Here is a 57,671-nt window from a genome sequence, read left to right as displayed (position 1 = left end):
CTGATGCGTAGCTAATCATTGACATTGCAGGAATTGGTGAGAAACCAGCAATTCGGTCTGGACCATATTTCTTCAACGTATAAATCAACATTGCCGAAATTAATTCCAAGGCTTCATCCCAGTGAACTCGAACCAAACCACCATGACCACGGGCACTCTTGTAGTACTTCGTTTTTTCAGGATCTTCAACAATGCTTGTCCAAGCGGCTACTGGATCGCCGGTCTCAGAATTAGCCTTGTCCCAAAGTTCCCATAATTTACCCCGAACGTACGGATATTTAATCCGAACTGGGCTGTATTCATACCAAGAAAAGCTTGCCCCACGAGGACAGCCACGTGGTTCAAACTCTGGCATATTCGGACCACACGACGGGTAATCTGTCGATTGGTGCTCCCAAGTAATGATGCCCTGCTTAACGTAAACGTTCCAACTACACGAGCCAGTACAGTTAACCCCGTGTGTTGTTCGCACAACTTTGTCATGGGACCAACGCTGCTTGTAGAGTTTCTCCCAACGGCGGTTGTTTTCTTCTAGTTGCGTAAAATTACCGTTAAATTTTTCGACCCGCTTGAAAAAACGAGATTTCACAATCCCTCACGTCCTTTCCAAATCTTAATTTTTAATAGATAGCCATGTTTTTAGTTCGAAAAAGGACTGCTTTTCCGATAAAACTCATTCGTAAAAGTAAGACTTTTCCCTAATGTTCACAATATCATGTGTGATGCTATACTTCGATTAGGGAATTGCCCGATCTTTCGCAAAAACAGGAAATTTTAGTCCTTTTTTGTGCTAATTTTAGTTGGAATGTAAGAGATTTCATTTTATTGATGGGGCTAACCTATTTTTCTAAAGGCTGTTAAGGCTGAATTAACTCAGATGTAGGTGCTTATTAAGCTGTTTTTTACGTCTGGGGCGTTAGAAACTAATTAACCGTAAAAGTAGCCTTTTGTCTAAGACGTGTTAACGCTAATTTGTGTAAACGTGCTTGAAAAAGCAGATTCCTGCGGTTAGCTACAACAGCCAAATCACCTTTTTCAAAGGTAATTCGTCTGTTTAGGCTAATCCTCAGAATCTAAACGCTTTTCCAAACACTCTCTAGGCTAATGCTCAGAACCTGGACGCCTTTTGCGGCACTCTGAAAGGAGGACATCCACTAATGGATCGTTACGATCGGCAAGCGCGCGTCAAACAAATTGGCGCGGCCGGGCAAGCTAAAATTAGTGCCAGTACCATTTTAATCGTTGGGTGCGGCGCTTTAGGCAGCTATGCAGCCGAACAGCTAGTTCGCGCAGGCGTTAAACAACTTTACTTGGTTGACCCGGACACTGTTAGTGAAACCAACCTCCAACGACAAACGCTTTTTACTGAAATTGACGCCGCCCAAGCCAATTTCAAGGTTGAAGCGGCCGCACATGTGCTTCGGCAAATTAACCATGAAGTGGCCGTCACCACTTTCCCGGTTGAACTTCGACCGGAATTGTTGGCCCAAATGGACAAGCCAACCTTGGCTTTAGATTGTACCGACAATTTTAGCGTGCGCGACACACTTAATCGATTGGCGCTAAACCAACACTTTCCTTACATCTTCTCTGGCTGCGCTGGTGTTTCCGGTAATTTAATGTTCATTGACCCAAGCCATGGCCCTTGCCTCAACTGTGCCTTTCCCAATTTGGCCCAGTTAAAAGAGCGTGATTGCGATGTTTTAGGCGTTGCAACCCCGCTAATTCCGTTAGTTTCAGCACAACAAATTGCCCTGGCCATGCGCTACATTGTTGAAGGCCACGTTGCCAATAACCAGTTGATGACCATCAGCTGTTGGCCGGCAAGTCAGCAACAATTTCAAATCAAAAAACAGTCTACTTGTCCAATTTGTAGCCAGGAAAAAGTGGCGGTTCCAGTAACTGATCGCACGTTACTGCGAACCATGTGTGGTAGTCAGGCTTATTCCGTTTATTTGCCTACCACAGTACCATTAGCCGCAATCAGCAACCTACTAAAAAAGGAGCACGTCACTTTTCAGGCCACTAAAGCCTTCATCAATTTTCAGTGGCACGGTGCAACTGTTAGTTACTTTAAAACGGGCAAGCTACACTTATATGATTTAGCCAACAAAAACGCGGCAGAAATCGTTTACCGCGATTTGTGGCATTTATTCAAAGGAGCAATTCAATCATGACAACCGCCGCAATTTTAACAATCAGTGATACCCGAAGTCTGGCCAGCGATAAAAGTGGTCAGTACATCAGCCAGGCTTTGGCCGAACAAGAAGTTAAAATGGCCAAACGTTTAGTTGTGAAGGACGACGTTGTTGAAATTCAAAGTGCCTTTTTACAATTAGAACAGCTAAAAATTGATTTATTAATTACAAACGGGGGAACGGGCATTGCTAAGCGCGATGTTACTTTCCCAGCCCTTGAACCCTTATTGTCCGTTCCAATTCCAGGTTTTGGCGAGGCCTTTCGCAGTCTAAGCTACAGTGAAATCGGCTCGCACGCGTTAGCTTCCCGGGCAATGGCTGGTTTTAACACCCGGGAACAACTTTGTTTTGTTTTACCTGGTTCAACCAACGCTTGCAAAACGGCGCTCAATCAATTAATTTTGCCGGAATTTAGTCATTTATTATTTGAAAGACGAAAGTAGGTTATTAAATGTTAGATCGTAGAAATCCAATTACACTTGAAGAAGCACAGGCCAAATTAGCAGCACTTCCCGTTTACCGCCGAACCGAGGAAATTTCGATTGATCAGGCCAATCACCGTATTTTAGCGGAAGATAGCCGCGCAACTTATGATTATCCAAATTTTCGTCGTTCTGGCTACGATGGCTACGCAATTCGCAGTGAAGACGATCATGACTACCCAAAGATTTTCAAAGTTCGCGGCGAAATTCAGGCCGGCGCAACTTTCGATGGTGATCTTGGTGAAAACGAAACGGCACGCATTATGACTGGCGCCTTTGTTCCAGACAACGCTGGCAAAGTTATTATGCTTGAACAAACCCGCGCCGTACCAGATCGGCCAGAGCAGGTCAAAATTATGGTGACTGGCAAAAATGACAATATTACCCCAGCCGGCTCAGAATTTAAACAAGGCGATCTTTTAATCGCGGCTGGCACGGAACTAAATCCTGGTGGTTTAAGTCTATTAAGTGCCTTTGGCCAATCCAAAGTGCTAGTCTACCGCCAACCACGCGTGGCATTAATCACAACGGGAACTGAATTACTTCATCAAGGTGATCAGCCACAACCCGGTAAAATTTTTAATAGCAACGGTCCAATGATCGCTAATTTGGTCAAAGAAAGTGGCGCCATTTTAACTGAAGAAATTCAGCTACAAGACGACTATGAATTACTAAAATCCAACCTAAAAAGATTGCGTGCCAATAACGATGTTGTCATTACCGATGGCGGCGTTTCTGTTGGCGACTTCGACTACTTGGCCGAGGCCGCTCGCAATTCGGACGAACTTTTATTCAATAAATTAAAATTACGACCAGGTAGTGTCACAACTGCTTTTGTTGACCAAAATACTTTAGTCATGGCCTTATCAGGTAATCCTGGCGCTTGCTTTACTGGCTTTTATTTATTTACTGAACCAGTTTTACGCCGTTACGTTGACCAAGCCTCTAAGTCACAAAAAGTCACCGCCATTTTGGAAAAGCCGTATCACAAAACAAACGGCTACGATAAGGTATTACGGGGAACTTACCGCTTGGCAGCAGATGGCCGCTATTACGTTCAACTTAACGGCAGCGATCGTTCCGGCGATCTGGGCAATTTACAATCAACCACTTGCTTATTCAAAATTCCCCACAGTCACGAACCAATCGCGTTAAACGCCGAGGTGGAAACATGGTTACTCCCTTTCAAGTAGTCGGCTTTAAAAAAAGTGGCAAAACAACAACGATTCAAAGCTTTCTGGCCGTGTTAAAACAGCGCGGGCAACCAGTTATTGTGCTAAAACACGACGCCCACAATGCCAGCATGGATCAGCCACAAACGGATACCGCTAAGTTTAGTCAGGCTGGCGCGGCAACCACCATTTTGGCAACCGCTCAGGGTATCATGCTCCATCAGAAAATAACCGAACAACCGAAGGCGGCCGACCTAGTGGTACAGTACCGCCAGGCTGATCAATTCTGTTTGCTTGAAGGTTTTAAAGAAGCTAATTATCCAAAATTAGTGCTGGTACGCCCAGGCGAAAAAGTAAGTGATTTTACGCAATTAACCCACGTTTTGGCCTTTGCCAGTCTCACCCAGCCTGAATTTTCAGACTGTATTGATTTTTCAACAACAACTAAGCGCGAAGCTTGGTTTAATCATTTTTTACAAGGAGGACAAACATGGCCGAATTAACCCACTTCAACGACCAAAATCGTGCTAAAATGGTGGACGTCACGCAAAAGGACGTCACCTTTCGCATTGCTAAAGCAACTGGCCAAATCATAATGCAGCCGGCAACTTTAGAACGCATTCACGCTGGTACTATGAAAAAAGGCGACGTTTTGGCCGTCGCCCAAGTTGCGGGAATTATGGCCGCTAAAAAAACCAGCGACTTAATTCCCATGTGCCACTTAATTCCTTTAACCGGCGTCGATATTCACTTTAGTGACGACGACAAAACCACCATCACGGCAGTTACTACCGTTAAAACGAAACACGTTACTGGCGTTGAAATTGAAGCCCTAACTGCCTGTGAGATTGCCCTATTGACCATTTACGATATGTGTAAGGCAATTGATCGCGGTATGATAATTTCTAACATTCACCTTGTTGAAAAAGATGGTGGTAAAAGTGGCCACTTTGAATTTAATGACGAGGCCTAAAAAAACAATCGGCCTTATTTTGGCCGGTGGTAAATCACAACGTTTTGGTCAAGACAAGGCTCTGTTTACCGTTCCTGAAATTGGCCAGCCTAACATTCAAGTCGCCACCAATTTACTACAACCATTTGTTAGTCAAATCATTGTTGCCGCAAACACAACCAACAGTACCGCAATCCGGCAGTTATTACCGGCCACGGTTGAAATCATCCAGGATCAGCAGCCCTTCTTGGCCGCTGGTCCCTTAGGTGGCTTGTTTGCGGCTACTAAGCAGGCCACCGCCAAGCAAGATTATTTACTCTTGCCCACCGACTATCCCTGGTTGACACCACAGATTTTACAGCGGCTACTGGCGGTAAATGATAGTTTCGTCCAAACACCAGAATACAATCACTATACGTTGGCGCACTTTAAAACTAGTCATCAAGAAGTGGCGGCAGCCTTGGCCCAAGATCAGCGGCGCTTACAAGTATTCATTAAGCAACGTTGTCGACCACTAACCTTTTCAACTAGTCAAGCCTTCACAAATTTAAATACTTGGGAGCGATAATTATGTTAACTAAAGAAGATATGAGCGACGCTGATTTTCAAAAATTACTCCAAATCACCTTAATGGATTTGCGAATTCGGCGAACATTACTGGAAAATGATATTGCAGATCAACGCGCTGACCTCCGAACTTTAGAACAAGACGAGGCCATTGAAAAATTAGAACAGCAAATCCAACCAATTCGGCGCGACTACGATCACTACCATCAATTTATTGATCCAGAAGTAAAACCAGCTAAAGACAGTTATTTTTCTGCGGATTAATGAGCCTAAAAATCGAAATGTCCCGAAAAAAGAACCCAAATATGCTATACTCAGAAAGGAGTGACACTGATATGGGTGATGAAGAGATCGCAAAAGAGAGCGTCTTCAATAATCTTGTTCAAACTATCTACCACCAAGAAGATTTCGATTTTGTTAGTATAGCGTTGCAGGAAGTAACGGGCCTACGGAAAATCCGTTGGCGCTTTGCTGCTGGTAACACTAACGAACGTTTTCGGCGAATCGTTTTACGAAGTGGTATCGGCATTGCTGGCCTAGTTGTTCGCACCGGTGAGCCGTTTATTGAAAACGACCTTGAACACCATCAATATACCGATTATATTTCCTGCCCAATCACAATGGTAGAGCATCTAACCAATGCCGTCGCAATCCCAATTTTGGATAGCGATCAGTTGGTCAGCGGTGTTTTACTTGCTGGTTATCGTAATCACCAACGTGTCACTGTTCACTCCAGTCACGTGTTGCAGGAATACTTAACGCATTCCAATAATTCTTAACTATTCACGTGATGAGGCTTACCTTGTCACGTTTTTTTTCGCTATTTTATTTTTTACCTTGGAGGTGAAAAAATTGTTAGAATCTGCTAATTGGGTTGAGAAAAACTTCAGTGAAACGGCCGATGCTATTTTCATTTTTCAAGACGATCAACTACTAGTTTCTAACCAAGCAGCTCAGACACTACAGGCTGATTATGATTTGAGCACCACTTACATTACTGAACTTATGCAGGCCGTCGTCAAACAACAACGAACAAAAACTGATGACTGTTTCAACTGTGTTGTCAAAGGAATGGCCAAGACTTCGGTTCCGCTTACCTTAAAGTCAAAGGACGGCCAATCTTTCTCCTTCTTTGTGGTTTATTCTGAGCTAGATCACGCCAAAAAAGTCTACTCATTAACGCTAAAAAGTGAGGCGTTAATGCAACGAATGGATCAATTGGCCCAACAACGAAAGTTAGTCCAGTACGTTAATCGTGCTCATGAGGAAGAACGAAAACGTCTGTCACAGGACTTGCACGATAGTATTGCTCAAGGTGTCTATTCTGCCATTATGGGTATCCGTCATTTGGATCCGGCAACTAGTCACACTGATGATGCTGCTTTCAATCACCAAACCAAGTTGATTGAAAAGCAGTTATACGAAACACTTCAAGAAGTGAAAGGAATGGCCTTAGATATTCGGCCCTCCGTCCTTGATAGTTTTGGTTTAGAGTCCGCGTTAAAGGCCCTAGCAAAGCGTTTAGAAGAAAATACCGGAATTGCTATTATGGTAGTTTCACATAACGCCGATCAGCTTAATTTGGTGGAAGATGTCCAAACGGTCCTCTATCGCATTGCACAAGAATCCATGACCAACGCCATCAAACACGCTTCGGCTAATGAAATCAACCTCATGCTAGTCGCTCACGACCACCGAATTAGCTTAGAAATAATTGATGATGGATCAGGGTTTGATGTTCAAAAACACCTTAGTTTTAATGGGCACTCACTGGGCCTAATGAATATGAATGAGCGTGTCAAAGCCCTAAACGGCGTTTTTCAAATCAACTCTAAAATTGGTGAAGGCACAACTGTCAAAGCCGAATTTCCCATTGCTTAATCTTACAGTATAATTATGGGCTAAATCAGGTTTAAGTAACAAGATACAGGAAGCTGCTTTTTAAAAATAGGGAGTGTTTGGAAAGACCCCAGGTTTTGAGCATTAGTCAAGATTGTGTTTGGCAAATACTAGTAAAAGCATTTACCAAACACAATTTAGTGCCTTAATTACAGTTACTGTCTCAATTTAACCCAAACTTAGATTTGGCTCATTTCAATTTGTTACTATGGAGGCCACGCACTTGCACAAGGTATTAATCGCCGATGACCACGCAATTGTTCGCAGTGGTCTGTCATTTCTTATTAATCAGCAAGCCAATTTTCAAGTTGTTGCCCAGGCAGCAAATGGTAATGAAGCTTTTCTTCAGATTGAGCGCGCTGACGTTGATATTATAGTTCTTGATTTAAACATGCCACCTGGTGAAAGTGGGTTAATCACGACCCAACGAATCCGCGAGCGCTACCCTAAGATGGGGATTGTCATTTTATCAATGCATGAAGAACAGGAATACATTGACAAAGCGATGCAAAACGGCGCTAATTCGTATGTTCTAAAAAGTTCGTCCGATGATGAATTATTAAGCGCGCTTAAATCCGTAGCTAATCACCAAACCTACGTTGATCAAAATATTATTTTGACCAAAACGGACTTAGCTGAAATCAATTCACAAAAAGTTAATGTCAAAATGAAAGGATACGCAGATCTCTCTAGCCGCGAAAAGGAAGTTCTTCCCTTAATTGCGCTTGGCTATTCAAATAAAGAAATCGCGAAAAAATTATTTATCTCAACCAAAACCGTTGAAGCCCACAAAGCTAGCATCAACCGTAAATTAGGCTTTAAGAACCGGGTAGAATTGGTTCATTACGCTTTGCACCACGGACTGATTGATTTTTAAAATGACAATATTAAGCCTGGATAATTGTTCCAGACTTTTTTTGGTTATCTTGGCAGAATGGCTTAGTGAAAATTTTTCTATTCTAAACGCGCTAAAAGGACTAGATTCCTGCGGTTAGCTACGTTTGCCGACCTATTTTGATGGAAACGTGTTTGGAAAAGCAGATTCCTGCGGTTGCCATGTTTCAACTTGGCGGTTTTCGCCGTAGTTGAATGGACAACGTATGAAGCATCTAGATTATTAGCGTTTTGTGCTAATAATCCTCAATTGCGTAATAGTAGCTACAACAGCCAAATCACCTTTTTCAAATACGACTTGGGACAAGTTTTCTATTCTAAACCCGCTAAAAGGACTAGATTCCTGCGGTTAGCTACGTTTGTCGGATCATTCGCTGCGCAAATAATCCGGCAAACTAGGCTAATCCTCAGAATCTCCCAGTCCTTTTAGCGCTCTTTTGGGTAAAACCCTAATAGTCGTTCGGTCCGATAATCGTTATGCTATTAGATGAAGATTGTTACATAAAGTTGGAGTGATCAATTGTGAAAGTTTTAGGTATTCTAGGTTCTCATAAAAAGGATGGTATCACGGCGCAGTACCTGGCCGCGACAGCTAAGGGAATCCCGGACGCAGACAGTTATGAACTGCTGTATCTTGCTGACTATGATATCAAACCTGATACAGGCCAGGAAAATCCTGTTTTAGATAAATTAGAAACCAAGTTACAAGAAAGTGATTTTTGGATCATCGCCGCACCAACTTATTGGGGTGCGTTATCCGGCATCATGAAGAACTTCTTTGATTGTATGCGGCCGCGGATGGTACGCATGACTAAGAAGGCAGACACTTTACCCGCTCAGTTTAAAGATAAACATTATTTATCGATTACGACTTGTTTTATTTCCAGTTTTGAAAATTTCTTCACTGGAATTACTGACGACACTTTCAAAACAATTGATCGTGCCCTTACCGGCGCAGGCTTAATCAAGGTTACCGAAATTGTTGGCACTGGCACTTGGAACCAAGAAAAGGCTGATCCGCAAAAACTAGCGTTATGTGAACGTTGGGGTGCAAAAATAACCGCTAAAAAGAAAAAGGATGATAACACATTGAAACGATATCTAGAATTATTTTGCATGATTGCCGCAATGGCACTTGTTACAATGGGACTACAACAATTAATTTTTGGCGTTTTCGCCGCCGGTAAGTTCTGGGCAACCTACGTTTCATTCGTATTAATTTTCTTTATTTTATTAGCATCATTACTACACTTCTTCACTTTTCTCCGCCACAGAAGACGTTAAGTCGTTACAATTGACTCATAAATAGGAGGACTCATCATGGCACACAATGTTAGTCGAACCGAAGAACTCACTGGCATCCTAAATGACGTTAAGCGGCACCGTTTTCGCAGCGCCCGCAGTATCAATCCGGCATCAATGCTTTACCAAACGGCTCAGGATGCGGTCGCTGAAAAATTTTTACGTAATGCCATAATTGAAGATGGCACTGACAAACCAGTTGCCAGCGTTGATTTACATAACGCCGAACTAACTGAAACTGGCGAAACTTTTTTAGCTGAACATCTGCCACAAAAGGACTGATAATTATGGATATTCAAGATAAATTAAACGCAAAATATGAAAATGTACCAATTTACACTTCTGGCTTTTATGCCGATCCTGAAAACACGTTGCAAAACCAATCCAAATTAATGACTGCTCTAAAGGCGTTTATTAAAAATCAGGATGCAGGGTCACCTTTTGCGCTACAAATAATGACAACTAATTCCGAGTTAACCATCGCGCCACTCGGCCTATTAGATTTGCAGGAATTACGTGACTACACCGCTAAAAAGCGCAAAGAAGAAGGCACAATTGCTAGTGATGAAACTCTGGCGCTGCCTTTAGTCGTGCAATTTGAGCCCCACACTGAAAACGCAAAGGTTCAACGTGAAATTGTTACCACAACTGACGACCTATTTAAAAACTTTAACCAAACTTTCCCTAAAATTTGGGACCAGGTTAACCTTTTTTTGGAGGCCAATCAGAAATTATTAGACGATGTCGAAAATGATTTAATTATCGATAGTCAAAAAATTCAGCCCAAATTTGCGGAACAGATCCAAAAGCTTTCACTTGCCGAACGTAAAAAAACAGTCGGTTTCGAATTGCCTGACAGTGACGTCGAACAATTTTCTCGTTACATGTCCGACAACCAAGAAATCAAAGCAATCGCAAGTTCTGCCGCTTCATTTGCTCAAAACGAGATTGTTGCTGACCAACTATTTGCGCAAGCAATGAATGATCGTGTTTTGCGTAATACTTTCTTTTGGGACCTAGATAATACTTTTTATGAAGTTTTTTATTACTATTTAATCAAATATAGTAAAAGTAATGGTAAACTTGAAAAGCACTTGTATCACATTAAAGATAGCTTAATTTCAATGATGCGTAACGATGCTATGCAAAAAGCTAATAAGCAAACGCAAAATCCAAAGGCAAAAGTTGACTTTAATAATTACTTTACTGACATTTTTATGCCAATTTCTGAGCATTTAACTGCTGAAATTGCTAAATTTAACGTATAATAAGTAACTAGATATTAAGAAAACAGAGGTATTTCCCTATGGCGCTTCAAATCTGGGATGATTTTCCCACCATTCAAACTAAATTAACAGCTTTGACACCTTACTTGATTGAAGCTGCACGAATCAAACAACCGGCAGTGAATGAGCGGGTACAGTCTTTGTTGCGTCATGGTGGTAAGCTAATCCGCGCTGGACTATTTTACTTGTTCAGTGAATTTGGACCTGACCAAAATGAGGAAAGACTGCAAGCTGGTGCTGCCGCAATTGAATTATTACATTTGGCAACCCTGATTCACGACGATGTCATTGATCAGGCGCCTGAACGCCGGGGAACGCAGACGGTTCATACGCGGGTTGGTAATCGAAACGCAATCTACGCTGGTGATCTATTATTCACACTATATTTTGACCAAGTCTTAAAATCAGCGGAAACTTTTAATGACATCGCAGTTAATACCCACGCCATGCACGGTATTTTGGACGGCGAGTTAGATCAATACGATCTGAACTATCATTTAAAGGAAACGGTGGATCAATACTTAAAAGAGATCGAAGGCAAAACGGCAAAGCTCTTTGCCCTTGCCTGTGCCCAAGGTGCTAAATTGGCCCACGCTGACATGATTATTGTGGAATCGGCAGAACAAATTGGCCGTTCGATTGGCTTGGCCTTCCAAATTTTAGATGACGTTTTAGATTACACTGGTGAACAACAAGATATTCGTAAACCAATCCTTCAAGACATTCAACAAGGAATTTACACATTACCGTTATTGTTTGCCCTTGAGGCACAACCAGAAAAATTACGCCCGTACTTAAAACGGGGTATTCAGCTAACCGAGGCTGATTTACAAACAATTCAGGACTTGGTCACAAAGAGTGATGGCGTTGCTCAAGCACGCACCATGGCCAATGAATTAACTGACCAAGCCTTATTGGATATTAAAATGTTACCGGAAACGCCTGCACGCCAGGCACTAGAAACATTAACGCGCCGATTATTACAACGTGAACAGTAACCAACAAAATAGCGCCAGCTAAACCAAAATTAATTTTTTAGCTTAGCTGGCGCTATTTTTATAACTTGTTTTGCTGATAATGGGCGTTTAGTAGTCGCCGGCGCTGAATTTTACCGCTTGCCGTTCGCGGAAAATCTTCCACTTGGTAAAATACCACGGGTACTTTATAGTGGGCTAAATGTGCCCGCCCATATTCACGTAACGCCGTAGCTGTCAGCCTAGTTCCGGCCACAAAGGCAATTGGTCGTGCGCCCCATTTTTCATCCACCACACCAACAACCACTATTTGGCTTAATTCTGGAAAATTAACGTAGGCCGCTTCAACCTCGTTAGGGAAAATATTTTCACCACCAGAGCTAATCATGTCGCCTTCTCGACCCTTAACAAACAGGAATCCTTCTGCGTCCAGATAACCTAGATCGCCCGTTTTAAACCAGCCAGCCGCCAACAATTGCTTATTTTTAGCCGGCCGCTTTAAATAACCTGGCGTTAATGTAGGCGACTGCAAATATATTTCACCAACTTGGCCAGGTTGGCTTGCTCCCTGGATTCGAACGCTAACTGGGAATAACGGCTTGCCAGCCGAACCAATCTTGCGTGGTGCATCCTTAAAACTCAACGCGACTACCTGGGAAGCCGTTTCGGTCATGCCATAAGATTGAATCACCGGAATTTGCCGTTGTTGGCACACTTCTAGCGTTTCTCGATCAATTGGCCCACCACCAAGCAGTAAACAACGAAATCGCGGATTGTACGGTACCACAGGTTGCAGCGCCAATAATTGTTTCAACATATACGGCACTACTGACATTGTTGTCACTGGCTGCTGGGCCAAGGCCTGCGCAACTTTTCCGGCGTTAAATTGATCAAACAGTGTAACGGTCATTCCGTAAATCAAGCCGCGCATCATGATCGAAAAACCACTGATGTGAAAAATAGGTACTGCACATAGCCAATTATCATCAGTTCCTAAACCAAGATTTAAGGCTGAACCCACCGCAGAGTAAAAATGATTTTTAAACGTTTGCTGAACACCCTTGGGCCGACCAGTTGTTCCTGAAGTGTACATAATAGTCGTTACTTGATCTTCAACAAAGTCACTAATTATTTGTGCCCTGGCCGCTTTTATTTGACGCAAAGCGGTGAAAGTGAGCTGTTGTTCAACTTTTAATTGATACTGTGCCACTAACTCATCGCTAACTAAACACAGCTGAATCTCCGCATCATCCAGCTGAAACTGTAACTCGTCGCTGGCCAAGCGACTATTTAACAACACTAGCGTACGACCAAGTTGCTGTAAGGCCAAAATAATCTCGTAACCAGTCAGATTATTCCCGGTTAAAACTGCAACTCGTTTCGGTAAATGTTCCAGACCAGCTAAATGCTTTGCCCACTTTTGGACGTCTTGATCTAATTCCTGGAAAGTTCGTTCTTGCCCATCAAATACTACCGCCGTTTGTTTTGGTGAAAGCAAGACACGCTTAGTTAACCAATTCTCCATCTGCCCGGCCTAAGGAAACTTTGGAAATTGCTTAAAATCAGGCTTGCGTTTCTCATTGAAAGCATCGCGGCCTTCCTTGCCTTCATCAGTCGTATAAAACAACATTGTTGCGTCGCCACCTAATTGTTGTAGGCCGGCCAAGCCATCGGTATCAGCATTCATTGCTGCTTTGATAAAACGCAAGGCCGTCGGTGATTTCTGCAAAATTTCGTTACACCAATCTAGCGTAACGGATTCAACTTCGGCTAGCGGTACCACTTTATTAATCCAATTCATCTGGTAGGCCTCTTCGGCGCTGTAAAAATGATTTAAGAACCAAACTTCCTTGGCCCGTTTATGCCCAATTACTCGTGCTAAATAGCCAGAACCATAACCGGCGTCAAAACTACCCACCTTAGGGCCAGTTTGACCAAATTGGGCATTATCGGCGGCGATCGTTAAATCACAAACTAGCTGTAAAATGTTACCCCCGCCAACGGACCAACCTTTAACCATTGCAATTACTGGTTTAGGGATAATCCGAATTAGGCGTTGTAAATCAAGCACGTTCAACCGGGCAATTTTATCCGGACCAACGTAGCCGCCATTGCCGCGAACCCCCTGATCACCGCCTGAAGAAAAGGCCTTATCGCCAGCACCAGTTAAAATAACCACGCCAATTGATGAGTCGTCCCGGCAGGTGGTGAAAGCATCGATCATTTCCTCAACCGTCACTGGTGTAAAAGCGTTCATCCGCTTCGGTCGGTTCATCGTTATCTTGGCAATACTATCGGCCCGTTCAAAAATAATCTCCGAGTAGTCTTTTACCTTTTCCCATGTTACTGTGGTCATATATTATCCACTCCATTTCTAATCGATTGTGAGGACACCATTATGAATCTAATTGAATTATTAGGTATTGAAACAGTTAAACAAACCGCCGAACAAGTTGTCTTGCGTTTACCGGTTACTGACCAATTGAAACAACCTTTTGGCCTCGTTCACGGTGGCATTAACGCCGTTCTTGCTGAAACCGCTGCAAGCCTTGGTGCCAACGAAAGTGCCCAGGCATGGCATAAAATTGCTGTTGGTGTAGATCTAGAAATCCACCATTTGCGAGCGGTTCAAGCCGGCACCCTAGAAGCTAGTGCAACACCAATTCATGCCGGTAAGACACTGCAAACGTGGCAAGTTGAACTAACCGAAACAACCAAACAAGTCGTCACCGCCAGTGCTACGGTTACTTTGCTGCTTAAAGACCAAGCGAGTGTTTGAAAAAACGGTTACGCCATATTTAGTCCGGAACATACCAGCAAAAATAAGTTTACACCAAACTCAGATCAGAATAAAAGCCAAATGCTGTCCCAAAAAAGTAAGTTCAACCAAATAAAATATGGCCCAAGAAGCAGCCTTTGCGTTTTCACCTAAATTTTTCACCATTTGGCTAATCAACTATTAGGCTCCCCGCAAAACTTCGGCGCTCCTTGAACCACTCTTTTCTAGCTTTTAACAATAAACGATCCGCCACGAATAAATTTCTGCCATAAAACGTACCAGCAGACAACGGCGAATAACGCTAATAACCAAAAGCCCCACGTATAGCTACCAGTTGCCTGTTTTAATGTTCCTAGTAGAATTGGTGGAAAATAGCCGCCTAAGCCGCCAATGGCACCAACAAAGCCTGTTACAGCACCTGTGTTACCTTTGGAGACGTAAGGAACCATTTTGAAAATAATCCCGTTACCAAGTCCAGCCGTTAAACCAATTAAGACTAAACCAATCAAGAACAGCATCATTGTGCTTAAAGTTAAGCCCATTTCAACTGCAAAGATAGCAATTCCAATCAATACCCACTGTAAGAGTGCCATCGGTCGGAAATGATCGGATAAAACACCGCCAACTGGGCGAACAATCGTACAAAAGCCTGAAAAAACGGCCGCCCAGAGTCCAGCGTCAACGGCATTCATTTTGAAAAGGCCGCCTAAAAGTGTTGGTGTGAGATTACTGAAAGACATGAATAATCCAAATGTTAACGCGTAGAATAAGGATAAGTACCAGGTATTCGCATCTTTAGCCACTGACAGAGAATCCTTTAAAGTCTTACTCTTATCAACTGGCATTTCTTTACATAAAACTGCAAAAAGAACAATTAAAACAACCAAAACACCGATCAGAAAATTGTAAACCGACGTAAAATTCCATTTAGCCGCAATTCGTGGCAACGTTAAGGCCGCCACGGCATTACCGATATTACCCAAGCTAGCAATCCCTAGCACTAAACCTTGGCGTTCCGGTGGAAACCAAACTGAAACGTACGAGATCCCTACGGCAAATGAGGTTCCGCTCATCCCAAGTAATAGTGCAACAAATAATAGCATTCCAAATGAGTGAACTCGTGGAACTAAGAATAATGGAATTAAAACAAAAATCATTAAAATGATGTAAACCTTTTTACCACCATAACGATCGCTTAAAATCCCAACTGGAATTCGCATAATTGATCCCAGCAATACTGGTGTTGCTAACAACAATGTCCGTTGCGATACTGACAGTGAAAACGTCTGCGCAATTTGTCCTGCTAATGGTGCGAAACTCGACCAAGCCATAAAGCAGCCCACCATGGCCAAAGTTCCCATGGTTAGTGCCATTACGGCATTAAATTTGCTTGTTTTCTGCATAAGTACTATCCTCCAATTTGACTCATATGACGCCAAGTAGGGGCTTTGTTGATCACCTTGTCTGCATCAGTTAAGGCCATTTCATGATTCAATGGTTTATTATCTAATGCCTGTTGAATTAGCCGCTGGAACTCTGGCTTATCCGGAATCGCTTTACGAATATTAATTTCTTCCCCCCAGTACAAGCAAGCTTTTACATAACCATCCGGGGTGATCCGCAGACGATTACATGTTTCACAAAATTTATTACTAATCGGGTGAATTAAACCAAAGCTCCCCGTAGCGTCCTTAATTTTGAAGTTCTCAGAAGGGCCATTACCGCGCAAAGTGATCGGCTGATACTCAATACCATTCTCCTGGCAAACGTCAAATACACTCTTTAAGCCAACGTATTCTTTTTTCCAAACCTCTTTTGAATTACCAATTGGCATAAATTCAATAAAACGAATATTAACGTTGTGGTCGCGAGTATAATTCAGAAAATCTAAAATCTCGTCATCATTTTGGTTTTTGATCACTACCACGTTAAGTTTGATCATAAAACCAAGTTTGCTGGCAACTTCAATGCCTTTTAGAACTTGCTTAATATTACCACCACGCGTGATTTTCTTATAACGATCCGCCTTAAAGGTATCCAAACTGATATTAAGCCGATCCAAGCCAGCTTCTTTAAGCGCTTCCGCCTTACGTGCTAAGTATAGCCCATTAGTGGTCACAGAGATATCGTCAATTTCTGGAATATCGTGCACTCGACTAATAATTTCGGCAACGTCCGTCCGCAAAAGTGGTTCCCCGCCAGTAAAACGAACTTTTGAAACGCCCATTTCAGCAAAGTTCTGAACCATTTGAACGATTTCGTCTTGCGATAAAACACGATCTGACGGGAAAAATGGTAAGCCTTCCTTAGGCATGCAATAAACACAGCGCAAAGGACAGCGATCCGTAATTGAAACCCGGATATAATTATGTAAACGATCGTAGCGATCATAAAGTTGTTTCATATTTAAAACCTACTTTCTAAAGTTTTTAGGGAGTGTTGGCAACAGATTCAATGTAAATGTGTTTGAAAAAGCAGATCCCTGCGGTGACCGAGACGAACTTAGTCGAGGAAACACAGTTACGGACTTTATAACTGTGCTCCTTGGCGGTTTTCGCCGTAGTTGAATGGACAACGGATGAAGCATCAGGATTATTAGCGATCTGGGCTAATAATCTTCAATTGCGGAATAGTAGCTACAACAGCCAAATCACCTTTTTCAAAGGTAATTCGTCTGTTTAGGCTGCGATTCGGACTTCGGTTTATCCTAGTCCGATCGACATCGTTAGTAATCCTCAGAATCTAAGCGCCTTTTCAAACACTCTCTAGTTAGCCCCCACTAACTGGCGGAATCAGTGCAATTTCATTAACTTGTTGCGCCTGAAACTGTTCGGTTGTCACAAAGGTTTGATTAACCGCAACCATTGAATCCTTGATCACGCCCATTGTTTGGGGAAATTGGGCCACCATCGCCTGTTTGATTTTATCGGCCGTGATTGGCTCACTAACCTTTAAGTGGACCTGGTCGCCCAATTGTTCGGCGAGAATGGCAAAAAGTTTAACTTCCATTATGCTGGACCTCCCCACCTAATTTGATCAGTATCAAACTCCTTCTTCCAAATTGGAACGTGCTGCTTTAATTCGTCGATCAATGATTCGCACCACGTGAAAGCCTCAGCACGGTGCGCTGCTGCTACACCAACAAAAACGGCCTCGTCGGCTAACTTTAGCCGGCCAATCCGATGAACAATTACAACGTTGGCGCCCTTTTGTTCAATATTAACTGCTAGCTTTGTGAGCTCCTTGATTGCCATTGATTCGTAGGCAGTGTACTCAATCTCTTGGGTTTCAACATCCCCGGTCCACTGACGAACTGTACCAGAAAAAACAACGATTCCACCAAACTGTGGATCTTTTACTTTTTCATAAAGCGCATTAACGTCTAACGGCTCTTTTGAGATTGCAATATAATGCACATTTGCCACCACCTATCCGGTTTCATTGATTGTCTAAAGTATGTCAGACAAGTTATTAAATTGAAATTAGTCAATTCCCTAATAATCGAGAATCCGGCATCATGCTATACTGAACCTACAATTAAGTACGGTCCAGTGTTAATGACATTACTCCAGTTAATTCGGTTTAAAATCGTTCTTGGTTTAAAACATATTTTGAGAAGTACTGCAGATTCTGTGAATCAACGCAAGAATTCAACTTTTCGAGGTACGTTTATATCAATATGATCGGACTAGAATGGCGCAAAGCTTAGTCACAACATTCAGTAAAATCGATCAAAGGAGGTTAATCCTATCACCAAAAAGCATGCCTTACCTTATAGTGGTCTGTTAGTAATCAGTCTATTTGTCTTACTGTTAGCTGTTTTAAGCGCGCTTTGTTTGGGCCGCTATCCGCTTTCAATTGGTGAGGTTTGGCATTTTTTCTTGCATTTATTACACCTTGGTCGACCAGTAGACGCAACAACGCAAAATATCATTTTAAATTTGCGTTTACCGCGAATTATCGCCGCAATGTTAATTGGTGCTGCCTTGGCGATTTCAGGAACTGCTTTTCAAAGTATTTTTAAGAATCCACTTGTTTCACCTGATTTACTTGGTGTTTCTAATGGTGCAGCAGCTGGTGCGGCCATTGCAATTTTACTCGGCTTTAGAACTGCCAGTATCCAAATGATGGCCTTCCTTGTTGGTTTGGCCGCCGTTTTGTTGGCACTACTACTGCAATCATTGCTGAATTCGAAAACGACAATCACCTTGGTTCTTGCCGGGATTATTATCAGTGGCTTCATGCAAGCCGTTATTGGCCTGCTTAAATACTTGGCCGACCCAGAACAACAACTACCTGACATCACTTACTGGCAACTTGGCAGTTTAGAAAAGGTCACGCCGCATAATCTTTTGCTGGTAGCACCATCACTATTGATTGCTGGTATCATTTTGTTTCTGTTTCGTTGGCGGCTAAACGTCCTAACTTTAAATGCTGCTGAGGCGACTACCTTAGGCGTTAATCTGCGCATCGAACAAGGAATCGTTATTTTATGTGCAACTATTTTGACGGCCGGTTCTGTCTGTCTAAGCGGCACTGTTGGTTGGATTGGCCTAGTCATCCCCCATGCAGCCCGCTTGGTCGGGGGGCAAAACAATGCCCGGGCGCTACCGCTATCCGCAATTTTAGGGGCCGCCTTTTTACTTATTTTGGATACAATCGCACGAACCATTAGTGCAGGCGAAATTCCGCTAGGCATCCTAACTGGCTTTATTGGCACGCCATTATTTGTTTGGTTGTTATTGAAGAAACGGGTGAATTTATCATGACAACTTTGGCAGCACAACACCTAGCTTTTGGCTACCGTTCGCAACGGCCCTTATTTCAAGAGCTCAATCTGAATCTAAAAAGTGGTCAAATCAACTGCATTTTAGGACCAAATGGCGTTGGTAAGTCGACCCTTCTAAACTGTTTAACCGGCGTTTACCAACCAACTTCTGGCCAAGTGTTACTAGATGATGTTGATCTCCACCAGATAGCGGCGCAAAAACGAGCAAAAAAAATAGCCTACGTTCCCCAAATGAGCACCGACCGAACGATGGTTAATTTCTCATTACGGGACTATGTGTTACTTGGCCGGGCACCCTACCTTAAATTACTGACAACACCATCTGCTGCCGATTATGCTAAAGCAGACGCCGCCCTAGCCAAATTAGGAATCGCCGAATTAGGCAATCAACCTTACCAGGCCGTGAGTGGTGGTCAACAACAATTGGCCAGTATTGCCCGGGCGTTACTGCAAGAACCAGCGTTAATTATTTTTGACGAGCCAACTTCTGCCCTAGACGTTGCTAATCAAGTTCGCGTTCTACATTTGATCCAGCAATTAGCCACAGCAGGTTACGGAATTTTACTGACAACGCACGATCCAAATCAGGCATTACTGTTAAATGCTGTCGTTAGTACTTTGGATAAAGCTGGTCATTTTCAAACCGGCTTGGCCACTGAAATTTTAACAAACGAAACCTTGAGTGCCGTTTACCAATTACCCCTGCGCGTTGTTACCATTCCAGAAACAAATCAGCGCACCTGTGTCGTTGATCAACAACAAATTGAAAATTAGAAGGGAATTTAGCTATATGTTACGATTTAAAAAAATTGGCCTAATTGCTAGTTTACTGGGGGCCTTCATGCTGTTTGGCGGAACGACTACTACTGCCAGCCAGGCCGCCGCAACACGCCAAGTTACCGATCTCACTGGTAAAAAAGTCACAATTCCTAAGAAGATTAACCGCGTCGCCGATCTTTGGCACGCCAATAACCAAGTTGTTTTACTATTAGGCGGCCAACATAAATTAGTTGCCACCACTGATACGATTAAACAAATGCCTTGGTTTGTTAAGGTTTACCCACAAATTTCCAAAGTAACATCACCATTTAGTGGTGATGATTTACAAACTGAAGAACTTCTTAAAGTCAAACCTGATGTTGTGCTAACCTCGGACCCAAAGCAGGCCGAAGCAGCAACTAAAGCTGGCATTCCATCCGTAAACGTTATGTATCAGAATTTCGCCGGCCTAAAGAAATCAGTTAAGACCACGGCTACGGTTTTAGGTGGCTCAGCACCAAAAGTGGCCAACACTTACGTTAAACAACTAGATAGTAATATTAGCTACGTTAAAAAACACCAAAAGAAGAACGCTACAAAACAAAAGGTTTTACATATTGTAAATCCGACTGACTTACTCAAGGTTGATGGTACAGGTACCATCGTTAACGAATGGATCAAATTAAGTGGTGGCCAAAACGCCATTAAAACTAAAGGTAACATGATTCAAGTAACCGCCGAACAGATTGTTAAGGCCAATCCTGACGTGATCATCGTTGGTAGTACAAGCTCTAAAGAAGCTTTAGCCGCCTTACGCAAAGATTCTCGCTTTACCAATTTAAAGGCCGTTAAAGCTGGTCGCGTTTACGGCAATCCGCAAGGCACCTTCCCGTGGGATCGCTATAGTGCTGAAGAATCTTTGCAAGTTCTGTGGGCCGCTAAGAAGTTGAACCCTAGTCAATTTAAGCAATTAAATATGACTAAAAAGACACAGCAATTCTATCAACAATATTACAATTATGATTTATCTAAAGCAGATGCTAACCGAATCCTGGCGGGTGAAAAACCAGCTAAATAATTTTATCGCTCAAAAAGAAGCACCCTAGCTAATTTAGGAGTAATACTCCGTAATTAAGCTAGGATGCTTCTTTTTATTGGCCGAATTTATTAGGCCGTGTTTAAAAAAACAAATTTTGAGCACTTTTTTAAACACGCTCTAGGTTAATTTTGGCAATGCCGCCACGATCGCTTGATTAAATTCAGGCAAGTCAGCTGGATTACGACTAGTAATTAACGGCCCATCAATTACAACTGCTTGATCTTTAACCTTTGCTCCAGCATAGGCCAGATCAGGCTGAACGGTTTTATACGCCGTCAAAGTCAGCGAAGCGGCCAAACCTGTTTGAATAAATAACTGCGGCCCGTGGCAAATTGCGAATAGTGGCCGTTTAGCGGTGAGAAACGCCTTAACAAAATTAACGAAACGTTCATCACCACGCAATTGATCAGGCGAAAATCCGCCTGGAATTAATAAGGCGACAAAATCCTTTGGACTAACACTATCAATTGAAGCTGTAATTCGAAACGGTGTGCCCTTTTTTCCACGAATAATTTCACCGGCACGTTCACCAATTAAAATTAAACCGTAGCCAGCATTAACCAGTGCTTCCTGCGGTGAAGTGAGTTCGACATCTTCAACCCCATTAGTAACTAATACCGCAATGTGCTTAACTGCCATTATTGTTGCCTCCCTTGTCTTTATTAGTTGCGTAATTTAAAACCTCACCTACTATTTCTCAAGGCCTAACCTCAGCGTAACAAGTCAGTTTGCGTTGTTTCAAGAAATATGCGCGCAGTTCAAAAAGATTGAGGAGTGGGCCAAAAGTTAGTTTTGGGTTTACTGCGTAACGTAAGCCAATCTAATAATTGCACTATGGTTATTGGATTAGCTGTAGTTAGGCACATGAACCCAGACTTTTGGCGCACGTTCTAGAGCAATGCTCGGTAATAGTCAGCGGACTAAGACTTTTGTCCCAACCACTGACCTAATCCGGTTTTTTTTGTACTGTTTCAGAAATACTTTTTCTGGTATTCACCATTTAATCTTCCTAAATATATTGGCTCTTGGCAGAATTTTTAGATACCGGGCCTCACTGATTATTTCACCTCAATCAACATAAAAAAGTTAACGGTCTATAAATTTTTTGCAAAAAAACACACTTCAGTGCTTATAATAGAGTGTAGGCAGCTATTTGGCCTAAGTTTAGTTACTTTGGAGGGTTCTAAATGTTACGTTACTTTGATTTAAAGCGACCGCAAAAGCTTGGGTTATCGGTCGCGCAAGAACGGAAACGCTGGTTCGGTGAGTTTTTAAAATCATTTCTGGTCGTTTTCTTTGTTTATTTCTGTATGTATTTGATCCGCAATAACCTATCCGCCGCGCAACCATTATTAGTTAAAAATAATGGTATTACCACGACTGAATTGGGCTGGATTGGGTACGGCTTTTCTCTAGCTTATGGTATCGGTAAAACCTTACTTGGCTACGTTGTGGACGGTAAAAATACCAAGAAGTTTATGTCCTTCTTACTTATTCTTGCTGCCCTTATGACTATGATCATTGGTGTTTTATTACTGATGAACCAAGCACCAGTTGGATTAATTTTGGTCCTTTGGTCACTCAATGGCCTATTCCAATCTCCAGGCGGATCAGCATCACTGTCAACCATTTCCCGCTGGACGACCATTAAAACTCGTGGCCGTTACATTGGAATTTGGAATATTTCCCACGAATTTGGCGGTGCCGTTGCCGGAATTATCGCGCTTTGGGGTGCTAATCATTTATTTGGTGGTAACGTTGGTGGTATGTTTATTTTTCCCGCTATTATTGGTTTAATTATTGGCTTTTGGGGGCTTTTTTTCGGCGCCGACGATCCCCAAGAATTAGGTTGGGATCCAAGTGAAGTTATTTTTGATGAAAAAGTTGCCGTAGCTGACACCACCGCTGCCAAAATGAGTAAGTGGACAATCTTTAAGACTTTCGTCATGAAAAGCCCTTGGGTTTGGCTACTCTGTATTGCTAACGTCTTCGTCTACGTTGTTCGTATCGGGATTGTTAATTGGGCACCCTTATACACTGTTCAACAGCTGCATTTTACTGTTGCCCAAGGCGCCAACACCTTATTGCTGTTCCAACTGGGCGGCATCATTGGCAGTGTTGTTTGGGGCCTCGTTTCTGACCTATTAAAAGGCCGCCGCGCAATTGTCTCAATCATTTGCCTTTTCTTAACGGCCTTTGTCGTTCTTGGCTACCGTTACGGCAATACACCGTTATTAATTAACACCTCATTATTCTTCTTGGGCATGTTGATTTACGGTCCACAATTGTTGATTGGCGTTTCCGTCATTAGCTTTGTCCCAAAAAGCGCACTAAACGTTTCCGATGGCCTAACTGGTACCTTTGCTTATATCTTTGGTGACTTAATGGCCCAAGTTGGTTTTGCGGCCATTGCCGATCCAAAGGCCAATGGATTGCACCTCTTTGGTCAACTATTACACGGCTGGGATGATACTTTTATTGTCTTTTACATTGCATTAATTCTCAGTATCATCGTCCTGGCAGTTGTCGCGGTTGGTGAAGAACGCCGCATTCGCCAACAATTAGCTGACTAAAGTATCAACGAAATAACTTAATTTCATAACAAGAGGCCGGGACTTTTGTCCCGGCCTCTTGTTATTTTCGATCATTCCTCTAGAACGTGAACCCAAAACCGACTTTTGTCTCACTCATCCTTTTTTATTGAGCGCCGCTTTTCTAATTGGTTAACCGCCTGAATTGCAATTGCCGTAGTATTAGTTACTTTATCCTCATAACGCCCAATTGCTTGCCGCCGGTGGCCAACCCATACTTGCCACTTTAAATGATCACCCACCGGCTCAGGGTGCTGGGCAAGCCAGCGTTTAATCTTAGTGAATTCTGGTGCTAATACTGCTTCAACAACTGCATTGATTATCGCCATATCTTTTTCTTTATCCATCTGAGCCCCCAAATATTAGCTTACCATAAAACTAAAAGGTTTGAAGCTTAATGCCAGTCTGCTAAACTAAAGAGTGTTTAGAAAAGCACTCAGATTCTGCTTTTTTAAGCTTTTTACACAACTGAATCAGTAAATACTAACAAAGGGAGTGGCACAACTTGAATAATCAGATTCCTAACGTAACTTTAAATAACGGTGTTAAGATTCCTCAGCTCGGTCTTGGTGTGTTCTTAGTTAAAGACGCTAACGAACTCAAACAATCAATTAAATGGGCGCTTGCAGCTGATTACCGCCACATTGATACGGCAATGATTTACGAAAACGAAACGGCCGTTGGTGAGGCGATCAAAGAAAGTAACCTTGACCGCAAAGACCTGTTCATTACTTCTAAACTATGGAACAGCGATCACGGCTATGAAGAAACAAAGGCTGCTTTCAATGCTTCTTTGAAACGATTAGGCGTTGATTATCTGGACATGTATTTAATTCACTGGCCAAGTCCTAACTACATTGAGAGTTGGAAGGCTATGGAAGAACTGTATCACGCCGGTAAAATTCGGGCAATTGGGGTCTCTAACTTCCAAATTCATCATTTAGAAGACCTAATGGCTCACACTGATGTTGTTCCAGTTGTTAACCAAATTGAGACGCACCCTTACTTCCAACAAAAAGGACTACACGACTTCATGGCAAAACATAATATTGCTCATGAAGCTTGGGGCCCATTAGGTCAAGGAAAGGGCAACGTTCTTAATGACCCTACCCTAACTGAATTGGCTAAAAAGCACACCAAGTCAACAGCACAAATCATTTTACGTTGGCACGTACAACGTGACGAAATTGTCATTCCAAAATCAATCCATGAAAATCGAATCCAGCAAAATCGCGATATTTTTGATTTTAGCCTATCCGATGAAGAAATGGCCAAAATCGCTGCAATTGATAAAAATCAACGCGGTAGCCGCAGCCCTGACGATACCGAATGGTTAGAAAAAACGGCAAAAAAATAAGCAAAGAGGTCTAAAGGCTTTAAGATTTGCCTTTGGACCTCTTTTTCGATCCTAAAAATTGTTTTTAGATTACCCTTTTTACCAAATTCTAGGCTTTTGCAATCTGCTATTACAAAATCAATTGGCACGAACAGAAAAGTAAATTGGCCAAGAAAATAATAACAAAAATAATTTCAAAAAAGGCCGGCATGTTCGGATAGCAATGAGGATCAAGTTAGAGCGAAGTGGTGTCGCCTGATTAATTGTTGGATGCACGCAAGCAATTCGGCCGACGTCTCCACTTTACACGACATAATGTTACTAGATAAGCGCACCCCCGATTTATAACCTCCACTGTAAATAGATAAACAATTATCAACGTGCTATATTGGGTTTATAGCATAACTTAGTTAATAAAGCTTAACCCAATTATTTGAGGTGAAAATAATGAGAATTGAACATGTTGGATTATTTGTATCAAAACTTGAACAAACCGTTTCTTTTTATGAAAAATACTTCGGTGCAATGGCATCAGCAAAATACTACAACTCGCGAACAACGTTTACTTCCCAGTTTTTAACTTTTTCAGACGGTGCTCGTTTAGAAGTCTGCACCCGGGCTGATCTCAATTCAAGTCGCTTAACTGGATATCCGCTGGGCTATCAGCATTTGGCCTTTGCTTTAGGTTCTAGACAAGCCGTTGACACATTATCAGCCAAAATTACCGAAGCTGGCTATCAACATTTGAGCGGGCCACGTGTCACTGGCGATAACTATTACGAAAGAGTAGTCTGTGATCCTGAAGGCAATCAAATTGAATTAACCGTTTAATCCTACCAAGGATAAAAGGAGAAAACGCATCTGCCAATAAAAATGATTGCAATCGGAGTTGGTAGAATTTTACTGAATTCACAAAATAAGCCGACAACGACTACAATTCATGCGATCCAAACTGCTATTACCCAGAAGGCAAAAATTGCCCTTTACACAGGTTGACCATTGGCAGACCTAAGTCATTATTTAGAACAACTAGAACTTGCTGGTATTCAATTTGCTGTCCAGTGAAGAAACCAGCTAGGTCTTAATAACATAAAGTTTGAATTTCGTAATATATTTGGTCAAAGTAAAATCCCCGGTATTGGATTTTGATCCAATACCGGGGGTAAAGTTAAAGTGCTACTTTGTCGTTGTTGCCGAAGCCTGAAATAGTGAGGCCGTTGCGTCCCAAATTCGTTGTGCAACGTAACTATTATTCATCGTGTATAGATGGACACCATCAACCCCCTGAGCAACTAAATCAACGATCTGATCGATTGCGTAGGCGATTCCAGCATCCCGTAATGCCTCTTTATTGTCGGCGTAACGCTCCATCATGCAAGTGAATTTTTCTGGTAAAGGAACACCTGCAACAGAGGTGATATTTTCAATCTGCCGTTTATTAGTGACTGGCATAATACCAGCCTCAATTGGCACATTAATTCCAGCAAGTTCCGCTTTTTCACGGAAATTATAAAATTGATTATTGTCAAAGAAAATCTGCGAAATTAAATGGTCTGCGCCGGCCGCTACTTTATTGGCTAAATGTTGAATGTCAGCAACCCCAGATGTCGCATCTTTATGTGTATAGGGATAACATGCCCCCATAACATCAAAATCACTATTTTGTTTAATAAAGGTGGTTAACTGATCCGCGTGCTTAAATACGCCTAGTGGTTCGCGGCCAGGAACTCGGTCGCCCCGTAAAGCCAAAACGTTGTGAACATTTCGTTCAGCGAGCTTTTGCAGCAAATTTAGCACATCGGCCTCGCTTAAATAAAGACCAGGAATATGCGAAACGGCCGTAATACCTAATTGATTTTGAATCATATCGGCAATATCCACCGTTGCACCATAGCGACCAGTACCCCCTGCACCCAAGGTAACCGAAATAAAATCAGGGTGAATTCCTTGAAGATTATGCAAAGTTGCTTGTAATTTTTCCGCTGGTGTTGTTGCCTTTGGTGGAAAAACTTCGAATGAAAAAACCGTTTTCTTTTGGAATAAATCAGTTAATGGCATGAAAAAATCTCCTTTATTAATTTACAAATTAAGCGTGCCTAAAAGGCGCCCATTTTTTATTAAATCGATCAGAATTACTAACAGAACTATTTTGAAACATGATTAAGACCAACAAAAAAGTCCTTAGATTCCAAAGAATCTAAGGACGATTATTAATCGTGGTACCACCTATTTTTACGCAAAAGCGCCTCAACTACCCCGCTATTCGCGAAAGTAGTGACCACTTATCGTTGGTCATGCGGTAATTAAGCGTGAACCTAATTACATACTCAAAGTTCATATTCACAACCACCCAAATCCTTCCTTGCAGCAAGCAGAAGGTCTCTTCTAATTCGGTCAATTGCTACTCTTCTCGTCAGCACATTATGATATTTAAATTAAAGTTTAATAAAACTATAGTAGCTATTTTCTAATCTGTCAAGTCTACTTTCAAGAATCATCTGCATTGATGTATATTCAAAACGGTATTTGATTAGCGTTTCAAGACTAAATTCATTGTTAAATATTGATTAAAATAGTTCTGAATTTAAGTCGTATTTAAAAAATAAACAGTTGCTCAACTTAACTACACTAGCGAACGACCATAACTTAATAAACCTTTCAGCCACTCGCCGACTAAACAAACTCGGCCAAGAACGCTTGTGTCGCCGGCATTATTTCTTCCAAATAACCTTTAGCATGTTCGCTACCGGCCAATAATTTGGTCATTGTTGGCACCCCTAACTCGACTAGCCAACGTTGTAAGTTTAGAACACCAGAAACCGGCACAAACTCGTTCAGTGAATTTACCAAAAATAACGGGCCAGTGGTTGTACTTAAGCGGTGAATCGGTGCTGCTGCGCCGGCCTGTTTAACATTATTTTTTAAATAGTTTAAAACAAACCATTTATAAAACGAATCATTGGCGCCACTTTGATTAATCTTTGCACTGGCCGCTTTCCCAAAATCTTGTTTTGTATCGGCAGCTGCAACAACGTCCTTATGGTCCTCTAGCCAGTCATCAATTTCAATAATGCCTGACCAAGAAACGGCGGGAATGCCGTAACGAATTGCTAACTCAATAGCAAGATTACCACCCGCCGAGGATCCAATTGCGCCAATGCGTTGCCGATTAAAAATCTCCCTACTTTGCCGAAGCCATTCCACCACGGCAGCCACATCTTCAATTGGTTCGGGAAAATAGGCAAGCGGCGTTAAGCGATAGTTAGGAACCACAACTAGGTAACCCAGTTGCGCCAATTGCATGGCCAAGTCACGATCCTTGGCCTTATCGCCGCGAAACCAACCACCACCATGCAAATCGATTAAGGCGCCACCATTTTGTTGCTCCTGATTTCGATAAACATCTAAGGTAAGTCCTAATTTATCTTGGTAAATAACATTCGTGCTCCGTATTATTTTAGCCATTTTTACCCCTCCATCTTGGAACAGCACCTACTTCAAGTTCTAAAAGACAAAAAAAGCGCAGCCGGTCAATAATCCTAACCAGTTGCGCACTTTGTTATTCCTGAACTAATTCGCCTGCTAATGGTCCGGCATCCAATGTATAAATTTTGTCGATGGTGATAACTCCGGCAGACTTAGGAGCTGGATGCCCTGCTTTTGCCCATTCCATAGCATTATCAAAGTACGGGCCAGTTGTGTATAGTTTGGCAGTTCCGGCAAAACGAAAACCCTTCATATTATCTAGGCTCGCCGCAGCAACGATTGCTTTGCCATTGGCCGCAATGTTGCGCATCGTTTGCTTAGCTGTCATTTCATTATAGATTAAATGTGTATCATCAAGTGCGCGTAAAGACATTTTTGGTCCAATATCTGGATTTCCTTCATTGTCTACTGTTGCAATATAGGCCAAATTATTAGCCAACATATCCTTCATTGCCTGGGTTAATTTTGCCATTTTAAATGATCCTCCTGAATTTTTTATTATTGCTTGTCGCTATCTACAAACCTTCTCTATTTAGTAGCTTATGCCAAAGCTTTTGGAAACAAAATCATTATAGCGGTGGTCAACATAAAGTACAATTATTTGTACTTAACAACTTTATTTAATCAGCTGACAAACTTTTCCGGTACTCGTCCCACAGCTTTTGTTGTACCTTGGGCCACGTCACACTTGCGAAATCATTTGCCTTAATTAAACGACCAGGGAAAAAACTTAGGTCCTGTTTAGCAGTTGTTTCTGCAAATAATAAAGTTAGTGACCATTTCTGGTGGGTAAAAGTATGCGTAACTATTTTTGCCGGTAGTAAACGGAAATTCAACCGTAAATTACTGGTACTAACCAAATAATCAGTCGCCAGTTGCGGAAGCGCGGCCGTTTTTAGATTCTCATCATCACTTAAATCTTGCCACTTCACTAGCGGGAAGGTCCATAGGTTGGCCAACATTCCCTTGCTTGAACGCTGCTCTAGCAAATAACCCTGCGGCGTCTTAATAATTAACGCAACATAATTAACTGGCACTGGGCGGGGCTTTTTTGTCCGAACTGGATAGGCCAATTCTTTACCGTCTAAATAAGCTTGATTAAATTCCTTCACGGGTGAGTGCTCACTATCTGGATTCTTGGCCGTCATATAACTTGAGCCTAGATCCATAATGGCTTGGTTGAAGTCTCCGGGCCGTTCTGCCGGCATAACTTCTTCAATAAGTGAATAAAAAACCGGCTGGGCTTGTGGTTTCGTAATATCCACATCAACTTCAAATAATCGTGAAAAAACGCGAAATGCATTACCGTCAATTGCAGGAACCTTTTCATCAAAGGCAATACTAGCAATTGCGCCAGCCGTATATGGCCCGATACCACTTAATTTTTGCAATTCAACTGCAGTATTCGGCCACTGCCCTCCATAATCGGCCATAATTTGTTGAGCTGCCTTTTGCATATTTCGCACCCGGGAGTAATAGCCTAACCCCTCCCAGGCCTTTAATAATTGATCTTCCGGTGCCGCTGCCAGTGTACTAACCGTAGGAAATAGCGTCATGAACCGTTGATAATAAGGAATTACCGTCTTAACTTGTGTTTGCTGTAACATGATTTCTGAGACCCATACGTGATAGGGATCATGATCCTTACGCCAAGGTAAATCACGACCTTCTTGATCATACCAATCTAATAATTTTTCCTGAAACAATTTAATTTTTTGTGGTGACCACTTCTCCATGCCGTTTGCTCCTTTAACTTTTATATCTGGAAAATAAACATTTAGATTCTTTATATTGGTTAGAAAAATATTAGTAAGATTATTTTAAACTATGATCTAGTATGCCATAAGTATGTTTTGGGTAGCAAAAAAAGGCCCTATTAAGTGGCCTTTTTTACTTTTGTGAACCGTATAAGTGAAGGCGCCATAAGACAGCCTATATCACAGGTTTCAGTAAAGCTTAAAGTTCCCCAGCGCTAATCTTATCTAAAATAGATTTTGAGGGAACAAAATATACCGCGCCAGTAATTGGTGTACTGAAATCAAGTAGTCGGTCGCTATTAGTAAACATGCTCTCTAACATCCGCCGCGTTACTGTGTAATGACCGTAGCCAATAAAATAAGTTCCCGTAACTTCCTTACCGGGGTTAGAAAAAGGAACGTTCATGCGAACAATCTTATGTTCTACACCACCATCATTATCCTGTGAGACAACATTGTGGGCATTTTTGGCCTTCTCCTCATCAGATAATTCTAAATCAGAATATTTTTTCCGGCCAATTGCCTTTTCCTGATCCTCAGTAGTAGTTTTATTCCAAGCCTTCATATTATGAATGTATTTTTGGGCAAAAGCGTACGAGCCATCAATAAATTCTGGGTCCTCGTCACCGATTAATGCGTACGCGGCCGTTTCACCTGGATCTGGATTTTCACTTCCGTCAATAAAACCGATGACAGCCCGACCCTCAAAATAGCGGAAACCGTGCGTTTCATCGGCCACTGTTGTTACGGGTCTGATAAATTGCATCAATTGGTCCATCACTTCATAAACAACGGCCATTTCATGTGCGCGAACGTGAAAAAATAGATCACCAGGAGTAGCAACGGCGGTATACTTAGGGCCCTCAATTTGCTCAAAATCAACTAATTCTTTAGGCTTATCTGCTGCAGGAAAGAGGTAATCCCAGGCACTAGAACCAATTCCAAAAGTAACCTTTAAATAGGCTTTTGGGTAACGCACATTCATGCTACGAATTACTGCTGGAATTCGTTCCGCCAGCTCTTGAACTGCCTCCAGTTCAGCGCCTTGGTTCTCACGTTTTAATAATAGCGTTGTAAAATTAATGTTATCACCGGCATCTTTGTAGACATCCTGTGCATTATTAATATCGATTGGCATTTTGTTCTTCTCCTTACTAAGGTTGAGATTAATGATACTCACTATTTTATTAGATTCATTCTAATTTACGTCTAAATTTAATATACCAGAAAAAGAGGTCCAATAAAAGCCTTCCCGTATTTTTTTACTAACTTGAAGAACAAATCAGGAAATCTGTTTATTTTTAGTATTTGCAAGGATACAAAAAAACAGACCAAAAGTATTGCCCTGCATTCAACTTAATTAATGCCTTAAGTTACCTACGAAGACTAATACCATTGATCTGTCCGTTCAAAATCTTATTTAGTTAAATCGATTTGGCGAGAAACGGCATAAATCAAGAAACCACCAACGACCATTGAAACCAATTCTCCAATAGCCACCGTCAAATAAGTTGGCCAAAATGGTAGGTGATTAATAACGTGTAATTCCAAGGCAACGCTCCACATTGCTAGCGTGCAAACTACAGTACTAATCGTCAGTTTTAGCGCAACAGATTTAACGTAACGGCTAACAAAATAACTAATCGTTGTCATCACTAAGGTGCCCAACGTTCCACAAACGACATCGATAACACCTAGCGGAGAAAAGAAATTAGTAATTAAACAGCCTAGCGTCAAAGCCCAAATATAGCGTTTATTAAAAACGGCCAAATGATTGAACATTTCTGCAAAACGAAACTGAACGGCGCCAAAACTATAAGGCGCAATTACAAGTGAAATTGCAACGTACAGTCCAGCAATTAGGCCAGCCTTCGTTAAGGTTGCCGTCTTTATCTGTGTTTTTTCCATGAATCTAACCTCGATTCTAGTTTTTTTAGGTGGGCATTTTTCGAACCACCGCATTAAGTCTAACATACCGTTACAACTTAATAAATCTTAGTCAGGCAGTTAAGTCTACTTAATTGCGTAGGCCTTCGTCACTTTTCCGTCAGTTAATTGTTCAACGGCAATCGGTTTTTGCGGATTATGATCCTTATCAATCGTTGTTTTACCAGTCACGCCATTAAAGTTTTTCAGATGGGCCAAACCAGTTGCAATTTTTACTGAGTTAGTTGAATTTTCTTTTTCAATAGCTTGTTTAATCATGTAAACCGAATCATAGCTTAAAGCCGAAAAAGTTGGTGCTGTTGTGTGAAATTTATTTTTGAAGGCCAGCATAAAGTTCTGAACTTGAGTATCATCGGTAGCCGTTTTAGCGGAGAACGGCGTTGTATAGTAAACATTATTTGCATTCTTGTTACCCGCGATCTGGGCCAATTTAGGATCAGCCATCCCATCAGTTCCAACGATTGGCTGCTTAATTCCCATCTGCCGCGCCTGTTTAATAATCAGACCAATCTCAGAATAGTACCCTGGAACGTAAATAGCATCAAATTTTTTTGATTTTAATTGAGTCAAGGCCGCATTAAAGTCCTTATCACCTTCCTGGAAATACTGCGTCATCACAACTTTGCCTTTATAATTTTTCTTAAAAGCTTCAGTTAAACCTGTGCCGTAATCACTGGATTTATCAGCCAGTATAACGGCTCGCTTAGCGTGTAAATTATTTTCGGTAAAACTGGCGCCAGTTTTACCTTGGAAATTATTTTGATAACAAGCCCGGAATACATACGGTTGCACCTTGCCATCTTTGTCTAAGGTATAATTTGGATCGGTTGCGGAAGGACTAACCTGTGGCACGGCCGCCTTGGTCATATTTGGAATTGCGGCAGTACCAGCATTAGTTGTCGCGGGCCCAACAACAGCAACCACCTTATCATTATTAACTAATTTTGCCGCCACTGAAGTTGCCTCAGAACTATTCGTTTTATTATCACGGATCACTAATTGAACTTTTTTCTTTTTACCGTCAACTTTAATACCGCCCTTTTGGTTAATCTGATCAACGGCTAACTGAATTCCTTGTTTTTGCGCATTACCATAGGCAGCAGCCGACCCAGACAACTCCATATTAACCCCAATTTTGATTGTCTTGCCGGCCTCATTGCCTTTATTGTTCGAACTAGCATTGCCGCAACCCGCCAAAGTGCCACTTAATAAAATGGCCGCCACAATCCCCATAATTCGTTTTGTCCCTTTTTTCATCATAATCAATCTCCCTTTTAAATTCTTTGTTATAACTAGTCGGTAATTGCTATCCCCCTCATTTTTCTAATAAAAAAACCTCATTCGATTAGGAATGAGGTAAACAGTCGTGCGCCCTCATTACTAAAAAGCAGAATAAGGGCTTAACATTTTTCATCTAAACAGGTTAGATTACTTTGTTAGGTCCTTGCTTTTGAGTAGGAGGGCTGTATTTTGATTTACGGAGGCCACCTGAACTAATTGATTATTTAATTGATTCACTATGATGACCTCCTTTCAAATTAAGATAATGATAATAGAATAATGTAATATCAATGAGCTGTCAACAACTATTTTTAATCATTTTTTAATCTAAAGCTTAACGACCTTAGTCACTTGACGATAATAAATCAAGGCGCACAATAGCATCAAACTGCCACAGAGAATAAATAGCCATTGAACTGGTAAATAATCAGCAAGTGGGCCAAACAGGAGCGTCCCAACTAAAATCATCAGGTTACTGGCGACTTGAAAAACTGCAAAGATACGTCCCATCCATTGTTCGACTGTTGTATTTTGAATAATCACTGTTTGTGCGGTCATCATATAAGGCATTACTAAGCCACAACCAAAGACCAAGAATAGATAACCGCTAAAATTTGGCATAATTCCCATAGTTGCCATAATGACGCCAAAAAGAGCAACCGAGATAGTTAACGCGTGTTGATTATTTTTGAATTTCTTTTGTTTGGTGATTGCCAATCCACCAACAATTGAACCACTTGCCCAAACAACCTCCTGCCACGTTAGATTAGTAACGCTGGCACCATAACGACGTTGGATTAGCAGTAAACTTAAAACCATGACTGGCACCATAAATAAAAAGGTGCTCAGATAAATAAATAACAAATGTTTTAAAACAGTTGTCTGCCGAACGTAACGCAGACCACCGAACAGTGTTTGACGAATAGTTGGCTGTTCATTTTCCACTTTAATAAATTGTGGAAAATGAAGACTTAATAAGCAACTAATTTCAATAATGGCCGTAACAATATCGATTAAAAACGCAAACTTTAGATTAAAATTTGCGAGAATTAGGCCCCCAATAACCGGCGCCAGTAAGTTTGATAACGACATCAAGGTTTGATTCAAACCATTGATTTGTGTGAGGTTATTTTGAGGCACTAGTTGCGGGTAGGCTGAACTGACCGCAGGCTGCTGTAATCCTTGGCCAATCGAGCGAATGGCGGCAAAGACTAATAATAGCCACATTGCTTGCTGGCCTAAACTAAACAGGATGAGTAAAATCAATGTTGCCAAAGCAATCCCACCGTCAGAAAATATAATTAACCACTTACGTGAATAGCGATCCGCTAGGCTTCCACCTATCAGAGCCACAATAATTTGTGGTAAAAGTGTACAGACTGTTGCTAGTGAAAGCCAGATACCTGAATTAGTTTTAAGCGAAATATACCAAGTAATTGCGAATCCAGTCACCATTGAACCAAATAATGATATGTTTTGGCTAAATAGAAATAGGTATGCTCGGTGTTGCCAGTTGTCTTTCATATTTTGATCTCCTTTATCAATGGCCGATCAAAACATTGTCTAATCGGCGATTCTAGTAAGTACTTACCGATTCATTTTTTCGAATCTTTACAAAAAATAAGATAGTAGCCATCTAAGTATCCTCCTTCTTTTAAGCGCGCTAGATAACGCGCTTAAAGCTTGATCTATTTGAATTTTACGTCGTTTAAGTATCCCTGAATCAGATAGTTTCATCTGATTTTGTGGTATTTATTTATTAGTCGTTTAAGTATAGCAAATACATTTAGTTTTGAATACTGCTTAAAATACCAGTGAGCCTTTTAGAAACTAACTCAGGGAGTCCTTGGAAAATTACTTTTGCTAATTTTATCGACTAAGTTTGCCTAAGTACGCTTGCGGTAATGACCCGCCAAACATGCTCGGCCGCCATCTAGATATTAATTTGACAGCGCTTGCTTAGAAAGGTTATGGTTTTCATATACACTAAATTGGAGGTTTACTATGTCAGAATATACACTTGATCAATTTGCCCGATTCATTGACCACACTAATCTACACGCTGATGCAACGCCCAGTGATATGGGAAAGCTTTGCGCTGAAGCTCGCCAGTACCATTTCAAAATGGTGGCAATCAACCAAGTTCAAACTAAATTTTGCGCCAATCTGTTACAAGGTACTGATATCCATACTGGTGCCGCAATTAGTTTTCCCTTTGGCCAAACAACAATTGCCGCAAAACTTTTTGAAACTAAAGATGCTATTGAAAACGGTGCTGACGAAATTGACTATGTCATTAACATTACTGAATTAAGAAACAAAAATTACGCCTACCTTGAAAAAGAAATGCAGACAATTGTCACTGCCTGCCACTCGCAGAATGTTTTGTGTAAAGTGATTTTTGAAAATTCTTACCTAACGAAGGCCGAAATTCAAAAAATGGCCGAAATTGCCCGTGATGTTCAACCTGATTTTATTAAAACAGCAACTGGATTCGGCCCAAGCGGCGCTAATTTGGCCGACGTTCGGTTAATGAAACAGACTGTTGGCGAACACGTCAAGGTCAAGGCCGCTGGTGGCATTCGCAACTCCGATGATTTTTTGGCTATGTTGGCAGCGGGCGCTGAACGAATTGGCACTAGCTCAGGCATAAAAATTATCGATGCGCTTAAACAACGGATGACGTTAGATCACCTGACTACCATCCAAGTACCACAGGATAACTAAAAGGCAGTAACGTCTGGTTATCAATAAAAATATTTGAGGCTAATAAAAAGGTGGCAGGACAAAATCGAATTTTGTCCTGCCACCTTTTGCATTTTCTATCTTTTATTTAAAAAGTATTAAAACATCGTTCCTTGAATATTAAACCGGCGTTTCAAGTACAAGCGTACCACAAAAGTTACGGCACCAAGTACTAAGTAAACAACACCTGGTAAAACGGCATTGAGCGGACCTGGAATCATTGATGTTACTATATAAACTAACATCAAAACAATAAAGCCACCAACGCCCATTAATAACAACTTCCACCAAGCCATGCGCTTTTTCTTTTTATCACGTGGTCCGATTAATCGCATTAATTCTTCGGAACCAAAGCCAGCCGCAAGCGAAACAATTACTAGAGATAAGATACCCATCGCTGCTTCTTTTTGTGGCTGTTTTGAAAGCATTCCGGTGATCCCATACATTAACGTAAAAATCATGAAAATCATCAGTGTGTTGTCCAGCATCACTAACCAACGATTAGTATTGGCTTCGCGGCCCTTTTTGGGACCATCAACAATCGCTTGTACACGTTCAGTCACCGTACCAAATTGTTGCCGCGCTGTTTGGCCCTTTTTTTGACCTTCAATTAGCTGGGGTAACATTTCACTGTATGCTTGCGTCTGTCGTTCCGCAGATAATTTTGTCTCTGCCAACGCCTTTTTCAAACGAAACATGTATTCCGCATTCCGTTTGGTTAAACGATCAACCATTTCAGTTGGCGTTTTTGGTGTCGGCTTGTCATGCTTTTGTACACCTTCATTACGCTTTGATTCATCTTCTTCGCTCACGTTGTCACGCTCCTATTTTTGATGATTATTTCGGCCGCAGAAATTTATTTTATCAGAAAGTATTCCGATGCTATTTTTATAAAGACAGTCTTTAAATTAGATCAGACGTGCTTAAAATGGCCCTTTACGTTTAGCCAAAATCATGTTTTAAAATTACTTTTACTGTATTTCTCCTAGCTAATTTAGTGCAACCGTACTTTGCGCCGCTTTCCAATTAGACATTAAAGCGGAATTCAATAATATCGCCATCCTGCACAACGTAATCTTTTCCTTCAAGCCGTAATTTGCCGGCTTCACGGACTGCCGCCATACTACCTAATTCATCTAAATCACTAAATGAGAAGGTTTCCGCACGAATAAAGCCACGTTCAAAGTCAGAATGAATAATACCTGCTGCTTGAGGCGCTTTGATACCGCGCTTAAACGTCCAAGCCCGAGTTTCTTTGCCACCAGCAGTAAAGAAGGTCCCTAGGCCTAATAAATGATAAGAAGCACGGATTAAACGATCTAGCCCAGACTCCTCAACACCTTCTGCTTCAAGAAAATCTGCTTTGTCAGCGTCATCTAATTCTGCAATTTCTTCTTCGGTTTTCGCTGAAACACCAATTGTTTCGGCACCTTCTTTTTTGGCATAATCCTCAATTTGTTTAACGTACTTTGATTCTTCCGGCGCCGCCATATCATCTTCAGCAATATTAGCAACGTATAAAACTGGCTTGGCAGTTAATAAAAATAACCCTTTGACAATTTTTTGCTCATCTTCATCAAACTCAATCGAACGAACTGAATCACCATTTTCAAGTACTGGTTTAATTTTTTGTAAAACGGCCAACTCAGCGAGTATGTCCTTGTCACGGGACTTAGCATCGCGCTCAACTTTGACTAATCGTTTATTAACGCTATCTAAATCGGCTAGCCCAAGTTCCAAGTTAATTGTATCAATATCATCCAGCGGATCAACCGTTCCCGTAACTGAGGTAATATTGTCGTCATCAAATGCCCGAACAACGTGCACGATCGCATCTACGCGGCGAATATTCTCTAAGAACTTATTCCCAAGTCCTTCACCTTTACTTGCACCCTTCACGATTCCGGCGATATCCGTAAATTCAAAAGTAGTTGGTACAACTTTCTTGGCCGGAATAATTTCTTGAATTCGATCCAATCGTTTGTCAGGAACTTCTACCATGCCGACGTTAGGGTCGATTGTCGCAAATGGATAATTTGCCATTTCGGCACCGGCCTTTGTAATTGCGTTAAATAATGTTGACTTACCAACGTTGGGTAGCCCAACGATACCTGCTGTTAAAGCCATTTTTATGTCACTCTCTTCTTTAATTTTTCTAATTTAAAAATAATCATCAAACCACGTAGAAAGGTGCAACGTGGCTGTCTGAAAATCAAGACGTTACTGCCATTGACGCGTAAAACATTTTAATCTTTAGGTGCTTTTTCTAAAACTTTTTTCATTTTTTTGGTAAAATCACGACGCGACATGAGCACAATGTGTTGACAGCCCGTACATTGAATCTTAATATCGGCGCCCATTCGAATAATTTCCCAGCGATTTGTCCCGCACGCATGGGGCTTTTTCATTTCCACAATGTCATTTAAATCAAACATTAAACGACCTCCTCAATGGTTAAATTTAATCGTCGATAACACCTAATATTTCTAAGATTCGATTAAGGTCGTCAGTCGATAGATAACCAATCTCAATTTTACCTTTTTCACCGTGAGCTGCAATATTAACTTTTGTGCCAAACTTATCCTGCAATCGTGTTTCGCTAACTCGCAGGTAAGGTGATTTTTCTGGTGCCACCTTTGCTGCCGGCCTTTCGGCGTTGAGTTCGTTTACGATTTTCTCTAATTGGCGGACAGTCAAACTTTCTTTTACTGTGCGTTTAGCTAATGCTACCATTTTATGCTTATCATGTAATCCAAGTAACGTTCGCGCCTGGCCCATTGACAGTTTTTGGTCTTGAAGTAACAGTTTGACTTCCGTTGGCAGAGTTTGCAAACGTAAATAATTAGCAATATACGGTCGACTTTTACCCAAACGAGCGGCAACTTGGGCTTGCGTCAGCTTTAATTTTTTCATCAAAGTTGCGTAGGCCTCAGCTTCTTCGATTGGTGTTAAGTCTTCCCGCTGTAAATTCTCTAAAACGGCAACCTCTAACATAAGGGTCTCGTCAGCTTCACGCACAATCGCCGGGATCATCGTTTTATTGGCTAACTTAGAGGCACGAAAACGCCGTTCACCGGCAATGATTTCGTACCCATTAATACTTTGGCGTACAATAATTGGTTGAAAAACGCCATTTTTCTTTATTGAATCTGCTAGTTCATTTAACGCAGTTTGATCAAACATTTTTCGGGGTTGATAAGGATTGGGACGGATATCCAGCAACGCTATTTCAACAACCGTTTCAGTTGCCTTTTTTTCGTCAAAATTATCAATATCCGCGAATAATGCGTCCATTCCCCGACCCAGACTTTTATGTTGTTTATTTGCCATTGGCTGTTAGCACTTCCTTTGCCAATTTTTGGTAGACTTCTGCACCCTTTGAGCGAGGGTCATAATCAATGATTGGTAACCCGTGACTAGGCGCCTCCGATAGCCGAACATTACGCGGAATAATGGTTTGGTAAACATTTTCCGGGAAATATTTGCGAACTTCGGCCACCACCTCGGCACCTAAATTAGTTCGTGCATCATACATCGTTAACAAGACACCTTCAATTTTGAGTTGGGGATTGAAATGTTTTTGAACTAAGTGAATCGTGTTTAAAAGTTGGCTTAGCCCCTCCAATGCGTAATACTCACTTTGTACGGGGATTAAAATCGAATGACTGGCCGTAAAGGCATTAATCGTTAAATTACCTAACGACGGTGGACAATCGATTAAAATGAAATCATACTGTCCTTCAATTGCCTTAAGGCTTGTTTTCAAGCGTGATTCCCGGGCCATTCGCGTTGTTAATTCAATTTCTGCTCCAGCCAACTGAATCGTTGCGGGCACAATATCTAAATTTTCACGTTGGGTTGTTTGAATAACCTTTGCCAATGGATACTCATCAATTAGGACATCATAAATGTCCTTATCAATTGTGCCCTTCTCAATTCCAACCCCACTTGTGGCGTTTCCTTGAGCATCAGTGTCAATTAGTAAAACTTTCTGCCCCAAATCTGCCAAGCAAGCGCCTAAATTAATTGTGGTAGTTGTTTTACCAACACCACCCTTTTGGTTCGCTACAGCAATAATTTGTGTCATGAGTGGTCCTCACCTCTTTCAACTATTTTTTTGGCAACTCAATTGTAATTCGGTACACATCCGCCAAATTCTCTTCATTTTCTTTAACGGCCATCCCAGCATCCTGATAATACTGTAAGGATCGTTTAATTGCTGCAATCGCAGACTTAGTTTGTCGCTTAGTCAGCGGCTTCTTTGCTTGTTTTGTACTACCAGTTTGTTTAGGTAATTTTGCCGTCTGTAAAACGTTTTTGATCAATTCATCCGTTTGCTTAACAGTTAAGTGTTCAGTTTTAATTTTAGCTAGCATTTTTATTTGAAACCTTGTATTCAAGGATAACAAACTACGACCGTGTCGTTCAGTTATTTCTTGCGCTAACAGCGCATCTTGAACTGGCTGTGCCAATTTTAACAAACGTAATTTATTTGCTACAAACGATTGACTCTTACCGATTCGCCTTGCCAGCGCTTCCTGGGTGAGCTCATTCAACGTCATTAGCTTTTGGTAAGCCCGCGCCTCTTCAATAACCGTTAATTCTTCCCGTTGTAAATTTTCAATCAGGGCCATTGATGCAGTCTCTTGATCGTCAAGGGGCGTAACAATTGCCGACACTTTTTCCCAGCCTAATTCAGTAATTGCCCGAAAACGGCGTTCACCGGCGACAATTTCATAGTGATCTTGGTGATATTTACGTAAAACAATCGGTTGCAGTAATCCATGTTGTCGAATTGTGTCCGCCAATTCAGAAATTTTAGCGGCGTTGAAAACTTGACGTGGTTGAAATCGATTAGGGATAATTTGTGCAGTTGGGATTAAAACAACTTTATTGGTAACTTCGGCTTTATGGTGATTATTGCCAAAAAATGATGAAAGCGCCATGATTAATACTCCTTCATTTTTGTGATTTAATTCAATGTTTTCTCAACTAGCGGTTCTTTATTGGGGACACCTGCTCGCCTTGGATAGCGCTTAGGCGTTTGGCGGCGCTTAACAATGGTCAATAATTGCCGTGCGCCACCATTATCAGGTAGCTCAAAGGCTTCATTAGTTGCTAGATTACCACCCAACAAATGAATTGCGTATTTGGCCTCGGTTAATTCGGCGTCAGGTAACTGCCCCTTCAAGGCAATAAACTGGCCACCTTTTTTAACAAGCGGTAAACAAAGCTCACTTAAAACGTTTAACCTAGCGACTGCCCGCGCAGTGACCAAGTCGAAACTTTCACGATGTTCACTACGCTTACTTCCAAAAAGTTCTGCTCGATCATGATAAAACGCAACGTCACTCAAATTAAGCGCGGCAGCAAGCTCATTTAAAAATTTAATTCGTTTATTCAGTGAATCCACAATTGTAACCCTTAATTGCGGAAAAACAATTTTCAACGGCAACGATGGAAATCCAGCACCGGCGCCAACATCACAGATTGTTAATGCCTCATGCCGCAATGATTCTATGTAAAAGCTTGGTGTTAGTGAGTCATAGAAATGTTTTAAATAAACCCCTGCCTCATCGGTAATACTAGTTAAGTTCATCTTTTCATTAGTTGCAATTAATAATTTAAAATAAGTTGCAAACTGGGCCATTTGTTGGTCACTCAGCTGAATATCGTGTTCAGCCAATGCAGCTTTAAATGATGTTGGAGTCATTTACATCCACCTTTTCCTAAGCTTCGTGAAACATTTAATGTTTCACGTACTCTGTCTACTGTAACGTAAAATCACTACGGGCGCAAGGAATTCCAGCAAATCCTTTCCACAAAAAAACGTGAGGAATCATCTATCTTTAATGTGAGCTTTGAAGCTGTTCCACATAACAAGGTAGACGATCATTCACGTTTCAAAATATTCAATTCGTTTGTTTTAAATTTAGCCAGCGTACTTAAAAAATACCGAGAGCTCAATTGTTACTCAACTAATTCCAATCAGGATGAACTAATTTTAAGGTAAAATTCGCTGGTGTTGCGTATTGATTATCCTTAGTTATCACAAACCCAATTTGTTGGTAAAAAGCTAACGCAGAATCATTGCGCTGCACACACTTAAGCGTTAATGGTTCCCGCGCCATCTGGCTGAGCGTTTTAATCAAGGCCAATCCGACGCCTTGCCGTTGATGTTGTGGTGCGACAAATAAAAGGTGTACAAAACTAATGAGCTCATATAAGGCCGCAAAACCAACTACTTGATCATCAATTAGCGCAACAATTAATCGTTCACGTTTCGTTTCCGCCACTAAATCCGCTAATTGCGGATTTAGTACCCAATTAAAATAACGTTGGCGATCTTCCAAATAGATTTGTGCCATCGCTGACAAATCATTCTTTTTTGCCACTCGTACTTCAATTTTGCTCATCATCGTCACCACACCAGTTTCACTTTAAAATTATCCGATCATTAAACAATATGGAAAAAGCCGTGCATAAATAACGCCGCACAGGCAGCCCCAACAAAAGGTGCAATACCCGGCACTAAAATACCGTACTGCCAATCGCTATCCGCCTTATTTTTAATTGGTAATATTGCGTGGGCAATCCGGGGACCCATGTCACGGGCCAAATTCATGGCGAATCCTGTTGGTCCGCCTAAGCCCATACCAATCGCCCAGACCAGCAAACCAACGCCAATTGGTACAATTCCCGGCGTTTTGATTTGTGAAATGGCCAAAATCCCAGAAATAAATAAAAATGTATCAAAAAATTCCACGAAGAAGTTACGGGGTAAATTGCGGACAGCAGGTGCCGTTGCAAACAAGTTACGAATCGTAATTGGTGAAATTTCATCTTCTGAAGCCTTAAAATGATCGGCATACATAATCCAAACAATTATGGCACCGACAACGCCACCCAGGACCTCAGCAATTGAATACGGTAAAAATAGCGACCACTTGAGGTTTCCCAATAGACATTGTGCTAATACCATTGCTGGATTAATACAAACATTTCCGAAAATAAATAATGAGATTGTAATACCAAATCCCCAAGTAGTAATCGCAAAAATATGTCCTGAACCACGATACTTGGTTCCCTTCAAAACTTCACTACAATGAACGCCAACACCAAAAATAATCATGAGTGCTGTACCCATGAACTCTGCTAACAACTGATGAACCACAACTTCTCCTCCTCAGGTATATGTAAGTTTATGCACTTAAATGTTGCACACAAGTAATTAGTATACCACGGGGCGCTACTGAATTTGCATGAAAATTTTATGGATCAAAAAGTTTTCGATAATTAATCTAGTCTATTAATCAATGATCAATCAAAAATCGGGTGTGGCGTAAAAGTAGACTTTGAGTTTACTGTGCAGCGTAAGCTAGGTAAGTGAAACCAGGCCTTTGGCGCACGGTCTATGGTAACGATCGAAAATAGTAAGCGGCTGGAACTTTTGTCCTAACCGCTTAACATTTTTTCAGTTAACCATTAAATGGTCCCGTAACAACTAATTTTCCGACCATTGCGTTTGCTTCAACAATTGCGTGCGCCTTTTTCATAGTAGTTGCGTTGATACCCGCAGTAATTGTTTGAGTTAGCGTTGTCCGTAACACGCCTTGATCTAACAATTTTGCTATCTGCTTCAAAATGGCACCTTGCGAGGCCACTTGGTAATCATAGTCCGTTTTGGCAAACATATACTCCCAATCAAAACTGGCCGATTTATTCTTTAGCTTGGCCAAAGCAAGCCTCTCAGTTGATCCGACAATTGACCCGACGTGGCCAAATGGTCCTATTAAATCGGCGGCCAAATCAAAATAACGCGCCGTAGAATGTAAAATCACGATATTATCAAGTAAATCAAAACCCAAAGTAGTGATTTGCTGACGTAAATCTTGATGATAATCGACCGCATAGTCGGCCCCTAGCTCTTTTAACCAAGCGTGGTTTTTAGGGCTGGCGGTTGCGATGACGGTTAAGCCGGCCCACTTTGCCAATTGAATTGCTAATGAACCAACCCCACCGGCGCCATTAATAACCAATAAGCTTTTGCCATTATTTGCGTTCTTAACCGGTATTAAGCCCATTTTTTCAAAAAGTAACTCGTAAGCCGTCAGTGCCGTTAGAGGTAACGCGGCGGCCTGGTTAACAGTTAACTTTTCTGGTGCCAACGCCACTAAACGGGCATCAATTAACTGAAATTCGGCATCACTACCAGGTCGCTGAGTTGTTCCGGCATAGTAAACCCGCTGACCCACTTGGTAATCCTTCACGGCAGTGCCAAGTGCCACAACCTCGGCGACAGCATCGTAACCAATAATCTTAACCTGGGTCTGTTCTGGCGTACTCTGCCGAATTTTAGTATCCACAGGATTAACCGAGACAGCAAGCACTTTAACCAATAAATCATTAGCCTGCGGTTGCGGTTTTTCAACCAATACGTCTTGAAAACTGGCGGAATCAGTAATCGGTAAACCTTTGTAATAACCAACTGCTTTCATTTTTGTCATTAAATTCAACCTCTCTTCATTATTTATGGCTCAATTGTACTAACAAAAAATAAGGAATACAATAAGGGTAATTTTTGATACTACTCTAATTGTACCCGTAAAAGGAGTTTTAAAGCTAACTATGAAACAACAAATTTACGATTGCGCTCCTGGGTGTCCAGTTGCTTCAACCTTACAGTTTATTGCCGGTAAATGGAAAGGGGTTATTCTTTATCATCTAATTTATCAAGACTCAACTCATTTTGGTGAGTTATTAAGGGCTATTCCCAGTATTGGGCGGCGAATGTTGGCGTTACAACTAAAAGAATTACAGAAAGATAGGCTAATCAATCGAATAGTTATTCAAGAAACACCTTTGTTAATATTTTCGCGACTAATTTGCTGTAAACGTGTTTGAAAAAGCAGATTCCTGCGGTTAGCTACAACGGCCAAATCACCTTTTTCAAAGGTAATTCGGCTGTTTAGGCTAATCCTCAGAATCTGAACGCTTTTCCAAACACTCCCTAGCAAAAACATTTACTATCGTTTGACTCCCTTAGGTGCAACGTTACAGCCAGTGATTGAAGCAATGGCCACTTAGGGAAATCATTATAATCACAGCGGCGCAAAATAAATAGGCAGGAGTGGGCCAAAAAGGCGATTCTAGATTTACTGCATAGCATAAGCTAATCCAACAACCGTACTATGATTATTGGATTAGCCGTAGTTAGGCACGTGAACCCGGACTATTGGCACACGTACTATAGCAGCATTTAGAAACAGTAAGAGGCTAGGACTTTTATCCTAGCCTCTTACTGTTTCTAGTTTCAAATGATTATATTGGTACTAATTTAATCGTGGGATAAGGCCTCAACTGGGTCTAATTTTGCTGCGTTGCCGGCCGGCGCGATTGCCGCCAAGATACTAATCACAACACTAACAATGATCCCAAAAGCAATGTAACCAGGTGTTAATTGAATAATATTATAGTGGATGAAGCTTTCCGTTGCGTGGTTGATACCAAGTTGCGCCAACCAAACCACGATCACCCCAATAATACTTGAAAACAACCCAATCAAAAACGACTCCGCGAAGAAAAGGGTCCGGATATCTGTCTTGCGAACGCCTAATGCCCGCAAAATACCAATTTCCTTGGTCCGCTCAGAAACACTAATGTAAAGAACCACAATGATCATAATCGCAGAAACCAACAGTGAAATACCAGCAATTCCGGCTAACACGTAGAAGGCCAACTTAACGTACGTATTGACTGTATCTAAAATGGCCCCGGCACCAGTAATCTGATATTTATCTGCCTTAATTTTGTCCTGAATCGGCTTAACGTTAGTCAATCCCTTAACGTTAACCGTTAAGAAATTAGGCTTTAGCGTTAAACTTTTTTCTTTAAACATAGCCTGCAGTGTATTGTAACTAACCGTTGCACCACTTTGGCCGGTTGTAATTCCGCTAACAGTTACTTGGCGGGATAAAACAATTGGCTTCTTTTGTGCATCGTAGGTATTAACAAAGAAAGTAATCTTCTTACCCACCATCTTTTTATAGTCAGCCTTATCATACTTTTGAGCTAAATCTTTAGTAATTGTTACTTCGTTTAACCCAGTTGGTTGGTGGCCAATTGACAGGCTCTTATCCAAGATCGTTTTGTTATAGGTTTGGAAAAGCGAAATTGAATCAGTTTTACCGGCATACTGAACTTGAGCACCTTGGGCAAAGAAACCACGCTCAACTGAGGAAACGTTTGCCATCTTTGTCATTTTTGTGTAATCAGCCTGCGTCATCTTAACCGAATTAGGGTCCGTTGACTTAGTCTTTTGTGTTACCTGAATACTTTGTGGATTGATTTGTCCGGAAATTTCGTGATTCATGTAACCCTGAACACCACGCCCCAGCGACAGCATTAACAACACACTCAAAATTCCGATGGCACCCCCAAACACGATCAAAACATTACGTTTTAAGTTATAGCGCATATGTTTCATTGCCATATTGAAGTTAGCCCGAAAACTTAAATGGTGCGTGACCGTACTTGCTTTGGCCCCTTTTACTGGAAATGCGTCCTTTAAATGTTGATCTTGGTCAATTAATCCATCAACCATGTGAACAATCCGCGTTCCGTAATTGGCAACTTCTTGCGAGTGCGTCACACAAATAACGAGCTTCCCATCCGTGGCGATTCCATTTAGCAAATCCATAATTTCGTGTGAATTGCCTGAATCAAGCGCCCCCGTCGGCTCATCGGCAATAATGATATCAGGGTCACTGGCTAGAGCACGGGCAATCGCTACTCGCTGTTTTTGACCACCCGATAATTGATTAGGGTACTTTTTGATGTGCTCACCTAAACCAACTCGTTTCAACAGATCAGTCGCCGTTTGCACTTGCTCTTTGTGCGTTAACTTAGTCATTTCCAAACTCACCATGACGTTATCTAAAATTGATAAGTGGCTGATTAAATTAAAGTTTTGAAAAACAAAACCAATTGTTTGGCGCCGGTAATTATCTAATTCTTTCTCTGACATAGTTCTAGTTGACTTTCCGTTAACCAAAACATCCCCAGTATATTGGTGGTCTAAACCACCAATAATATTCATTAGGGTTGTCTTCCCACCCCCAGATTCACCAAGAATTGAAACAAATTCTCCGCGCTCAAAGCTCAAATTGATTCCCTTTAAAACTGGAAACTTAGTCTTATCCGCTAATTGATAGGCCTTGTGGACATCCTTTAATTCTAAAAAGCTCACAATACGGCCTCCTTTTTCATTTTTTATGTAATTCACTTATTTACAAAGCTTTTTCATTCTATGCGTTGGCCAGCGCTAGAACATCAGTCGTTGGTCGGATTAAATTGCCCAACTGATGGACCAACTTTACGGCCTCTAACCCACGCGCTAGAATTAGTTTGAAGCGTGGCGGAAAAAGTACCCAATTTCATGCGGCAATAATCAATGATTAGCACTGACTACGTTATAATGTTTGAATACAGGCATTTTTTTAAACGCGCTCTTGCTTACAAAAAAGGAGTTTAACCGAATATGGCAAAAATAATTACCTTTACCGACCAGGATGTACTCATTAATACGGACCCCTTTTACGCAGCAATTGGTGATCTCGCTGTTTTAAGTGGTAAAAGTTCCAAAGAATTAGAAAAGGTCTATCTCCAAAATGAATATCAATTATTAACGCAAACAACGTTTATCCCCTATTCAGAAATAGTTCGCCAGGCCTTGAAAGCCTGCGAAACTGTATTTGAGGTTAATAATTTAACGACACACGTCACTGATTTAATGAAAGTTTACCAAAATTTGCCAAGTTTCCGCGAGGTTTCTAAGACCTTAATGCGGCTTAAAGAAAATGGTTACCAATTGGGGCTTTTATCCAATTTACCGCGCCCAATTCTAGAACATAATTTGGCAAATTTTAAGGTCACCTTTGATCAATTCTGGTTAGCCGAAGATTTACAGTGTTACCAACCACAAGCAGCGTTCTTCGATCAGGTAACGAAGCAACTGCGACAATCAGGTATTGGCACATCCGATCACATTCATGTAACCGGCAAATATTTAGCAACTCTACCAGAAAATTGGCAAACGATTTGGCTTAATCGTAATTCACAGGAAATGCCTAAAAATCGCCCATCAATCCCGGTAATTAAGCATTTGGATGAATTACTAAAAAAATTGGCATAAATATAAAAATACGACAAAGTTAACGCTATGAATCTGATTGGTCACTAGAGGTTGGGAAGAAAGTTCTGGCCGCTTACTATTTTCGAGCATTACGCTAGAAAGGGCGCCAAAGGTCTGGGCTCACTTCCTTTGGGATCAAATTTATAGCATTAATCTTAGGTCGTATTTTTTTGTTTTTAAACTGCAATCATGAAAAATCCCATCGTCACAAAGGAAACAACCGTGCTTAAAAACTGTGTTGAGGCCATTTCTGATGCAGCAACTTGGTATTGAATGGCCAAAACGGTTGGCATGGTTGCCATTGGGATTGCCAGCGTCACTACCACTAGTCGTCGAGCTTGAACGGGAACCTGTAATAAGATTAGAACGCCCCAGACAACTAATGGAAATAAAATATTTTTCAAAAAAACATTGCCGATCACAGGTAGGGTCAAGTGAATTTTTCTAGTTTGTAAAACGATTCCGGCCGCAAAGATAGCAACCCCGCCCGCTGCCTTACCTAAAAGCGTAAAATTATTTGCTAGACTAGCTGGCATGGTTGAACCAGCTAGAACCAAAACAAAACCAAACAACGAGGCCCACACTAATGGTTTTTTAAATGTACGAAGAAGGCCTTGCTCATGTGACTCCGCAGGCTGATCACTTTCTAATAAGTAAATCGTCACCGGTAGCGCCAAAAGATTAATAATTAAACTACAAATACCAATATCGATGGCACTCAAATTACTGCCAAATAGCAACGGTAATACCGCTGACCCAACGAAAGGAACTGATGGATCGGCCACTGCCATTGCCCGTAAGGCGGCCAGCGAGCGTGATTGATGCCCAATAAAATAATAGCTTAAAAATAAAACGAGATAACAAATTACCATTGCCAACAATAACCAGAGCACAACGGATCTATCTTTGATAATAAGTTGACGTGGTGTTCCCCAAATTCCTGAAAAAACACTTAGCGGTAACGCGTAGGCCATAATCAACGTAACAAAGATACTACTAGCCCGCTCATCAAAGGTACCACGCCAAGCAGCAAAATAACCTAAACCTAACGTAAAGATAATGGGTATTAGTGCCAAAATAAGTGTTTGAAACATTTAAACACCCCTTAATAATTAAACTTGTTTCTTATGTAAAAAGATGTTACATTAAAATATGATTAAAAACAAGCTAATTTTAAAATCATTTTCTCATTTTAGGGGGATTTATTATGGCAACTTGGTTAACATTTAACGCCACAACAAAAAAACTAGTAGTCCCGCAAGATCCAATTATTCCTTTTATTCAAGGAGACGGTATTGGCCCCGAAATCTGGCACGCTGCACGGCCAGTATTTGACGCGGCCATCAGAAAGAATTACGGCACGACAAAAAAGATCGTTTGGCAAGAGGTTCTTGCTGGCGGCAAGGCCTACCAAAAAACGGGCAATTATCTACCCGAAGAAACACTGGCCACAATGAAAAAAGGGCTAGTCAGCATTAAAGGCCCGCTGACAACCCCAATTGGTAAAGGCTTTCGTTCACTTAACGTTCAAATTCGCCACGCTTTAGATTTATTTGCCTGTGTCCGACCAATTCATTATTTTCCAGGGACACCATCACCGGTTAAGGCCCCTGAAAAAGTGGCGATGACAGTTTTTCGGGAGAATACCGAAGATATCTACGCCGGTATTGAATTCAAGGCCGACTCTACGGCAGCACAAGAACTAAAGGTCTTTCTCGCCGCACATGCTGAATTAACAAAAGTACGCTTTCCAACAAGCTCAGCATTTGGCATCAAACCAGTATCACAAGAAGGAACGGCACGTTTAGTTATTGCCGCAGTTAACTACTCTTTAGCACACAAGCTGCCCACCGTCACGCTAGTTCATAAGGGCAATATTATGAAGTATACAGAAGGTGGCTTTAAAAATTGGGGCTATACTGCCATCGAATCCACTTTTCCAAAACAAGTTTTCACCCAAAGACAATACGATAAACTGAATCAGATCTCAGGGAATAAAGCGGCCGAAGAGGCCCTTAAGACAGCAAAAGAAACGGGTAAGGTGATTATCAACGACAAACTACCCGATAATTTTTTACAACAAATTTTGTTACACCCGGAAGATTATAGTGTCATTGCAACGTTAAATTTAAATGGTGATTATTTATCAGACGCACTAGCCGCCCAAGTTGGCGGGATCGGTATTGCTCCTGGCGGTAACATTAACTACGATACTGGCACCGCTGTTTTTGAGGCAACCCATGGAACGGCCCCTGAGTTTGCTGGGCAAAATAAGTTAAACCCTAGTTCCTTGCTATTATCCGGGGCAATGCTCTTTGACTACCTTGGTTGGACGAATGTTGCCGTTACAATTCGACAATCAATCGCAACCGCAATTCAAACTAAACACGTTACTAGCGATTTTGCTCAAAACCTCACCGCTGCAACAACTTTAGGTACACAAGAATTTGGTGCGTATTTAGTTCGCTTAATCAACAGCTAGTTGCATGCTCTTTGCTATAAAAGCGGCTATAATGAATTAAAAGCAAAGGAAGTGTAGCTATGCAGCAACAGCGTGTTTTACAGTTAGACGGTGGCGTTAATTTTCGTGAACTTGGTGGTTATGAAACAATCAATCAGCGTCAAGTTAAATGGCAGAAGATTTTACGCTCAGGTAGTTTAAGGGATCTAAAAACTAAGGACCTTGCTTTCCTCAAACAATACGGCTTACACTACGATATTGATTTACGTTCCAGTGGTGAAGTTGACATGTTTCCTGATCGTTTACCGGACACAACCAACTATGAGGCGGCGCCGGTTTATCCTTTTACCGATCAAAATAGCTTGCAAGGATTAAATGTTAAATTAGCGGACTCGTCCTTTGGCTTCTTTTCCCAAACTTATCAGCAAATGATCGTCGACCCCCACGCTCAACTAGCTTGGCGCAAACTATTTGCGGCGATGCTGGCTACCCCAACCGATAAAAAGAGCGTGGTCTTTCACTGTGCAGCCGGTAAAGATCGTACTGGTGCTGGTGCCATGCTTGTCTTGGCCGCTTTACAAGTTAAACCGGAAATTATTAAGCGCGATTATTTATTGACCAACATGATTTTTAGTACTAACAATGTTGATAGCATCGACCAAATTGTCGCCAAAAACGCCAGTGAAGATATGACCAACCGCATGAACCAAGTATTAACCGTAGAGGACGCCAACTTTGATGCCGTTTTTGCAACAATCAAAGCACTTTCAGGAGACACTGAACATTACCTGCAAAATGAATTGAAATTTTCTAGTCAAGACATTAAGGATTTGCGGCGACTTTATTTAACTGACTAGCATTTTTAGGAAGTGTAGCGCTCATATTAAAATTATATCGCTACTAAAAATAATGCTTATGCCGCTTGGTTACTGAATTACACGTGCTCAGATTTGGTTAGGTTCCATTTCGGGGCGCGAGGACCAGCCGTGTCGATGATTCTTAATGGCGGTCTGGGCCATTTAGAATCATGCGGGCTTGGCGAGATCCACTTTTACCTCCGCTTTGCCTTTATCTGGTAAAAGTTAGCTCGCCAACCCGCCACGCGTTCCGTCCTCGCGCCCCGGAATGGAATCTAATCCATTCGGTCTTGTTCCAGTTAGGACTTGACATTCTGAAAACTAACTAATAGTTTTAAATATGAGCGCTACACTCCACTAGTTCGCACTTACCTTAAAATTGACAGTATCTAAATAGACAGCAACCAATTTACATATGGTTACTGTCTATTTGGCTTTAAACTAAGAAGTATTTGAAAAAACGACTAGATTCTGCGCACTGACCTAACCTTAATTGCGTGGTTCCCAATTGCCTTTAAATAAATCACGACGTAGTTCACTTTCGTCCAAGGCTGGTTTTTGCTTAAAGCCGTTAAATGGCTCAATATTGCGTAACGCTCGTTTTTGATAACGCTGGGCCATTTTTAATGCATACGCCGTCAAAGAACCGTTATGCATTTGCCCAACTAAGTTAGCCGCCGGCGTATGCTCTGGGTTATCCAAACGATCCCGCATTGTATCCATAACTTCCTGGTATTCAGGGCCCCACTGAACTTGATCACCAAACAATTGTAATTGATCTAAAAATTCTTGGGCCTGCGCTTGATAAACTGTTGGTTCATTCGGTATTTCTAGAGAAACTGTTTCGAGCATTTCAGCCGATTCTTTCATGACCGCATTCACTTGACTAGTAGCAATTCCCGGTGACATCATAAAATAGCTCATTAAAATACGAATAAAGCGCACCGTTTCCGTTCGGATACCCACGGAAGTGGTTGGATCCAAATCTAACATTCGCAATTCTAAGTAATCAACGCCCTTTTCAGGCACATCAGCTAATTTGCCGGTTCCTTTAAGCCTAACACTGCCGTGATACTCACTTTCCGATAGTAAACGATCCTTAGCAACAGCGTCCGTAATGACCCGAACGTATTTGGCAACCGACGTGTAATCCCCAACAAATTCATAATAAAAGCCGTAATGACTACTACGTAAACTGCGAACTGGATGTTCCGGCTGAGCCTTATCCGCACTAAAATAATTAGCCTCAGCAATTGGACTAGCCCCAAATAAGTAAATGAGTAACCACCGATAACGCATAAATTGTTGTGCTACCTTTACGTATATTGCGTTAACAACTTCCGTTCGATTTTTAAATCGATCCGCAACTTCCGGATAAACGATATCAAAAATACGCTGATCAATGCTTAGATTGATGTGCACCCCACTGGGTAGTCCATTGGTAAAGCCGTAACGTTTGGCCACCGCCTCTAAATATTTTTTCTTCTTAGGTTCAGTGGCTGCTATTGAAATATTGGTCTTATCCTTCGGCAAAACTGGCGGCATTGACAACGGCCACAGTAGTTCGGTTGGTTGTAAAGCATTACGCAACGTATTATTTAACGCCATCAAGTAATTCATCGCCGAAACTGAGTGTGCAATCGGGGGCGTAATAACCTCGGATTGCGTTTGAACAAAGTCATTTTTGATAAACTGATTTTCTGCCTGATCACCCAGATTGTTTGGGTACGGTTCCTTACTCAATCGGCCATTTTTATCAATCCGGTGCATTTCGACTTCAATTCCCATTGTAAAATCACTTGATCGCGAAACGAGCTCCTGATCAAAAATTGCTTTTCCAACGCTGTCGAACATCTGATCACCTCCAGAAAGGTCCTAACTATTTTATCTAAATCCTATTTTAGCAAGGATTAACACCAAAATCCTAATCATTTGCTGTCCAAAAATAGTGCCAAATAAAGTCAGTTCCTCTAACACTTTACTTGCCACTACACTTATTTATATAGGTTAAAGGATCTTTGAAAAAGGGCACTTTCCCAGCACGTTTAAGCCAAATTAATCAAAAAATATTAACAAAAATAATTGTCCACCACGATCTGGCCTAAATCACCGACCGGTAACAATTTTTCTACGTGTCAAAATAAAACTTAAATACGTTTTAATAGGCGTATTCATCGTAAACCAATTCAACGAGACCTTTACGTGTTGCAAAATTAATTGTAACGACAGGTTGCCCTAAAATCTTTTCGTACTCAGTTAATACCTCTTCGGGTAATGGCGTTACTTCGCGCAAAGTCGTAATCAATTCGCTACTAGAATGAATTTGCTCCAAATCAACAAACATCCGCGTCTTAGTGACAACGTCCGTCAATAAATCCGTCAGAACACTATTAGGCTTACCATCTCTTTGTGTCATTACAACCTGATGTGTGTCCAACTGATCGTGATTGATCCGAATTATTTTTAATACATCAAACACAGTTAGCATGCCGATTTCCTCCTTAATTCTCCTAGCGCAGCTTAAGCGGCCAAAATATGTTTTGTATTATAAGCGTTCTCCAGCCAATTCACAACTTGAATCTATTTGAAACTACCGACGGCAAGTACTCTAAAAATATAACTAATATATAAAAAGAATCCGCGTACTTTTTCAAATATATTTACAGAGGCCGGGACAAAAAGTCCTAGCCTCTTATTGTTTCCGAACATTGCTCTAGAACAGGCGCCAAAACCGACTTTTGTCACACTCCCAAATATAATTTAGTCATTACTACCCAAATCATATTGCATTACTTGGCGCTCATTCAACGGCTGTAAATCCCGGTTATTTGTTTTTGGGAAAAATTGTTGGTAGCGTTCCAGCTGCTCTTGCGAAATCGTAAAGGGTTTTTCCGCTACATACCACTCTACACCTTCGATTAATGGTGGTGTCGTCAATGAACCAACGTAATGATAAATCAGGCCTGTTGTTGGTAAGAGCGAAGTTACCAAAATAGTTTCTGCAAACGTTGTTGATTTACCAGTTTGGTATTGATCAAGGATTTGTTCAAACTGGGGATTAGGTTGGCCGATAACAGCACTGACGGCAACAACCGCCGTTTTACCGATCGCATCGGTGTGGACAAAGTGCCATTCCATGGCTCGTAATTCACCATTGATTGTGTGTTCGGCCGGCGCGTGAAAATGTAGTTGAACTAAATGGAATAAACGCTGGTCAAGCCGCGCGTGTCCTTGCCCGTGTAGTAATAAATTATTGCCATTATCACAGACGTCCTGAACATAGTACGGTCCCTGCCATTCCAAAAAATCGGCGGCCTCCAAAATATTTTGGGATACCGTTTCTAGTGCAATTGGTGATTGTTGTTTACCAGCACCATAGGCCCACTGCGATTGCATTTGGTAGTTTAATTCGTTCATTTACTCACTCTTCTTCATCTTAATTTTCACCATTTAATCCTTCATTGCTCTTAGTATAAGAGACTTCCCAATTATTGCCAACTCGCAACTCTAATTTTATTGTTATGCTCATTTAATGAAAATTGAACATTAAGCAAAATGTTTTCGCTAATTGTTCTTAAATACTTGAAAAATATCATTTTAATAGTATTATAGAACTTGTTCAAGCGATTAAACACGAACAATATTCATTAATGTGCCTTTATTCTTAACTAATCAAGTGAAAAGGGAGATTAAGCATGCAATACATTTCAAATTACTTCAAGTTAGATGAATTGGGGACGAACGTCCGCCGAGAAGTACTCGCCGGTTTCACAACATTCATTTCAATGGCTTACATATTATTTGTTAATCCCAGTGTCTTAGGTGCTTCAGGGATGGATAAAGGTGCAGTATTCACCGCTACTGCCTTAGCTAGTGCACTTGGCTGTTTGTTAATGGGAATTTTGGCCAAGTACCCAATCGCAATTGCTCCTGGCCTCGGGGTTAATGCCTTCTTCACTTATTCAGTTGTTATTGGCATGAAAATTCCCTGGCAAACTGCGCTAGCCGGTGTTTTTGTTGCCTCAATCATTTTTATGATCATCACAGTTTTCAAACTTCGTGAGGCAATTATCAACGCTATTCCGCATAACCTTAAACTAGCAATTGCGGCTGGTATTGGTCTTTTCATTGCTTTCATTGGTTTACATGATGGTGGCCTAATTGTTGCTAACAAATCGACGGTGGTTGGCCTAGGTTCCCTAAACGTTAGTACCACTTGGCTAACTATTTTCGGCCTAATTGTTACCGCAATTCTGATGACACGAAAAGTTCCTGGTGCTATTTTTATCGGGATGGTTTTAACGTCTCTACTCGGATTAATAACTGGTTTAATTCATTTACCCAGTGCAATTATTTCCAGCGCACCCAGTTTGCACCCAACTTTCATGGTTGCCTTAACCCACGTTGGCGAAATCAATTCACTACAGTTGGTCGTGGTGGTGCTCACCTTCCTGCTAGTCACCTTCTTTGATACTGCGGGTACACTAGTCGGATTGGCCGAACAAGCCGGTTTTATGAAAGATAATAAAATGCCCCGGGTCGGCCGCGCCTTATTAGCCGATTCATCCTCAATGTTAGTTGGTTCCTTGCTGGGAACCTCGCCAACTTCAGCCTACGTTGAATCCTCGGCCGGCATCGCAGTCGGTGGTCGTTCTGGCCTCACCGCCGTAGTTACTGGCTTGCTCTTCATTGTTGGCCTTTTCTTCTCACCACTTTTGTCAGTTGTCACTAGCCAGGTAACAGCGCCGGCATTAATTATTGTTGGTGTGTTAATGGCCCAATCGTTGAAACAAATTGATTGGCAACAATTAGAAATTGCTATTCCTGCATTTCTAATCGTGTTGGGCATGCCCCTCACGTACAGTATTTCTGACGGTATCGCCTTAGGCTTCATCATGTATCCTATCACCATGATCGCCGCCGGTCGCCGAAAAGAAGTCCACCCATTAATGTACGGCCTGTTCTTTGTCTTTCTGATCTTCTTATGGATTTTAAACGTTAATTGAAAACTAAATTAGAAAAAAGACGTTTGACAAGATTACTTTTGTCAGACGTCTTTTTCATTTTCAATTACTTATAATCGGAACATATCTCAAAAAATTATTTCTAGTCTTTTTCAATCGGCTTGGCTTCAGCAATCACAATATCCTTCATTTTACGGATTTTATGGTGCCGCGCGGCCTCAATTTTTTCTTTACTCAGCCGCGTTACTTCGCCAAGCGTTTGTTCATTCAATAATCGATCCACTACAAAATCGATTTCATCCGTCCGAATATTGCGTGTTGTATTAGTTAGAATAACGTCAATTCGACGGAAACTATCGACATAATAAACACTAGTATTACCAAGCGTATACTTACGAAAATAACGGATTGCTGTGTTTCCATAAAGGTACGCAATCGTATTCGGAATCATCTTACGCAAGCTAACGTTAACCTTGATTGGAACTTCAATTAATTTCACTGTCGATAACCTCTTTCTTTTTAATTTTATACTAATTATTTTAGCGGATAATCAGTGTAAATTCGATCATTTTGCTTAAAAGCGTGCCGAAAAGATGGTTTCTCGCCCTAATCTAACTCCCAGCTTCAAGCAATTAACGCCATTTTTCATTGCTCGTTTTTAAAAATGACTAAACTTATAGTACGCTTATTTCGGCTAAAATGCTTCCTATATTTGACTGGTAAAAAAATAAAATTGGCCAACAATTAATGAATTCCGACTCATTTTATCTAGTAGCGACAAAGGTGTTATTTCACCTAAAAAGGATTAAAATAATATTATTTATACGCGTGGTGCTAGTTCGTCATAAAATCAAAAAAGCCTAAATTGTATACCAATATCGTCAATTCAATCTTTAATTGA

60 protein-coding genes (1 of these 60 running past the window's edge) are annotated in these 57,671 nt (G+C 41.3%); 27 read left to right on the top strand and 33 right to left on the bottom strand.

Translation table 11 applies throughout. The annotated features are described in order from the left end of the window. Positions 1-589, bottom strand: the 5' end (the start) of a protein-coding gene (locus EKM98_RS01230) for a nitrate reductase subunit alpha (protein ID WP_164512643.1). Its footprint begins 3,080 nt before the window's first position; the window shows 589 of its 3,669 coding nt (coding positions 1-589); it begins with the start codon at positions 587-589; its stop codon lies off the left edge, out of view. Positions 590-1,157: 568 nt separating this feature from the next. On the opposite strand from EKM98_RS01230, the gene EKM98_RS01225 reads away from it, so the two are divergent. From EKM98_RS01225 to EKM98_RS01160, 14 genes are all read left to right on the top strand, one after another. Continuing rightward, entirely contained in the window at positions 1,158-2,177 is a 1,020-nt protein-coding gene (locus tag EKM98_RS01225) for a HesA/MoeB/ThiF family protein (RefSeq protein ID WP_125979933.1), read from the top strand. Further along, positions 2,174-2,641: a MogA/MoaB family molybdenum cofactor biosynthesis protein gene (locus EKM98_RS01220; RefSeq protein WP_125979932.1), complete on the top strand. Its 468-nt coding sequence runs from the start codon at positions 2,174-2,176 to the stop codon at positions 2,639-2,641. The genes EKM98_RS01225 and EKM98_RS01220 overlap by 4 nt, the downstream gene beginning before the upstream one ends. Positions 2,642-2,649: 8 nt before the next feature. After that, positions 2,650-3,873, top strand: coding sequence for a molybdopterin molybdotransferase MoeA (locus tag EKM98_RS01215; RefSeq protein WP_125979930.1), 1,224 nt, complete (start codon positions 2,650-2,652; stop codon positions 3,871-3,873). Continuing rightward, positions 3,852-4,355, top strand: coding sequence for a molybdopterin-guanine dinucleotide biosynthesis protein B (gene mobB / locus EKM98_RS01210; protein ID WP_125979928.1), 504 nt, complete (start codon positions 3,852-3,854; stop codon positions 4,353-4,355). Before EKM98_RS01215 ends, mobB begins: the two co-directional genes overlap by 22 nt. Continuing rightward, a complete protein-coding gene (gene moaC / locus EKM98_RS01205) occupies positions 4,343-4,825 on the top strand; it encodes a cyclic pyranopterin monophosphate synthase MoaC (protein ID WP_125979926.1) in 483 nt (160 codons plus the stop codon). Before mobB ends, moaC begins: the two co-directional genes overlap by 13 nt. After that, complete coding sequence (locus EKM98_RS01200) at positions 4,794-5,372, top strand: molybdenum cofactor guanylyltransferase (RefSeq protein WP_164512642.1); 579 nt, start codon at positions 4,794-4,796, stop codon at positions 5,370-5,372. The genes moaC and EKM98_RS01200 overlap by 32 nt, the downstream gene beginning before the upstream one ends. A gap of 2 nt (positions 5,373-5,374) precedes the next feature. Next, the gene (locus EKM98_RS01195) at positions 5,375-5,635 is read left to right on the top strand and encodes a hypothetical protein (protein WP_068279051.1); all 261 of its coding nucleotides are present in this window, start codon (positions 5,375-5,377) and stop codon (positions 5,633-5,635) included. A gap of 71 nt (positions 5,636-5,706) precedes the next feature. After that, positions 5,707-6,150 (top strand): GAF domain-containing protein, encoded by a 444-nt coding sequence (locus EKM98_RS01190; RefSeq protein WP_125979922.1) that lies wholly within the window; start codon positions 5,707-5,709, stop codon positions 6,148-6,150. Between the two features lie 73 nt (positions 6,151-6,223). Beyond that, on the top strand, positions 6,224-7,252 hold the full coding sequence (locus tag EKM98_RS01185; RefSeq protein ID WP_125979920.1) for a sensor histidine kinase: 1,029 nt from the start codon (positions 6,224-6,226) through the stop codon (positions 7,250-7,252). A gap of 241 nt (positions 7,253-7,493) precedes the next feature. Beyond that, the gene (locus EKM98_RS01180) at positions 7,494-8,147 is read left to right on the top strand and encodes a response regulator (protein ID WP_125979918.1); all 654 of its coding nucleotides are present in this window, start codon (positions 7,494-7,496) and stop codon (positions 8,145-8,147) included. A 539-nt stretch (positions 8,148-8,686) separates the two neighbouring features. Continuing rightward, positions 8,687-9,448 carry a flavodoxin family protein gene (locus EKM98_RS01175; protein ID WP_125979916.1) on the top strand — a complete coding sequence of 254 codons (762 nt, stop codon included), beginning with the start codon at positions 8,687-8,689 and terminating at the stop codon, positions 9,446-9,448. A gap of 36 nt (positions 9,449-9,484) precedes the next feature. Beyond that, a complete protein-coding gene (locus EKM98_RS01170; protein WP_068279074.1) occupies positions 9,485-9,748 on the top strand; it encodes a hypothetical protein in 264 nt (87 codons plus the stop codon). 5 nt (positions 9,749-9,753) lie between these two features. Beyond that, positions 9,754-10,734 carry a hypothetical protein gene (locus EKM98_RS01165; protein WP_125979914.1) on the top strand — a complete coding sequence of 327 codons (981 nt, stop codon included), beginning with the start codon at positions 9,754-9,756 and terminating at the stop codon, positions 10,732-10,734. A gap of 38 nt (positions 10,735-10,772) precedes the next feature. Next, positions 10,773-11,750, top strand: coding sequence for a polyprenyl synthetase family protein (locus EKM98_RS01160; protein ID WP_125979912.1), 978 nt, complete (start codon positions 10,773-10,775; stop codon positions 11,748-11,750). 58 nt (positions 11,751-11,808) lie between these two features. On the opposite strand, the gene EKM98_RS01155 is transcribed toward EKM98_RS01160, so the two are convergent. Both EKM98_RS01155 and menB read right to left on the bottom strand, forming a co-directional pair. Next, positions 11,809-13,251 carry an o-succinylbenzoate--CoA ligase gene (locus tag EKM98_RS01155; protein WP_125979910.1) on the bottom strand — a complete coding sequence of 481 codons (1,443 nt, stop codon included), beginning with the start codon at positions 13,249-13,251 and terminating at the stop codon, positions 11,809-11,811. Between the two features lie 9 nt (positions 13,252-13,260). Continuing rightward, entirely contained in the window at positions 13,261-14,082 is an 822-nt protein-coding gene (menB, locus tag EKM98_RS01150; protein WP_068279083.1) for a 1,4-dihydroxy-2-naphthoyl-CoA synthase, read from the bottom strand. A 42-nt stretch (positions 14,083-14,124) separates the two neighbouring features. Between menB and EKM98_RS01145 the strand changes: the two genes are divergently transcribed. After that, positions 14,125-14,505 carry a PaaI family thioesterase gene (locus EKM98_RS01145; RefSeq protein ID WP_125979908.1) on the top strand — a complete coding sequence of 127 codons (381 nt, stop codon included), beginning with the start codon at positions 14,125-14,127 and terminating at the stop codon, positions 14,503-14,505. 224 nt (positions 14,506-14,729) lie between these two features. Here the strand turns inward: EKM98_RS01145 and EKM98_RS01140 are convergent, their stop codons facing one another. From EKM98_RS01140 to EKM98_RS01125, 4 genes are all read right to left on the bottom strand, one after another. Next, positions 14,730-15,908 (bottom strand): nitrate/nitrite transporter, encoded by a 1,179-nt coding sequence (locus EKM98_RS01140; protein WP_125979906.1) that lies wholly within the window; start codon positions 15,906-15,908, stop codon positions 14,730-14,732. Between the two features lie 5 nt (positions 15,909-15,913). Next, positions 15,914-16,909 (bottom strand): GTP 3',8-cyclase MoaA, encoded by a 996-nt coding sequence (gene moaA, locus EKM98_RS01135; protein ID WP_068279089.1) that lies wholly within the window; start codon positions 16,907-16,909, stop codon positions 15,914-15,916. Between the two features lie 365 nt (positions 16,910-17,274). Beyond that, on the bottom strand, positions 17,275-17,514 hold the full coding sequence (locus tag EKM98_RS01130; protein WP_225418499.1) for a MoaD/ThiS family protein: 240 nt from the start codon (positions 17,512-17,514) through the stop codon (positions 17,275-17,277). Further along, the gene (locus tag EKM98_RS01125; protein WP_068225757.1) at positions 17,514-17,921 is read right to left on the bottom strand and encodes a molybdenum cofactor biosynthesis protein MoaE; all 408 of its coding nucleotides are present in this window, start codon (positions 17,919-17,921) and stop codon (positions 17,514-17,516) included. Before EKM98_RS01125 ends, EKM98_RS01130 begins: the two co-directional genes overlap by 1 nt. A 375-nt stretch (positions 17,922-18,296) precedes the next feature. Here EKM98_RS01125 and EKM98_RS01120 point away from each other — a divergent pair, with 375 nt between their 5' ends. From EKM98_RS01120 to EKM98_RS01110, 3 genes are read left to right on the top strand one after another with little or no spacing between them, the layout of a single operon-like run. Continuing rightward, a complete protein-coding gene (locus EKM98_RS01120; RefSeq protein WP_225418501.1) occupies positions 18,297-19,274 on the top strand; it encodes a FecCD family ABC transporter permease in 978 nt (325 codons plus the stop codon). Beyond that, on the top strand, positions 19,271-20,068 hold the full coding sequence (locus tag EKM98_RS01115) for an ABC transporter ATP-binding protein (RefSeq protein WP_125979902.1): 798 nt from the start codon (positions 19,271-19,273) through the stop codon (positions 20,066-20,068). The genes EKM98_RS01120 and EKM98_RS01115 overlap by 4 nt, the downstream gene beginning before the upstream one ends. 16 nt (positions 20,069-20,084) lie before the next feature. Then, the gene (locus tag EKM98_RS01110) at positions 20,085-21,131 is read left to right on the top strand and encodes an ABC transporter substrate-binding protein (RefSeq protein ID WP_125979900.1); all 1,047 of its coding nucleotides are present in this window, start codon (positions 20,085-20,087) and stop codon (positions 21,129-21,131) included. 138 nt (positions 21,132-21,269) lie between these two features. Here the strand turns inward: EKM98_RS01110 and EKM98_RS01105 are convergent, their stop codons facing one another. Next, positions 21,270-21,791, bottom strand: a complete 522-nt coding sequence (locus tag EKM98_RS01105) for a type 1 glutamine amidotransferase domain-containing protein (RefSeq protein WP_164512641.1) — start codon at positions 21,789-21,791, stop codon at positions 21,270-21,272. Positions 21,792-22,339: 548 nt separating this feature from the next. On the opposite strand from EKM98_RS01105, the gene uhpT reads away from it, so the two are divergent. Beyond that, positions 22,340-23,725 (top strand): hexose-6-phosphate:phosphate antiporter, encoded by a 1,386-nt coding sequence (uhpT, locus tag EKM98_RS01100; protein ID WP_125979896.1) that lies wholly within the window; start codon positions 22,340-22,342, stop codon positions 23,723-23,725. 110 nt (positions 23,726-23,835) lie between these two features. Here uhpT and EKM98_RS01095 read toward each other — a convergent pair whose 3' ends face one another. After that, positions 23,836-24,090, bottom strand: coding sequence for a hypothetical protein (locus EKM98_RS01095; RefSeq protein WP_125979894.1), 255 nt, complete (start codon positions 24,088-24,090; stop codon positions 23,836-23,838). A 158-nt stretch (positions 24,091-24,248) separates the two neighbouring features. Between EKM98_RS01095 and EKM98_RS01090 the strand changes: the two genes are divergently transcribed. After that, positions 24,249-25,100 (top strand): aldo/keto reductase, encoded by an 852-nt coding sequence (locus EKM98_RS01090; protein ID WP_125979892.1) that lies wholly within the window; start codon positions 24,249-24,251, stop codon positions 25,098-25,100. A gap of 426 nt (positions 25,101-25,526) precedes the next feature. Then, entirely contained in the window at positions 25,527-25,910 is a 384-nt protein-coding gene (locus tag EKM98_RS01085; protein WP_125979890.1) for a VOC family protein, read from the top strand. 345 nt (positions 25,911-26,255) lie between these two features. On the opposite strand, the gene EKM98_RS01080 is transcribed toward EKM98_RS01085, so the two are convergent. The 8 genes from EKM98_RS01080 to EKM98_RS01045 form a co-directional block, all read right to left on the bottom strand. Further along, the gene (locus EKM98_RS01080; protein ID WP_125979888.1) at positions 26,256-27,137 is read right to left on the bottom strand and encodes a methylenetetrahydrofolate reductase; all 882 of its coding nucleotides are present in this window, start codon (positions 27,135-27,137) and stop codon (positions 26,256-26,258) included. Positions 27,138-27,752: 615 nt separating this feature from the next. Continuing rightward, positions 27,753-28,544, bottom strand: coding sequence for an alpha/beta hydrolase (locus EKM98_RS01075; RefSeq protein ID WP_125979886.1), 792 nt, complete (start codon positions 28,542-28,544; stop codon positions 27,753-27,755). A gap of 94 nt (positions 28,545-28,638) precedes the next feature. Continuing rightward, positions 28,639-29,037 (bottom strand): pyridoxamine 5'-phosphate oxidase family protein, encoded by a 399-nt coding sequence (locus EKM98_RS01070; RefSeq protein WP_125979884.1) that lies wholly within the window; start codon positions 29,035-29,037, stop codon positions 28,639-28,641. 148 nt (positions 29,038-29,185) lie between these two features. Continuing rightward, the gene (mutY, locus tag EKM98_RS01065) at positions 29,186-30,301 is read right to left on the bottom strand and encodes an A/G-specific adenine glycosylase (RefSeq protein ID WP_125979882.1); all 1,116 of its coding nucleotides are present in this window, start codon (positions 30,299-30,301) and stop codon (positions 29,186-29,188) included. 220 nt (positions 30,302-30,521) lie between these two features. Continuing rightward, on the bottom strand, positions 30,522-31,460 hold the full coding sequence (locus tag EKM98_RS01060) for a Dyp-type peroxidase (protein WP_125979880.1): 939 nt from the start codon (positions 31,458-31,460) through the stop codon (positions 30,522-30,524). A gap of 278 nt (positions 31,461-31,738) precedes the next feature. Continuing rightward, on the bottom strand, positions 31,739-32,230 hold the full coding sequence (locus EKM98_RS01055) for a QueT transporter family protein (protein ID WP_068225771.1): 492 nt from the start codon (positions 32,228-32,230) through the stop codon (positions 31,739-31,741). 105 nt (positions 32,231-32,335) lie between these two features. Further along, positions 32,336-33,529 carry an ABC transporter substrate-binding protein gene (locus tag EKM98_RS01050; RefSeq protein WP_164512640.1) on the bottom strand — a complete coding sequence of 398 codons (1,194 nt, stop codon included), beginning with the start codon at positions 33,527-33,529 and terminating at the stop codon, positions 32,336-32,338. A 348-nt stretch (positions 33,530-33,877) separates the two neighbouring features. After that, positions 33,878-35,074: an MFS transporter gene (locus tag EKM98_RS01045; protein WP_125979878.1), complete on the bottom strand. Its 1,197-nt coding sequence runs from the start codon at positions 35,072-35,074 to the stop codon at positions 33,878-33,880. A gap of 480 nt (positions 35,075-35,554) precedes the next feature. Here EKM98_RS01045 and deoC point away from each other — a divergent pair, with 480 nt between their 5' ends. Next, a complete protein-coding gene (deoC, locus tag EKM98_RS01040; protein ID WP_125979876.1) occupies positions 35,555-36,277 on the top strand; it encodes a deoxyribose-phosphate aldolase in 723 nt (240 codons plus the stop codon). Positions 36,278-36,393: 116 nt separating this feature from the next. Here deoC and EKM98_RS01035 read toward each other — a convergent pair whose 3' ends face one another. The 10 genes from EKM98_RS01035 to EKM98_RS00990 all read right to left on the bottom strand — a co-directional run bounded on the left by EKM98_RS01035 (position 36,394) and on the right by EKM98_RS00990 (position 44,793). Beyond that, complete coding sequence (locus EKM98_RS01035) at positions 36,394-37,107, bottom strand: DUF1129 domain-containing protein (RefSeq protein WP_125979874.1); 714 nt, start codon at positions 37,105-37,107, stop codon at positions 36,394-36,396. 214 nt (positions 37,108-37,321) lie between these two features. Continuing rightward, the gene (gene ychF, locus EKM98_RS01030; protein ID WP_125979872.1) at positions 37,322-38,422 is read right to left on the bottom strand and encodes a redox-regulated ATPase YchF; all 1,101 of its coding nucleotides are present in this window, start codon (positions 38,420-38,422) and stop codon (positions 37,322-37,324) included. 119 nt (positions 38,423-38,541) lie between these two features. Further along, positions 38,542-38,730 carry a DUF951 domain-containing protein gene (locus EKM98_RS01025; protein WP_125979870.1) on the bottom strand — a complete coding sequence of 63 codons (189 nt, stop codon included), beginning with the start codon at positions 38,728-38,730 and terminating at the stop codon, positions 38,542-38,544. 25 nt (positions 38,731-38,755) lie between these two features. Continuing rightward, positions 38,756-39,625, bottom strand: a complete 870-nt coding sequence (locus EKM98_RS01020; RefSeq protein WP_125979868.1) for a ParB/RepB/Spo0J family partition protein — start codon at positions 39,623-39,625, stop codon at positions 38,756-38,758. Further along, on the bottom strand, positions 39,615-40,382 hold the full coding sequence (locus EKM98_RS01015) for a ParA family protein (RefSeq protein WP_125979866.1): 768 nt from the start codon (positions 40,380-40,382) through the stop codon (positions 39,615-39,617). The genes EKM98_RS01020 and EKM98_RS01015 overlap by 11 nt, the downstream gene beginning before the upstream one ends. 22 nt (positions 40,383-40,404) lie before the next feature. After that, positions 40,405-41,241 carry a nucleoid occlusion protein gene (gene noc, locus EKM98_RS01010; RefSeq protein ID WP_125979864.1) on the bottom strand — a complete coding sequence of 279 codons (837 nt, stop codon included), beginning with the start codon at positions 41,239-41,241 and terminating at the stop codon, positions 40,405-40,407. Between the two features lie 26 nt (positions 41,242-41,267). Next, complete coding sequence (gene rsmG, locus EKM98_RS01005; protein ID WP_125979862.1) at positions 41,268-42,008, bottom strand: 16S rRNA (guanine(527)-N(7))-methyltransferase RsmG; 741 nt, start codon at positions 42,006-42,008, stop codon at positions 41,268-41,270. A gap of 265 nt (positions 42,009-42,273) precedes the next feature. Further along, positions 42,274-42,714 (bottom strand): GNAT family N-acetyltransferase, encoded by a 441-nt coding sequence (locus EKM98_RS01000; RefSeq protein WP_225418498.1) that lies wholly within the window; start codon positions 42,712-42,714, stop codon positions 42,274-42,276. Between the two features lie 38 nt (positions 42,715-42,752). Beyond that, the gene (gene larD, locus EKM98_RS00995) at positions 42,753-43,469 is read right to left on the bottom strand and encodes a D/L-lactic acid transporter LarD (protein ID WP_125979861.1); all 717 of its coding nucleotides are present in this window, start codon (positions 43,467-43,469) and stop codon (positions 42,753-42,755) included. 304 nt (positions 43,470-43,773) lie between these two features. Continuing rightward, positions 43,774-44,793 carry a zinc-binding alcohol dehydrogenase family protein gene (locus EKM98_RS00990; RefSeq protein ID WP_125979956.1) on the bottom strand — a complete coding sequence of 340 codons (1,020 nt, stop codon included), beginning with the start codon at positions 44,791-44,793 and terminating at the stop codon, positions 43,774-43,776. Positions 44,794-44,923: 130 nt separating this feature from the next. Here EKM98_RS00990 and EKM98_RS00985 point away from each other — a divergent pair, with 130 nt between their 5' ends. After that, a complete protein-coding gene (locus EKM98_RS00985; RefSeq protein WP_125979859.1) occupies positions 44,924-45,199 on the top strand; it encodes a winged helix-turn-helix transcriptional regulator in 276 nt (91 codons plus the stop codon). 433 nt (positions 45,200-45,632) lie between these two features. Here the strand turns inward: EKM98_RS00985 and EKM98_RS00980 are convergent, their stop codons facing one another. Further along, positions 45,633-47,543, bottom strand: a complete 1,911-nt coding sequence (locus EKM98_RS00980) for an ABC transporter ATP-binding protein/permease (RefSeq protein WP_125979857.1) — start codon at positions 47,541-47,543, stop codon at positions 45,633-45,635. Between the two features lie 291 nt (positions 47,544-47,834). Between EKM98_RS00980 and EKM98_RS00975 the strand changes: the two genes are divergently transcribed. Then, on the top strand, positions 47,835-48,488 hold the full coding sequence (locus EKM98_RS00975) for an HAD hydrolase-like protein (protein ID WP_125979855.1): 654 nt from the start codon (positions 47,835-47,837) through the stop codon (positions 48,486-48,488). 176 nt (positions 48,489-48,664) lie between these two features. Here EKM98_RS00975 and EKM98_RS00970 read toward each other — a convergent pair whose 3' ends face one another. Next, positions 48,665-49,582 (bottom strand): AEC family transporter, encoded by a 918-nt coding sequence (locus EKM98_RS00970; protein ID WP_125979853.1) that lies wholly within the window; start codon positions 49,580-49,582, stop codon positions 48,665-48,667. Positions 49,583-49,695: 113 nt separating this feature from the next. On the opposite strand from EKM98_RS00970, the gene icd reads away from it, so the two are divergent. Beyond that, positions 49,696-50,970 carry an NADP-dependent isocitrate dehydrogenase gene (icd, locus tag EKM98_RS00965; protein ID WP_125979851.1) on the top strand — a complete coding sequence of 425 codons (1,275 nt, stop codon included), beginning with the start codon at positions 49,696-49,698 and terminating at the stop codon, positions 50,968-50,970. A gap of 59 nt (positions 50,971-51,029) precedes the next feature. Next, positions 51,030-51,806 carry a tyrosine-protein phosphatase gene (locus tag EKM98_RS00960; protein WP_125979849.1) on the top strand — a complete coding sequence of 259 codons (777 nt, stop codon included), beginning with the start codon at positions 51,030-51,032 and terminating at the stop codon, positions 51,804-51,806. Positions 51,807-52,295: 489 nt separating this feature from the next. Here EKM98_RS00960 and EKM98_RS00955 read toward each other — a convergent pair whose 3' ends face one another. The 3 genes from EKM98_RS00955 to EKM98_RS00945 all read right to left on the bottom strand — a co-directional run bounded on the left by EKM98_RS00955 (position 52,296) and on the right by EKM98_RS00945 (position 55,223). Beyond that, on the bottom strand, positions 52,296-53,660 hold the full coding sequence (locus EKM98_RS00955; protein WP_125979847.1) for a glutamate--cysteine ligase: 1,365 nt from the start codon (positions 53,658-53,660) through the stop codon (positions 52,296-52,298). A 304-nt stretch (positions 53,661-53,964) separates the two neighbouring features. Then, positions 53,965-54,294, bottom strand: a complete 330-nt coding sequence (locus EKM98_RS00950; protein ID WP_125979845.1) for a hypothetical protein — start codon at positions 54,292-54,294, stop codon at positions 53,965-53,967. Between the two features lie 272 nt (positions 54,295-54,566). Then, the gene (locus tag EKM98_RS00945) at positions 54,567-55,223 is read right to left on the bottom strand and encodes a carbonic anhydrase family protein (RefSeq protein WP_125979843.1); all 657 of its coding nucleotides are present in this window, start codon (positions 55,221-55,223) and stop codon (positions 54,567-54,569) included. A gap of 278 nt (positions 55,224-55,501) precedes the next feature. Between EKM98_RS00945 and EKM98_RS00940 the strand changes: the two genes are divergently transcribed. After that, positions 55,502-56,812, top strand: coding sequence for an NCS2 family permease (locus EKM98_RS00940; protein WP_125979841.1), 1,311 nt, complete (start codon positions 55,502-55,504; stop codon positions 56,810-56,812). Between the two features lie 100 nt (positions 56,813-56,912). On the opposite strand, the gene EKM98_RS00935 is transcribed toward EKM98_RS00940, so the two are convergent. After that, entirely contained in the window at positions 56,913-57,269 is a 357-nt protein-coding gene (locus EKM98_RS00935) for a DUF1827 family protein (RefSeq protein ID WP_125979839.1), read from the bottom strand. Positions 57,270-57,671: the final 402 nt, after the last annotated feature.

The organism is Loigolactobacillus iwatensis (assembly GCF_003950295.1).
GTDB classification, from domain to species: Bacteria; Bacillota; Bacilli; order Lactobacillales; family Lactobacillaceae; genus Loigolactobacillus; species Loigolactobacillus iwatensis.
Note: the sequence above shows the minus strand (reverse complement) of the source record. Positions and strands in the feature narration are given on the sequence as shown.

What these genes read in the sequence shown, in the direction of transcription:
- EKM98_RS01225 (WP_125979933.1), top strand. Translation starts at nt 1,158, where the DNA reads ATGGATCGTTACGATCGGCAAGCGCGCGTCAAACAAATTGGCGCGGCC.
- EKM98_RS01220 (WP_125979932.1), top strand. Translation starts at nt 2,174, where the DNA reads ATGACAACCGCCGCAATTTTAACAATCAGTGATACCCGAAGTCTGGCC.
- EKM98_RS01215 (WP_125979930.1), top strand. Translation starts at nt 2,650, where the DNA reads ATGTTAGATCGTAGAAATCCAATTACACTTGAAGAAGCACAGGCCAAA.
- mobB (WP_125979928.1), top strand. Translation starts at nt 3,852, where the DNA reads ATGGTTACTCCCTTTCAAGTAGTCGGCTTTAAAAAAAGTGGCAAAACA.
- moaC (WP_125979926.1), top strand. Translation starts at nt 4,343, where the DNA reads ATGGCCGAATTAACCCACTTCAACGACCAAAATCGTGCTAAAATGGTG.
- EKM98_RS01195 (WP_068279051.1), top strand. Translation starts at nt 5,375, where the DNA reads ATGTTAACTAAAGAAGATATGAGCGACGCTGATTTTCAAAAATTACTC.
- EKM98_RS01190 (WP_125979922.1), top strand. Translation starts at nt 5,707, where the DNA reads ATGGGTGATGAAGAGATCGCAAAAGAGAGCGTCTTCAATAATCTTGTT.
- EKM98_RS01170 (WP_068279074.1), top strand. Translation starts at nt 9,485, where the DNA reads ATGGCACACAATGTTAGTCGAACCGAAGAACTCACTGGCATCCTAAAT.
- EKM98_RS01165 (WP_125979914.1), top strand. Translation starts at nt 9,754, where the DNA reads ATGGATATTCAAGATAAATTAAACGCAAAATATGAAAATGTACCAATT.
- EKM98_RS01160 (WP_125979912.1), top strand. Translation starts at nt 10,773, where the DNA reads ATGGCGCTTCAAATCTGGGATGATTTTCCCACCATTCAAACTAAATTA.
- EKM98_RS01155 (WP_125979910.1), bottom strand. Translation starts at nt 13,251, where the DNA reads ATGGAGAATTGGTTAACTAAGCGTGTCTTGCTTTCACCAAAACAAACG.
- menB (WP_068279083.1), bottom strand. Translation starts at nt 14,082, where the DNA reads ATGACCACAGTAACATGGGAAAAGGTAAAAGACTACTCGGAGATTATT.
- EKM98_RS01145 (WP_125979908.1), top strand. Translation starts at nt 14,125, where the DNA reads ATGAATCTAATTGAATTATTAGGTATTGAAACAGTTAAACAAACCGCC.
- EKM98_RS01140 (WP_125979906.1), bottom strand. Translation starts at nt 15,908, where the DNA reads ATGCAGAAAACAAGCAAATTTAATGCCGTAATGGCACTAACCATGGGA.
- moaA (WP_068279089.1), bottom strand. Translation starts at nt 16,909, where the DNA reads ATGAAACAACTTTATGATCGCTACGATCGTTTACATAATTATATCCGG.
- EKM98_RS01130 (WP_225418499.1), bottom strand. Translation starts at nt 17,514, where the DNA reads ATGGAAGTTAAACTTTTTGCCATTCTCGCCGAACAATTGGGCGACCAG.
- EKM98_RS01115 (WP_125979902.1), top strand. Translation starts at nt 19,271, where the DNA reads ATGACAACTTTGGCAGCACAACACCTAGCTTTTGGCTACCGTTCGCAA.
- EKM98_RS01110 (WP_125979900.1), top strand. Translation starts at nt 20,085, where the DNA reads ATGTTACGATTTAAAAAAATTGGCCTAATTGCTAGTTTACTGGGGGCC.
- EKM98_RS01105 (WP_164512641.1), bottom strand. Translation starts at nt 21,791, where the DNA reads ATGGCAGTTAAGCACATTGCGGTATTAGTTACTAATGGGGTTGAAGAT.
- uhpT (WP_125979896.1), top strand. Translation starts at nt 22,340, where the DNA reads ATGTTACGTTACTTTGATTTAAAGCGACCGCAAAAGCTTGGGTTATCG.
- EKM98_RS01095 (WP_125979894.1), bottom strand. Translation starts at nt 24,090, where the DNA reads ATGGATAAAGAAAAAGATATGGCGATAATCAATGCAGTTGTTGAAGCA.
- EKM98_RS01085 (WP_125979890.1), top strand. Translation starts at nt 25,527, where the DNA reads ATGAGAATTGAACATGTTGGATTATTTGTATCAAAACTTGAACAAACC.
- EKM98_RS01080 (WP_125979888.1), bottom strand. Translation starts at nt 27,137, where the DNA reads ATGCCATTAACTGATTTATTCCAAAAGAAAACGGTTTTTTCATTCGAA.
- EKM98_RS01075 (WP_125979886.1), bottom strand. Translation starts at nt 28,544, where the DNA reads ATGGCTAAAATAATACGGAGCACGAATGTTATTTACCAAGATAAATTA.
- EKM98_RS01070 (WP_125979884.1), bottom strand. Translation starts at nt 29,037, where the DNA reads ATGGCAAAATTAACCCAGGCAATGAAGGATATGTTGGCTAATAATTTG.
- mutY (WP_125979882.1), bottom strand. Translation starts at nt 30,301, where the DNA reads ATGGAGAAGTGGTCACCACAAAAAATTAAATTGTTTCAGGAAAAATTA.
- EKM98_RS01060 (WP_125979880.1), bottom strand. Translation starts at nt 31,460, where the DNA reads ATGCCAATCGATATTAATAATGCACAGGATGTCTACAAAGATGCCGGT.
- EKM98_RS01055 (WP_068225771.1), bottom strand. Translation starts at nt 32,230, where the DNA reads ATGGAAAAAACACAGATAAAGACGGCAACCTTAACGAAGGCTGGCCTA.
- EKM98_RS01050 (WP_164512640.1), bottom strand. Translation starts at nt 33,529, where the DNA reads ATGATGAAAAAAGGGACAAAACGAATTATGGGGATTGTGGCGGCCATT.
- EKM98_RS01045 (WP_125979878.1), bottom strand. Translation starts at nt 35,074, where the DNA reads ATGAAAGACAACTGGCAACACCGAGCATACCTATTTCTATTTAGCCAA.
- deoC (WP_125979876.1), top strand. Translation starts at nt 35,555, where the DNA reads ATGTCAGAATATACACTTGATCAATTTGCCCGATTCATTGACCACACT.
- ychF (WP_125979872.1), bottom strand. Translation starts at nt 38,422, where the DNA reads ATGGCTTTAACAGCAGGTATCGTTGGGCTACCCAACGTTGGTAAGTCA.
- EKM98_RS01025 (WP_125979870.1), bottom strand. Translation starts at nt 38,730, where the DNA reads ATGTTTGATTTAAATGACATTGTGGAAATGAAAAAGCCCCATGCGTGC.
- EKM98_RS01020 (WP_125979868.1), bottom strand. Translation starts at nt 39,625, where the DNA reads ATGGCAAATAAACAACATAAAAGTCTGGGTCGGGGAATGGACGCATTA.
- EKM98_RS01015 (WP_125979866.1), bottom strand. Translation starts at nt 40,382, where the DNA reads ATGACACAAATTATTGCTGTAGCGAACCAAAAGGGTGGTGTTGGTAAA.
- noc (WP_125979864.1), bottom strand. Translation starts at nt 41,241, where the DNA reads ATGGCGCTTTCATCATTTTTTGGCAATAATCACCATAAAGCCGAAGTT.
- rsmG (WP_125979862.1), bottom strand. Translation starts at nt 42,008, where the DNA reads ATGACTCCAACATCATTTAAAGCTGCATTGGCTGAACACGATATTCAG.
- EKM98_RS01000 (WP_225418498.1), bottom strand. Translation starts at nt 42,714, where the DNA reads ATGATGAGCAAAATTGAAGTACGAGTGGCAAAAAAGAATGATTTGTCA.
- EKM98_RS00990 (WP_125979956.1), bottom strand. Translation starts at nt 44,793, where the DNA reads ATGAAAGCAGTTGGTTATTACAAAGGTTTACCGATTACTGATTCCGCC.
- EKM98_RS00985 (WP_125979859.1), top strand. Translation starts at nt 44,924, where the DNA reads ATGAAACAACAAATTTACGATTGCGCTCCTGGGTGTCCAGTTGCTTCA.
- EKM98_RS00975 (WP_125979855.1), top strand. Translation starts at nt 47,835, where the DNA reads ATGGCAAAAATAATTACCTTTACCGACCAGGATGTACTCATTAATACG.
- EKM98_RS00970 (WP_125979853.1), bottom strand. Translation starts at nt 49,582, where the DNA reads ATGTTTCAAACACTTATTTTGGCACTAATACCCATTATCTTTACGTTA.
- icd (WP_125979851.1), top strand. Translation starts at nt 49,696, where the DNA reads ATGGCAACTTGGTTAACATTTAACGCCACAACAAAAAAACTAGTAGTC.
- EKM98_RS00960 (WP_125979849.1), top strand. Translation starts at nt 51,030, where the DNA reads ATGCAGCAACAGCGTGTTTTACAGTTAGACGGTGGCGTTAATTTTCGT.
- EKM98_RS00955 (WP_125979847.1), bottom strand. Translation starts at nt 53,660, where the DNA reads ATGTTCGACAGCGTTGGAAAAGCAATTTTTGATCAGGAGCTCGTTTCG.
- EKM98_RS00950 (WP_125979845.1), bottom strand. Translation starts at nt 54,294, where the DNA reads ATGCTAACTGTGTTTGATGTATTAAAAATAATTCGGATCAATCACGAT.
- EKM98_RS00945 (WP_125979843.1), bottom strand. Translation starts at nt 55,223, where the DNA reads ATGAACGAATTAAACTACCAAATGCAATCGCAGTGGGCCTATGGTGCT.
- EKM98_RS00940 (WP_125979841.1), top strand. Translation starts at nt 55,502, where the DNA reads ATGCAATACATTTCAAATTACTTCAAGTTAGATGAATTGGGGACGAAC.